Origin of the sequence: Collimonas humicola (genome assembly GCF_018304945.1) — a bacterium.
In the GTDB taxonomy this organism is placed as follows: Bacteria; Pseudomonadota; Gammaproteobacteria; order Burkholderiales; family Burkholderiaceae_D; genus Collimonas; species Collimonas humicola.
The window spans coordinates 628,539-686,209 of the sequence record NZ_JAGQEE010000001.1 but is presented as its reverse complement, the minus strand read 5'-3'; the positions used below and the strand labels follow the sequence as shown (position 1 = coordinate 686,209).

Annotated in this window: 46 protein-coding genes (2 of these 46 cut by a window edge); 22 read left to right on the top strand and 24 right to left on the bottom strand. The window is 60.7% G+C overall.

The annotated features are described in order from the left end of the window. The 3 genes from gcvT to gcvH form a co-directional block, all read right to left on the bottom strand. Positions 1–202, bottom strand: partial view of a glycine cleavage system aminomethyltransferase GcvT gene (gcvT, locus tag KHU30_RS03190; protein WP_211441179.1) — the start only. It extends 929 nt beyond the left edge of the window; only the first 202 of its 1,131 coding nucleotides appear in the window; the start codon lies at positions 200–202; its stop codon lies off the left edge, out of view. Between the two features lie 133 nt (positions 203–335). After that, the gene (gcvP, locus tag KHU30_RS03185) at positions 336–3,200 is read right to left on the bottom strand and encodes an aminomethyl-transferring glycine dehydrogenase (protein ID WP_211441178.1); all 2,865 of its coding nucleotides are present in this window, start codon (positions 3,198–3,200) and stop codon (positions 336–338) included. A 55-nt stretch (positions 3,201–3,255) separates the two neighbouring features. Next, the gene (gcvH, locus tag KHU30_RS03180) at positions 3,256–3,636 is read right to left on the bottom strand and encodes a glycine cleavage system protein GcvH (protein ID WP_211441177.1); all 381 of its coding nucleotides are present in this window, start codon (positions 3,634–3,636) and stop codon (positions 3,256–3,258) included. A 588-nt stretch (positions 3,637–4,224) separates the two neighbouring features. On the opposite strand from gcvH, the gene KHU30_RS03175 reads away from it, so the two are divergent. Beyond that, a complete protein-coding gene (locus KHU30_RS03175) occupies positions 4,225–5,355 on the top strand; it encodes a hypothetical protein (protein WP_211441176.1) in 1,131 nt (376 codons plus the stop codon). 106 nt (positions 5,356–5,461) lie between these two features. Here KHU30_RS03175 and KHU30_RS03170 read toward each other — a convergent pair whose 3' ends face one another. After that, positions 5,462–6,586 (bottom strand): iron-containing redox enzyme family protein, encoded by a 1,125-nt coding sequence (locus tag KHU30_RS03170; RefSeq protein WP_211441175.1) that lies wholly within the window; start codon positions 6,584–6,586, stop codon positions 5,462–5,464. A 374-nt stretch (positions 6,587–6,960) separates the two neighbouring features. Here KHU30_RS03170 and KHU30_RS03165 point away from each other — a divergent pair, with 374 nt between their 5' ends. Beyond that, positions 6,961–7,536: a TetR/AcrR family transcriptional regulator gene (locus tag KHU30_RS03165; protein WP_211441174.1), complete on the top strand. Its 576-nt coding sequence runs from the start codon at positions 6,961–6,963 to the stop codon at positions 7,534–7,536. 108 nt (positions 7,537–7,644) lie between these two features. Here KHU30_RS03165 and KHU30_RS03160 read toward each other — a convergent pair whose 3' ends face one another. Continuing rightward, on the bottom strand, positions 7,645–8,097 hold the full coding sequence (locus KHU30_RS03160) for a MoaF-related domain-containing protein (protein WP_211441173.1): 453 nt from the start codon (positions 8,095–8,097) through the stop codon (positions 7,645–7,647). A 336-nt stretch (positions 8,098–8,433) separates the two neighbouring features. Here KHU30_RS03160 and KHU30_RS03155 point away from each other — a divergent pair, with 336 nt between their 5' ends. After that, positions 8,434–9,171 carry a hypothetical protein gene (locus KHU30_RS03155; RefSeq protein ID WP_211441172.1) on the top strand — a complete coding sequence of 246 codons (738 nt, stop codon included), beginning with the start codon at positions 8,434–8,436 and terminating at the stop codon, positions 9,169–9,171. 25 nt (positions 9,172–9,196) lie between these two features. Then, a complete protein-coding gene (locus KHU30_RS03150; RefSeq protein WP_329956587.1) occupies positions 9,197–9,781 on the top strand; it encodes a C39 family peptidase in 585 nt (194 codons plus the stop codon). 62 nt (positions 9,782–9,843) lie between these two features. Here KHU30_RS03150 and KHU30_RS03145 read toward each other — a convergent pair whose 3' ends face one another. Both KHU30_RS03145 and KHU30_RS03140 read right to left on the bottom strand, forming a co-directional pair. Next, the gene (locus tag KHU30_RS03145; RefSeq protein ID WP_211441171.1) at positions 9,844–10,620 is read right to left on the bottom strand and encodes a crotonase/enoyl-CoA hydratase family protein; all 777 of its coding nucleotides are present in this window, start codon (positions 10,618–10,620) and stop codon (positions 9,844–9,846) included. 92 nt (positions 10,621–10,712) lie between these two features. Beyond that, on the bottom strand, positions 10,713–15,575 hold the full coding sequence (locus tag KHU30_RS03140; RefSeq protein ID WP_211441170.1) for an NAD-glutamate dehydrogenase: 4,863 nt from the start codon (positions 15,573–15,575) through the stop codon (positions 10,713–10,715). Positions 15,576–15,807: 232 nt separating this feature from the next. On the opposite strand from KHU30_RS03140, the gene psrA reads away from it, so the two are divergent. Both psrA and KHU30_RS03130 read left to right on the top strand, forming a co-directional pair. Beyond that, a complete protein-coding gene (psrA, locus tag KHU30_RS03135; RefSeq protein WP_211441169.1) occupies positions 15,808–16,911 on the top strand; it encodes an iron-containing alcohol dehydrogenase PsrA in 1,104 nt (367 codons plus the stop codon). A gap of 414 nt (positions 16,912–17,325) precedes the next feature. Next, positions 17,326–18,744, top strand: coding sequence for an undecaprenyl-phosphate glucose phosphotransferase (locus KHU30_RS03130; protein ID WP_211441168.1), 1,419 nt, complete (start codon positions 17,326–17,328; stop codon positions 18,742–18,744). 15 nt (positions 18,745–18,759) lie between these two features. Here KHU30_RS03130 and KHU30_RS03125 read toward each other — a convergent pair whose 3' ends face one another. From KHU30_RS03125 to KHU30_RS03090, 8 genes are all read right to left on the bottom strand, one after another. Beyond that, positions 18,760–20,031 carry a hypothetical protein gene (locus KHU30_RS03125; RefSeq protein WP_211441167.1) on the bottom strand — a complete coding sequence of 424 codons (1,272 nt, stop codon included), beginning with the start codon at positions 20,029–20,031 and terminating at the stop codon, positions 18,760–18,762. Positions 20,032–20,114: 83 nt separating this feature from the next. After that, positions 20,115–21,203 (bottom strand): glycosyltransferase, encoded by a 1,089-nt coding sequence (locus KHU30_RS03120; protein WP_211441166.1) that lies wholly within the window; start codon positions 21,201–21,203, stop codon positions 20,115–20,117. Continuing rightward, positions 21,204–22,256 (bottom strand): hypothetical protein, encoded by a 1,053-nt coding sequence (locus KHU30_RS03115; protein WP_211441165.1) that lies wholly within the window; start codon positions 22,254–22,256, stop codon positions 21,204–21,206. Continuing rightward, positions 22,240–23,463: a polysaccharide pyruvyl transferase family protein gene (locus KHU30_RS03110; protein ID WP_211441164.1), complete on the bottom strand. Its 1,224-nt coding sequence runs from the start codon at positions 23,461–23,463 to the stop codon at positions 22,240–22,242. Before KHU30_RS03110 ends, KHU30_RS03115 begins: the two co-directional genes overlap by 17 nt. Then, the gene (locus KHU30_RS03105; RefSeq protein WP_211441163.1) at positions 23,460–24,662 is read right to left on the bottom strand and encodes a hypothetical protein; all 1,203 of its coding nucleotides are present in this window, start codon (positions 24,660–24,662) and stop codon (positions 23,460–23,462) included. Before KHU30_RS03105 ends, KHU30_RS03110 begins: the two co-directional genes overlap by 4 nt. Before the next feature lie 103 nt (positions 24,663–24,765). Next, the gene (locus KHU30_RS03100) at positions 24,766–27,012 is read right to left on the bottom strand and encodes a polysaccharide biosynthesis tyrosine autokinase (RefSeq protein ID WP_211441162.1); all 2,247 of its coding nucleotides are present in this window, start codon (positions 27,010–27,012) and stop codon (positions 24,766–24,768) included. A gap of 16 nt (positions 27,013–27,028) precedes the next feature. Next, entirely contained in the window at positions 27,029–27,511 is a 483-nt protein-coding gene (locus KHU30_RS03095) for a low molecular weight protein-tyrosine-phosphatase (protein ID WP_211441161.1), read from the bottom strand. Next, positions 27,508–28,650: a polysaccharide biosynthesis/export family protein gene (locus KHU30_RS03090; protein WP_230411514.1), complete on the bottom strand. Its 1,143-nt coding sequence runs from the start codon at positions 28,648–28,650 to the stop codon at positions 27,508–27,510. Before KHU30_RS03090 ends, KHU30_RS03095 begins: the two co-directional genes overlap by 4 nt. A 459-nt stretch (positions 28,651–29,109) precedes the next feature. Here KHU30_RS03090 and KHU30_RS03085 point away from each other — a divergent pair, with 459 nt between their 5' ends. Both KHU30_RS03085 and KHU30_RS03080 read left to right on the top strand, forming a co-directional pair. After that, the gene (locus KHU30_RS03085) at positions 29,110–29,730 is read left to right on the top strand and encodes a response regulator (RefSeq protein ID WP_211441160.1); all 621 of its coding nucleotides are present in this window, start codon (positions 29,110–29,112) and stop codon (positions 29,728–29,730) included. Positions 29,731–29,849: 119 nt separating this feature from the next. Continuing rightward, positions 29,850–30,470 (top strand): phosphatase PAP2 family protein, encoded by a 621-nt coding sequence (locus tag KHU30_RS03080; RefSeq protein WP_211441159.1) that lies wholly within the window; start codon positions 29,850–29,852, stop codon positions 30,468–30,470. Positions 30,471–30,491: 21 nt separating this feature from the next. On the opposite strand, the gene KHU30_RS03075 is transcribed toward KHU30_RS03080, so the two are convergent. The 3 genes from KHU30_RS03075 to KHU30_RS03065 are packed head-to-tail and all read right to left on the bottom strand — an operon-like array spanning position 30,492 to position 32,279. Continuing rightward, positions 30,492–30,926 carry an Hpt domain-containing protein gene (locus tag KHU30_RS03075; protein WP_211441158.1) on the bottom strand — a complete coding sequence of 145 codons (435 nt, stop codon included), beginning with the start codon at positions 30,924–30,926 and terminating at the stop codon, positions 30,492–30,494. Further along, complete coding sequence (locus KHU30_RS03070) at positions 30,913–31,278, bottom strand: response regulator (protein ID WP_211441157.1); 366 nt, start codon at positions 31,276–31,278, stop codon at positions 30,913–30,915. The genes KHU30_RS03075 and KHU30_RS03070 overlap by 14 nt, the downstream gene beginning before the upstream one ends. After that, positions 31,275–32,279, bottom strand: coding sequence for a sensor histidine kinase (locus KHU30_RS03065; protein WP_211441156.1), 1,005 nt, complete (start codon positions 32,277–32,279; stop codon positions 31,275–31,277). Before KHU30_RS03065 ends, KHU30_RS03070 begins: the two co-directional genes overlap by 4 nt. A 413-nt stretch (positions 32,280–32,692) precedes the next feature. Between KHU30_RS03065 and KHU30_RS03060 the strand changes: the two genes are divergently transcribed. From KHU30_RS03060 to KHU30_RS03050, 3 genes are all read left to right on the top strand, one after another. Continuing rightward, the gene (locus KHU30_RS03060; RefSeq protein ID WP_211441155.1) at positions 32,693–33,136 is read left to right on the top strand and encodes a CBS domain-containing protein; all 444 of its coding nucleotides are present in this window, start codon (positions 32,693–32,695) and stop codon (positions 33,134–33,136) included. An 82-nt stretch (positions 33,137–33,218) separates the two neighbouring features. Next, positions 33,219–34,385 (top strand): tetratricopeptide repeat protein, encoded by a 1,167-nt coding sequence (locus KHU30_RS03055; RefSeq protein WP_211441154.1) that lies wholly within the window; start codon positions 33,219–33,221, stop codon positions 34,383–34,385. 286 nt (positions 34,386–34,671) lie between these two features. Continuing rightward, a complete protein-coding gene (locus KHU30_RS03050; RefSeq protein WP_211441153.1) occupies positions 34,672–34,956 on the top strand; it encodes a hypothetical protein in 285 nt (94 codons plus the stop codon). A gap of 98 nt (positions 34,957–35,054) precedes the next feature. Here the strand turns inward: KHU30_RS03050 and KHU30_RS03045 are convergent, their stop codons facing one another. From KHU30_RS03045 to KHU30_RS03030, 4 genes are all read right to left on the bottom strand, one after another. Next, a complete protein-coding gene (locus tag KHU30_RS03045; protein WP_211441152.1) occupies positions 35,055–35,573 on the bottom strand; it encodes a DUF4019 domain-containing protein in 519 nt (172 codons plus the stop codon). A 192-nt stretch (positions 35,574–35,765) separates the two neighbouring features. Next, the gene (locus KHU30_RS03040; RefSeq protein WP_211441151.1) at positions 35,766–36,782 is read right to left on the bottom strand and encodes an OmpA family protein; all 1,017 of its coding nucleotides are present in this window, start codon (positions 36,780–36,782) and stop codon (positions 35,766–35,768) included. Between the two features lie 73 nt (positions 36,783–36,855). Then, positions 36,856–40,356, bottom strand: coding sequence for a hypothetical protein (locus KHU30_RS03035; protein ID WP_211441150.1), 3,501 nt, complete (start codon positions 40,354–40,356; stop codon positions 36,856–36,858). Continuing rightward, complete coding sequence (locus tag KHU30_RS03030) at positions 40,346–45,817, bottom strand: DUF7933 domain-containing protein (RefSeq protein WP_211441149.1); 5,472 nt, start codon at positions 45,815–45,817, stop codon at positions 40,346–40,348. Before KHU30_RS03030 ends, KHU30_RS03035 begins: the two co-directional genes overlap by 11 nt. Positions 45,818–46,113: 296 nt before the next feature. On the opposite strand from KHU30_RS03030, the gene KHU30_RS03025 reads away from it, so the two are divergent. The 3 genes from KHU30_RS03025 to KHU30_RS03015 are packed head-to-tail and all read left to right on the top strand — an operon-like array spanning position 46,114 to position 48,554. Further along, on the top strand, positions 46,114–46,917 hold the full coding sequence (locus KHU30_RS03025) for an MlaE family ABC transporter permease (RefSeq protein ID WP_211441148.1): 804 nt from the start codon (positions 46,114–46,116) through the stop codon (positions 46,915–46,917). Positions 46,918–46,926: 9 nt separating this feature from the next. After that, the gene (locus tag KHU30_RS03020; RefSeq protein ID WP_211441147.1) at positions 46,927–47,889 is read left to right on the top strand and encodes an MlaD family protein; all 963 of its coding nucleotides are present in this window, start codon (positions 46,927–46,929) and stop codon (positions 47,887–47,889) included. After that, on the top strand, positions 47,886–48,554 hold the full coding sequence (locus KHU30_RS03015; protein WP_211441146.1) for a hypothetical protein: 669 nt from the start codon (positions 47,886–47,888) through the stop codon (positions 48,552–48,554). Before KHU30_RS03020 ends, KHU30_RS03015 begins: the two co-directional genes overlap by 4 nt. A 61-nt stretch (positions 48,555–48,615) precedes the next feature. On the opposite strand, the gene KHU30_RS03010 is transcribed toward KHU30_RS03015, so the two are convergent. Beyond that, on the bottom strand, positions 48,616–49,896 hold the full coding sequence (locus tag KHU30_RS03010; protein WP_211441145.1) for a lipase family protein: 1,281 nt from the start codon (positions 49,894–49,896) through the stop codon (positions 48,616–48,618). A 96-nt stretch (positions 49,897–49,992) separates the two neighbouring features. Beyond that, positions 49,993–50,883 carry a transcriptional regulator GcvA gene (locus tag KHU30_RS03005; RefSeq protein WP_211441144.1) on the bottom strand — a complete coding sequence of 297 codons (891 nt, stop codon included), beginning with the start codon at positions 50,881–50,883 and terminating at the stop codon, positions 49,993–49,995. Between the two features lie 182 nt (positions 50,884–51,065). Between KHU30_RS03005 and KHU30_RS03000 the strand changes: the two genes are divergently transcribed. The 8 genes from KHU30_RS03000 to KHU30_RS02965 form a co-directional block, all read left to right on the top strand. Continuing rightward, a complete protein-coding gene (locus KHU30_RS03000) occupies positions 51,066–51,842 on the top strand; it encodes a methyltransferase domain-containing protein (RefSeq protein WP_211441143.1) in 777 nt (258 codons plus the stop codon). Between the two features lie 18 nt (positions 51,843–51,860). Next, complete coding sequence (locus tag KHU30_RS02995; protein ID WP_211441142.1) at positions 51,861–52,433, top strand: chromate transporter; 573 nt, start codon at positions 51,861–51,863, stop codon at positions 52,431–52,433. Then, the gene (locus KHU30_RS02990) at positions 52,430–52,960 is read left to right on the top strand and encodes a chromate transporter (protein WP_211441141.1); all 531 of its coding nucleotides are present in this window, start codon (positions 52,430–52,432) and stop codon (positions 52,958–52,960) included. Before KHU30_RS02995 ends, KHU30_RS02990 begins: the two co-directional genes overlap by 4 nt. A 53-nt stretch (positions 52,961–53,013) precedes the next feature. Next, positions 53,014–53,400 (top strand): SMU1112c/YaeR family gloxylase I-like metalloprotein, encoded by a 387-nt coding sequence (gene gloA2 / locus KHU30_RS02985; protein WP_211441140.1) that lies wholly within the window; start codon positions 53,014–53,016, stop codon positions 53,398–53,400. A gap of 81 nt (positions 53,401–53,481) precedes the next feature. Then, positions 53,482–54,861, top strand: a complete 1,380-nt coding sequence (gene dbpA, locus KHU30_RS02980) for an ATP-dependent RNA helicase DbpA (protein WP_211441139.1) — start codon at positions 53,482–53,484, stop codon at positions 54,859–54,861. Positions 54,862–55,247: 386 nt separating this feature from the next. Next, positions 55,248–55,934: an autoinducer binding domain-containing protein gene (locus KHU30_RS02975; protein WP_230427164.1), complete on the top strand. Its 687-nt coding sequence runs from the start codon at positions 55,248–55,250 to the stop codon at positions 55,932–55,934. 226 nt (positions 55,935–56,160) lie between these two features. Then, positions 56,161–56,859 (top strand): acyl-homoserine-lactone synthase, encoded by a 699-nt coding sequence (locus KHU30_RS02970; RefSeq protein ID WP_211441137.1) that lies wholly within the window; start codon positions 56,161–56,163, stop codon positions 56,857–56,859. 73 nt (positions 56,860–56,932) lie between these two features. Next, a protein-coding gene (locus KHU30_RS02965; protein WP_211441136.1) for a low temperature requirement protein A crosses the window boundary here: on the top strand, positions 56,933–57,671 show its 5' portion. 455 nt of this gene lie beyond the right edge of the window; 739 of the gene's 1,194 nt are visible here — the first part of the coding sequence; its start codon is at positions 56,933–56,935; its stop codon lies beyond the right edge, outside the window.

The following is a 57,671-nucleotide window of genomic DNA, read 5'->3' as shown; positions in this document are numbered from 1 at the left end:
CGCTCAGGCGCAGCTGGCCCATGTGCGAAACGTCGAACAGGCCGGCCTGGGCGCGGGTGTGCTTGTGTTCCTTGAGGATGCCGCTCGGGTATTGCAGCGGCATGTCGTAGCCGGCGAACGGCACCATCTTGGCGCCGAGTTCGATATGCAGGTCGTAGAGTGCTGTGCGCGCTGAAGCGGTGGCGCTACTGGTATCAGACATGGGAATGTGTCCTTTTCATTTATACATGCGCATGATGCGCAAAAGATAGAGGGCAGACCGGCAGCCCAGTGCAAGCAGCGGGTCCGCCTGAGCGGCTCCGCTGCTTGCACTGCGCTATCCCGAACCAGGCCTCTTACTCGTAATCCGACATCGGCGGGCAGGAACAGACCAGGTTGCGGTCGCCGTAGACGTTGTCGATACGGCCGACCGGCGGCCAGTACTTGTCCTTGCGCAGCGACTTCAGCGGATACACCGCCTGCTCGCGCGAATAGACACGCGACCATTCGTCGGTCAAATCCTGCGCAGTATGCGGCGCATGTCGCAGAGCTGTCTGCTCGGCCTGGATGTCGCCGTTCTCGACTGCCCGGATTTCTTCCCGGATAGCGATCATGGCGTCGCAGAAGCGGTCCAGCTCTTCCTTGGATTCGCTTTCGGTCGGCTCGATCATCAGGGTGCCAGCCACCGGGAACGACATGGTCGGGGCATGGAAGCCGTAGTCGATCAGGCGCTTGGCGACATCTTCCACCGTGATGCCGGTCTTGTCCTTCAGCGGCCGCAGGTCGATGATGCCTTCATGCGCCACCAGGCCGTTGCTGCCGGTGTACAGGATCGGGTAATGCGGCGCCAGCCGGTGCACGATGTAGTTGGCGTTGAGGATGGCGATCTCGCTGGCCTGCTGCAAGCCCTTCGCGCCCATCAATGTGATGTAAGCCCAGGTGATAGGCAGGATGCTGGCGCTGCCCCAAGGCGCGGCAGAAACCGGCGCGATGCCGTTCTCCAGCATGCGATGGCCTGGCAGGAAAGGCGCCAGGTGGCTCTTGACGCCGATCGGGCCGACGCCTGGACCGCCGCCGCCATGCGGGATGCAGAAGGTCTTGTGCAGGTTCAGGTGCGAAACGTCGCCGCCGAATTTGCCCGGCGCGCACAAGCCGACCATGGCGTTCATGTTGGCGCCGTCGATATACACCTGGCCGCCGTGGGCATGGACGATGTCGCAGATCTCGCCGATCGCTTCTTCGAACACGCCGTGGGTCGACGGATAGGTGATCATCAGCGCCGCCAGGTCGCCGGCGTGCTCGTCAGCCTTGGCGCGCAGGTCGCCGACATTGACGTTGCCTTGCTCGTCACATTGCACCACCACCACCTGCATGCCGGCCATGTGGGCAGTGGCAGGATTGGTGCCATGCGCCGAACTCGGGATCAGGCAGATGTTGCGCTGGCCTTCGCCGCGGCTCTGATGGTAGGCGCGGATCGCCAGCAGGCCGGCGTACTCGCCTTGCGAACCGGCGTTCGGCTGCAGCGATACTGCATCGTAGCCGGTGCAGACGCACAGCATCTGCTCCAGGTCGGTCACCAGCTGCTGGTAGCCCTGGGCTTGGTTGAGCGGCGCAAACGGATGCAGCGAGCCGAACTCGGGCCAGGTCACCGGGATCATTTCCGTGGTGGCGTTAAGCTTCATGGTGCAGGAGCCGAGCGGGATCATGCTGCGGTCCAGTGCCAGGTCCTTGTCCGCCAGTGCGCGCAGATAGCGCAGCATCTGGGTTTCGGAGTGATGGCTATTGAATACCGGATGCGTCAGATAGGCGCTGCTGCGCGCCAGCGATGCCGGGATGCGCTCTGCCGCTTCGGCTTCCAGCTGGTCGAACGCCGGCAGCGCCTTGCCGACGGCAAAGATGCCCCAGAGCGCCTCGACATCGGCGCGCGTGCTGGTTTCGTCCAGCGCGATGCCGATGCTGCCGTCGTCGATCGGCCGCAGGTTGATCATCTGGCCGCGCGCCGCTGCATGGATGTCCTGGGTATGGCCGCCGGTATGCACGGTCAGGGTGTCGAAGAAGCTGGCGGTCGGCACGGCATGGTGCAGCTGGCGCAGGCCTTCCGCCAGGATCGCGGTCAGGCGGTGCACGCGCTGGGCAATCGTCTTCAGGCCTTGCGGGCCGTGATAAACCGCATACATGCTGGCGATATTGGCCAGCAGCACTTGCGCGGTGCAGACATTGCTGGTGGCTTTTTCGCGGCGGATATGCTGTTCGCGGGTTTGCATCGCCAGGCGGTAAGCGGGTTCGCCGCGGCTGTCGATGGAAACGCCCACCAGCCGTCCGGGCATGACGCGCTTGTGCGCATCGAGGGTGGCGAAATACGCTGCATGCGGGCCGCCGTAACCGAGCGGCACGCCAAAGCGCTGGGCGCTGCCGATGACGACGTCGGCGCCGAATTCGCCCGGCGGCGTCAGCAGGGTCAGCGCCAGCAGGTCGGCCGCGACCACTGCCAGCGCTTGCTTGCCATGCGCCATGCGCACGGTGTCGGCATAGTCGTGGATCTCGCCGCTCAGGGTCGGATATTGCAGCAAGACGCCGAAGCAGTCGAGCCGCTCCAGGTCCTTGCGGTGATCCCCGACCACCACCTCGACGCCGATCGGCGCGGCGCGGGTGCGCAGCACGTCGATGGTTTGCGGGTAGCAGTCTTGCGAAACGAAGAAGATCTTGCTCTTGCTCTTGGACAGGCGCTGGCAGAAGGTCATGGCCTCGGCCGCGGCAGTCGCCTCGTCCAGCAGGGACGCATTGGCGATTTCCATGCCGGTGAGATCGGTAATCATGGTCTGGAAATTCAACAGCGCTTCCAGCCGCCCCTGCGATATCTCAGGCTGGTACGGCGTGTAAGCGGTATACCAGGCCGGGTTTTCCAGCAGGTTGCGCAGGATGACGGTCGGCGTATGGCAGTTGTAATAACCCATGCCGATATGCGACTTGAACATCTGGTTCTTGCTCGCAATCTGGCGCAACGCCGCCAGTGTTTCGGCTTCGCTGCGAGGGGAGCCAAGAGCAAGCGGTTGCTTTTCCAGGATGGTGTCCGGTACTACTTTATGTATCAATGCCTCGATAGAATCGAAGCCGAGCGCCGTCAGCATGGCCTTTTGCTGGGTGTGATCCGGGCCGATGTGGCGTTCAATGAAATCGGCGTGTTGCGCCAGATCTTCAAGAGCAGGCCGTGATTGTGTCATGGATGCTTTTCCTTCTTGTGTGAACAGTAAAATTACGTGCTGCCTTTGCCGCTGCTTAAGCCTCGCCCTTGATCATGGCAGCATAAGCCGCTTCATCCATCAGACTGTTCAACTCAGTTGCATCGTTGACTTTCATCTTGAAGAACCAGCCGGCGCCCAGCGGATCTTCATTGATTGTTTCCGGCGCATCGGCCAGCGCCGCGTTGATCTCGGTGACTGTGCCTGCGACCGGCATCATGATTTCACTGGCGGCCTTGACCGATTCAATCACCGCGGCTTCATCGCCCTTGGCGAGTTCGGCGCCGACTGCAGGCAGTTGCACGAACACCAGGTCGCCCAGATGGCCCTGCGCGAAGTCGGTGATGCCGACCGTTACCACGCCATCGGCTTCAACGCGCAGCCATTCATGCTCAACCGTATATTTCACCTGACTCATGCTATCTCCTGTTAACGACAAAAATTATTAAAATCTACACAAACCGGCAGCCGCCCGGCGCCGGACAATTCGGGTAGAAACCGCCTCTGCGGCCCGCTATTCGACCATAAGTTCGGCCACTGCAACAGCGTATTTTCCCACGCCTCCGGCTGCTTTTTACAAGCTTATGATTTTAATCAGGATTTTGACCTTTCCGTGGCGCTGCATGGCTTCCAATCTTTCATTTTCCGCAAGAAAGCAAACGCTCAATCATGGTTTTTGCAGATCGAAATGCGATCTTTGATTCACGCTTCTTTCTCATTCCTGGCGAGCACCTGCGCCGCATTAACTTACAAAAAAATCACCTCAATCTTGTTTACATTGAGAAACATTTGCCATATGATCGATTCAAACATAGTATACAGACCTGTCTGTTTTTTGCCGGCGCATTCGATTTTTTGCGTTCCGGCTGAAGCAATTCGCGCGTGGCGTTATCTGACTTGCAGGAGATCGGACGGAAATTGGTCGAACTGGGATCAATGGCCGACATTAGATGCGTGGAAATCTAAGGGCCTGTACTTTATCAATCTGGAATTGGATCATCGGAACATGCAAACCTTGGCTCAGGACGTTGATGTAAATCCGGCGCGCTCTTTTTCACTGAATTCGCTGCTGCTGGTCACTGCTCAACCTGTCCTTCATCGCTTAGCCTCCTACGGCGCGCTGCCGCGGCAGATGATCCAGATCATCTCGCGCGCTTCGGTGCGGCTGCAAGATTCGGATATGCTGATTTCGCAGACGCCGCACAGCTACGAGCGCAGCGAAGAAATCCGCCAGCCTTCGGTGGCCCTGGCGCATCAGGAACATGCGATGGCCGAAAGCATGCTGGAACTGATTCGCCAGGAAGGCCTGGCGCCGCATTACAAATCCTTCATGCAGACCTTTGCCCGCATCCTGTTTTCGCTGTTCCTGACGCCCGGCCAGTACGACCGTGCCAGCGCCTGCCTCGACAGCGGCAACAACCTGCACTTCCTGATGAGCGATGGCGGCGAGCCGACCTTGAGCAGCTGGCGCACCGTGGCGCAGCCGGAAGGCGACGGCTTCAAGCTGCATATCGACAAGGTATGGGGCATGCATGCCAACCTGGACGGCATGGCAATTGTGGTAGCCCGCACTCTCGGCGCCTACTTCCCTTCCGCCTACCTGGTCTGGCCGGAGCAATACGCAACCCTCAAGCGCACTGCCTGCGGCGCGCCCTTCCTGGATGACGTGGTCCAGCTGGGCAACGTCAAGGGTACGGTGCAGGTGGCGCAAGGCGACCGCCTGCAAGCCGGCGGCTCCGCGGTGCTTAACAAATACCTGGCCACGGTCCGTCCGCTCCTGGTGCGCGCACTGATGGCGCATGTCGAATGGCTGGCTACCCAGGACCGCGTCGAGCTGACCGCTGAAGAACGTACCGCACTGGGCTTCATTACAGCCGCCGCACGCGCCGAGACCCAGTCCGGCCGCTACGACAACGAAGACGTGCACCGCGTGCTGGCGCTGAAATTTGCTTCCAATGAATTGCTGCTGCACCTGGTCAGCCGCGGCGCAGTCAGGGGATTTTCCGATCAGCGCGATCTGTTGGCATTCACGAAAATGGAAGGGAGCTCATACCGTTGCTACCACGAATTGCGTGCAAGCATGCGCGTCAGCAAGGCCGGTCTGCTGCCAGGATTTACCGGTGCAGCTGCGCGATGAAAATCCGCAGGATTTGTGGCGCACCTGAGGCGGTTAACGCGCAAGGCCGTCAACCAGAAGCTGGATTGACGGCCGCCTTGCCTGCTGCAGATTCTGGCTTTGCCGGTCAGGCCTTGGCTGCTGCCGATGCATGCGCTTGCAGCATGCCAAGCAATGCGTCGTAATAGTCCTGACAAGTATTCAGGCGCAACATGGCGCCTTGCAGGATTTCTCCGCGCGCTTCTGGGTATTTTGCGTCAAGCGGCACGATCACATTTTCCAGCCAGCCCTGCGCATGAACGACATCGATACTGATATGTTCCTTGTAGTAATCGACTTCGCCGTCCTTGCCCAGGCCGATGCGGTGGCAGCCATGCACCAGCTTTTCATACTGGCGCGGATCCAGCAGCTCAGTGATCGCCATGATGCCGATCGCCTTGAAGTAATGCTTGCGCTGCAGACAGGTCAGCATGAACAGATTGTGCCCTGCCAGGCCTTGCCAGCCGAGCGACGAGGCATGGTTGTCTTCGGCATTGTCAGCGCCGACCATGTCCAGCAGCTGGCGGAACAGATTGACGTGGCTTCGAGCGGAGTTGCCGTTGCCCGATTCATCCCACAGATTCTGCACCAGCTCCTTGCGGGTAATTTCGTCCGAGCCGACCAGTATCAATGCGATCAGGTCGAAGAAGCGGATGTTCAGCGCTGCGTCGCTGCGGAAAAATTCGATGAACTGGCCGTGGGTGGCCGTGGTTTCCAGGTAGTCGAACAAAGGATGGTTGGAGACGCTATGCTCGCTCCAGAGATGGCGCAAGGCGTCGGTGAGCGGCATGTCGGCGCTGATGCGCGCCAGCGGCGAGGAATCTCCGGACGCCAGCCAGGCTCTTTCGATTTCATTGCGCATCTGCTGCAGGTAATGATTGGATTGGTTGGCCGCCGCGAAACTGGTCGCCGACGCCACATGCATATCCAGCAGGATGAAAAGTGTCCGGTGCACCAGGCACAGCGCTTCATCGTCATCAGTCGCCAGGGCCTTGGCCAGCGTGGAGCGCACCTTGTCCATCAACAGCTCAAAGAGCTCGCGGTCGCTGTCGAAACGGCTTTCCAGCTCTGGATCGGCGACCAGCATGGACACGATGGTATCAAGGGGAAGCTCGGAATACGGCTCTCGCAGACTTTCGTAGACGTCCGGGTGAAGATCCACTGCATGAAACACTTCTGTGACTTGCGAATTCGCTACGGTCGAATAACTCATGTAACTTCCTCAAAATAGTGTTTAAACCGTGACTGCCATTGCCACCCTTTATTTTTATGCAAACGGCTGAGTTGCCCCCTGCAAATTTTTTATAATATCCTAAATTTAAACAGACAGGTCTGTCATAATATTGAAATATTAGCGCCCGGCGCGAGTGCCGGCGACAGCTGTGCAATTCCGTTTTACAACGCTTTCCAGCCAGTTTTCGCTTTCGATCGCCAACTTGCATCAGCGACAACAAATATTGAGATAATATACCGTGCTGTACACTGTACCGATTACAGCAGATCATGTCCGGCAGTCGCCTTGCGATGTTTGCGCTACCGGCCTATTGCATGTTCAACCACGTAACTTACACCTAATCAATGACGCGTATGAAAGAAAAACGACAGATACTTATTGATACGGCAACGCGGCTCTTTTCGCAAGACGGTTACCATGCGGTAGGGATAGACCGCATCCTGGCGGAAGCAGGCGTCGCCAAGATGACACTGTACAAATACTTTCCATCGAAAAAAGAGCTGGTGGTGGAAGTGCTGGAAGAACGCATGGCGATGTGCGCAAGCTCGCTCTCCCTGTTTCTCGAAAAATTCGAGACGCCGATAGACAAGCTGCATGGCGTCTTCATGTGGCACGACAAGTGGTTCCGCGAAGTGAATTTCACCGGCTGCATGTTTGCAGCGGCAGCGGCGGAATTCCACGGCACCGACAACGCCATCCTGCGCACGGCCGCCAGTCAGAAGAAAGGCCTGACCGACACTGTGAAAAATATACTGGAACCCCTGGTGGGCAAAAGCGTTGCCACCAAACTGGCGCGCCAAGTGGTCATGCTGCTCGACGGCGCCACCCTCGCCGCCCACGTCGCCGGCCGCAAGAATGCCGCCAACGATGCCTGGAGCGTCGCCCAGGAAATTGTCCTGCTGGAACATTCCAAGCTGCAGACTGCCTAGCCGCATCTCTCTCTATATATATAGAGAGAGAGAGAGCCGAACCGGAATCATCCGGCCGGCTCTCTGCCCAGCCCCTCAACTACACGAGCTTGCCGTCACCGCAGAAAGCTATTTGGCGTTTCCGACGATTTTGATGCTGCCCTTGAAGTGCACAAATTTGCCGTCGGGATAGGCGACGTTGGTATGCACCGTACCATGCTCGAAATCCTCCACGTGCACCACGTTCAGCTTGGAGTCCGGTTCATGCCAGTACACCATATAGACTTGCGGACGAATCTTGACCGCCGTGTACTGCACTGTTTCGGTAATGCCCTTGAAGATGCCGGAGCGGCAGTAGATTGACAAGGTATTAAGATCCTTGAAATTCAGGTCGATGATGGCATCGCCAAACACCACTTCCACCGCCTTGCCCGCCGCCGGAAAATCCGCCGCGCTAGGACCGACGGCGCTGTCATTCACGACGGCTGGCGCTGTCGCCTGAGCCGCCTCCTGGGCCGATGCCTGTACTGCCAGCCCCAGCTGCAATGCAGAAAAAAGTGCAATCTTTACAATTGATTTCAACAACATTTAATCCCCCGGTTTGATTGTTATGAGACATCAGGTCAAATGAGACCGAGGGAAGTATATCCAGAAACAATATGGGGATCGGGCAAAAATTTAACCGATAAGGGGGAGCTATTGCCGCCCGGCCCTTGCCAAAAGCCGCAATAAAGGCCACGGCAGCCGGCTCCAGAACATGCGCGCTGTCAACTCTGACAGCTGTTTTTACCTGCCCCAACGTCCTAGATTGGTAGCACCGTTGCCGTCTTACACATCTCTCGCCTCCCCTCCGGTTGCTTGGCCCGGGCAGCGTGTGTCCGCGCAACTCGTCGATCACGATCAAAAGGAAATTCAAAGATGCATGCTAAACCAATCGTCCAGGCTCTCTTGCTCAGCGCCGCCGTGCTGGCCATGAGCGCGCCGCTGCACGCACAATCGAACGCTGCGACCCCGCAGCAACTCCAGCAAACCGAAGGCAACGATGCCGCCGCTGCCGCCGCCCGCGGTTTCGCCGAGTTTGTGCAAAACCAGGTGCAGGCCCATGCCGGCACCCTGCCCGCAGGCTTCCCACTCGATGTGGCCGACGTCCAGGACCTCAAGGACGCCCGCATCGCCTACGGTTTCCCGGTATATACGGTCGATCCGAAAGATATCGTGGCCGGCCGCAGCGACTTCAGCGCCATGGCGAAACCGACCGGCGTCTGGCGCTTCCTAGTCAGCCGCGATAAGCGTCCGATCGGGCTGGCGACCGTGGAAAAGCTCAACGGTACATGGCAAACCATTTCCTATGGCGGCGCCGGCTTGTCCAAGGACGTCGACGCCCTGATACAGTTCCACGGCAACGCCGACCATTCCAACCTGCGGTTTATCCGCGTCTTCCAGGCCCAGTCCGATTTTCTCGAAGTCGCTTCGGGCAGCGGCGCCGCGCCTCGCTTCGCACCGCTGCAATCGGCGCGCGAATCGCTGCTGCTGCAGCAGCGCGCTAAAAAAACCGGCAGCGCCGCCGATGACGCCGCCAACGGCCTGATGGATGCCAGCCAGTTCACCGAATCCTTGCGCGCCGCCGTCAAGGCGAATATCGCCAACTACCGCTGATCGTCAACCTACTCCAGGAGTCAACGTGAATAAGACACTACGCCGCATGATTGCGGGCGCCAGCCTTGTGCTGATGGCGCCGATGGCATTGGCCGCTTCGAAAATCCTGAATGTCCCGCTGGTCACACAAGAGCATAGCCAATGGTGCTGGGCGGGTTCCAGCAAGGCGGTATTGAATTTCTACCAGAAGACGCCGAGCCAGTGCGGGATAGTCAACTGGGCGTTCGGCATCAACTACGCTTGCGGCAACAGCCGCTTCAACTGGAACAGCCAGGCCAACCAGCCCAACGGCATGTATGGCAACGGCAGCGTGCAAGACATCCTGGGCAACTGGGGCGTGCCGAATACCGCCGTCAACAACTACCTGTCGTGGGCGCACGTGGTCAGCGACATCAACGCCAATCGTCCGTTTGTCGTGCGTTACGGCTGGACCAACGGTGGCGGCCATATCATGGTCGGGCGCGGATATGAAACCGTCAACGGCGTGAATTACCTGTACATCATGAATCCCTGGCCCGGCGAAGGCATGACTTATGGCAGCTACGATTCAACCGTATCCGACTACGACCACCAGTGGACCCATACGCAGCGCATGAACATCAGCGGCTAGGATGGCGGCCGGGGTGCGCTCAGTTCCTTGTTCTTTTTGGGACGACCGCCCGACAAGCAATATCAGGCATCAAAACGGCCGTGGCGGCCAGCGCCGAGCGTGAACCTGGAAGCACCGTCTTCTCCTTCGCCGAAGACAATCGGCACGCCATGCGCGCCCTCGCGCCGCAGCGCTTCCGCCAACGGCAAATCCCATTGCTCGTACGCCGAGCTGCGATCGGTCAGCATGCATTGCTGGGGAAAGCCGGCGATCTGGCGCGCCAGGTCCTGCGCCACCAGCAAGGCGCCGCCGGGCGGCGTGCTGCGGTTGATCAAGCCCATCGCCAACGCTTCGGCGGCGGCAACCGGGCGTCCTGTCAGGATCAGGTCCAGCGCCCGCCCCATGCCGATCAGGCGCGGCAGCCTGACCGTGCCGCCGTCGATCAAGGGAACGCCCCAGCGCCGGCAAAACACGCCGAACACGGCATCTTCGTCGGCGACCCGGAGATCTGCCAGCAACGCCAGCTCCAGTCCGCCAGCGACGGCACAGCCGTTGACTGCAGCCACCAGCGGCTTGGACAACGCCATGCGGGTCGGCCCCATCGGGCCGCTGCCGCCGCCTTCGGCGTCGAGCTCGTTGCGCAAAGCCGGATCGCCGATGGCGGTGAGGTCGGCGCCGGCGCAGAAATTGCCGCCGGCGCCGGTCAGCACTGCCACCCGCAGCGCGGCATCGCTTTCGAAACGTTCAAACGCCAGATGCAGCTCATCGGCCATCAGGCGGTCGACCGCATTGCGCTTGTGCGGCCGGTTCATCGTGATGGTGCAGATGCTGCCGTCGGTCTCGAACAAAATGGAGGGCATGGCGCCGCCTTTCTATTTGCCAGTCGGCACTGGGCGGCGCAAGAACCGGCACAGCACGACCGGCTGTGCAGCTCCCACGCCTCCCAGGCGTTTCAGTTAGTCGCGGCGTCGATCGCCCGCATTTCCCGCGCCGCCACCGACAGCATGGCGAGATCCACATTGCCGCCCATCTGGAAATCGGTCAGCAGGCGGCGATAGCGCTCCAGCGGCGTCCGGCTGGCAGCCTGCCAGACGTCGATCATTTCCTGCGACTTGTCCAGCGCCGGCGACAGCTGGATCACCTTGGCTGTCAAGGCGCGCTGCAAGCCGGTCAGGTCGCTCTGCAAGGCGGTCCGCGCCAGCGTCTGCCAATGCGAATCCACCGGCAAGGCGCCGACCCGTTCGCGCATCCAGCCGAAATTCAGATTCAGGTCGAGCGCAAAATACACCGCCGCCACCAGCTCCAGGCTGCGGCCGGTGGATGCCGCCACCTCGGCGATGTCCAGCACCGCGCCGATCAGCTCGGCGCTGGCGACCCGCCGCGCCAGCTGTTCGGAGACGCCCGCCTGGATCAGCGCATCGCGCTTGGCCTTGAGCGCTTCGGCATCGCTGGCGGCCAGCAGGGAAACCAGTTGCGGCCCGAGCTGGTCGGCAGCCTGGCGGAAGCGCGCCACCGTGGCTTCGATCGAGGCTTCCTGCACGTGGCGGTGCAGGAACCAGAAGCTGGCCTGCTCGATCAGGCCGCCGACATCAACGAACATCTGCGCCTGCAATGCATCCGGCACCTGGTTGTCGAGGGCGTCGATGTCTTGCCAGATTTCCTCGAAACCGAAGACTTCGCGCGCTATCACGGTGGCGCGCACGACGTCGGCCGGACTGGCGCCGCTCTCGTCTGCCAGCTGATAGACGAAAGTAGCGCCGACGCGGTTGGTCAAGGTATTGACCAGATAGGTGGCGATGATTTCGCGCGCCAGCGGATGGCGCCGCATGGCGTCCGGATAGCGCTCGCGCAGCGGCTGCGGGAAGTAAGCCGGCAGCGAAGCAGCGATGAAGGGATCGGCCAGCAGATCCGACGCCAGCAATTCCTCATACAGCCACATCTTGTTGTAGGCCATCAGCACCGCGCGCTCCGGCGCCGCCAGGCCTTGCTTGGCGCTCTTGCGCTCGGCGCACTCCTCTTCCGACGGCAGGAATTCAACCGCGCGGTCAAGCCGGCCGGCCCGCTCCAGGCTGCGGATCAGGCGCGCTTCCGGCTCCAGCAGGCTGGCGGCGCGGCGCCCCGCCACCGACAGCGACTGCGTCTGGTAGTAGTTATCGGTCAGCACCTGCAGGCCGACTTCCTCCGTCATTTCCGCCAGCAGCTTGTTGCGCTGCTTCTCGGTCATTTCGCCTTCGCTGACGATCAGGCCGAGCATGATCTTGATATTCACTTCATGGTCGGAGCAGTCGACGCCGGCTGAATTGTCGATCGCATCGGTACAGATGCGGCCGCCCTTTTGCGCGAACTCGATGCGCCCGAACTGGGTGGCGCCGAGGTTGCCGCCTTCCGCCACCACCTTGCAGTTGAGTTCGGCGCCGTTGACGCGGATTGCGTCGTTGGCGCGGTCGCCGACCTGGGCATGGGTTTCGCGGGTGGCCTTGATATAGGTGCCGATGCCGCCGTTATAGAGCAGGTCGACTGGCGCCAGCAGGATCGCTCGTATCAGTTCGGCCGGCGCCAGCTCGCTGGCTGTCACGCCCAGCACGGCTTGCACCTGCGGCGTCAGGGGGATGGTCTTGAGGCTGCGCGCATAGACTCCGCCGCCGCTGGAAATCAGGTCGCTGTTGTAGTCCGCCCAGCTGGAGCGCGGCAAGGCGAACAAGCGCTCGCGCTCGGCAAAGCTGGCGGCCGGATCGGGCGCCGGATCGAGGAAAATGTGGCGATGGTCAAAGCCGGCCAGCAGTTTGATATGGCGCGACAGCAGCATGCCGTTGCCGAACACGTCGCCCGACATGTCGCCGATGCCGACCACCGTGAAATCCTGCTCCTGCGTATTGACGCCGGTTTCGCGGAAATGGCGCTTGACCGCTTCCCAGGCGCCGCGGGCGGTAATCCCCATCTTCTTGTGGTCATAGCCGACCGAGCCGCCGGAAGCAAAGGCGTCGCCCAGCCAGAAACCGTATTCTGCCGACACCGCGTTGGCGTAATCGGAAAAACTGGCGGTGCCTTTATCGGCCGCCACCACCAGGTATGGATCGTCCGCATCGTAGCGCACCACGTCGGCCGGCGGCACTACCTTGCCGTCGACCAGGTTGTCGGTCAGGTCGAGCAGGCCGCGCAGGAAATTCTGGTAGCAAGCCACGCCCTCGCGCAGATAGGCATCGCGCTCGCTGGCCGACGGCGCGCTTTTCAGCACAAAGCCGCCTTTGGAGCCGACCGGCACGATCACCGCATTCTTGACCATCTGCGCCTTCACCAGTCCCAGCACCTCGGTACGGAAGTCTTCGCGCCGGTCCGACCAGCGCAGGCCGCCGCGCGCAACCTTGCCGCCGCGCAGGTGGACGCCCTCGAAACGCGGCGAATACACCCAGATTTCAAACATCGGCTTGGGCGCCGGCAATCCCGGCACCTTGGATGGATCGAACTTGAACGACAGATACGGCTTGGGCTGGCCGTCGGCGCCGCGCTGGAAGTAATTGCTGCGCAAAGTGGCGCTGATGACGCCGAGGAACTGGCGCAGGATGCGGTCTTCATCCAGGTTCGGCACCTGGTCCATGGCCTCTTCGGTCTGCGCCAGCAGGGCCTGGGTGCGGGCATCCGCGCCGGGGTCTTTGGCATGCGCCGGGTCGAAACGCGCCAGGAACAGCTCGACCAGCTTGCGCGCGATCGCCGGGTTGGCGGTCAGGGCCTGCTCGATGTAGGCGTTGCTGAAGGTCGACCCCACTTGCCGCAGATAGCGCGCATAAGCGCGCAGAATCGTCACTTCGCGCCAGGTCAGGCGTGCGCGCAGCACCAGGCGGTTGAGATCGTCGTTGTCTGCTTCGCCGCTCCAGACGCGGGCGAAGGCATCCTCGAACACGCCCTTGATGCGGTCGATCTCGACTTCGCTGTCGTCCGCGGTCTGCATGCCGAAATCGTGGATCCAGGCCGGCTCGCCGTCTTGCAGTTCGATGCGGTAAGGCCGCTCCTCGTTCACTTTCACGCCCATGTGCTCCAGCATGGGCAGGCTTTGCGACAGGGCCATCGGCTTGCCGGCGCGGTATATCTTCAGCCGCAGCGAGGCCGGCGCGGCTTCCACCGGGCGATACAAGCTCATCGCCAGGCCGGCATTCTTTTGTGCGGCTTCCAGCAAGGCGATGTCGTGCACCGCCGCGCGCGCGGCGTAATCTTCGCGGAAACCGGCCGGGAACGAACCGGCATAGCGCCTCAGCAGCCGCGTGCCCTGCTCTTCGCCGCGCTGCTCCAGCAAGGCTTCCGCCATGTCGTCCTGCCAGCGCCGGGTAGCCTGCACGATGCGCGCTTCCAGCTGCTCGACGTCGATCTCGCCGACGGTGCCAGGCTCGGTGCGGACGGTGAACTGGATGCGCGCCAGCATCGATTCCGACAGCAAGGGCGTGAATTCGATGCCGGTGCCCTTGAAGGCTTCCAGCAGCAAGACCTGGATCCGTTCGCGCAGCTCGGTGTTGAAGCGGTCGCGCGGCACGAACACCAGGCAGGAAACGTAGCGGCCGAAGGCGTCGCGGCGCACGAACAGGCGCGTGCGCTGGCGTTCTTCCAGGCGCAGGATGCCGCTGGCGGTATCGAACAGTTCATCTTCGTCGATCTGGAACAGTTCATCGCGCGGGAATTGCTCCAGGATGGTGGCCAGGGTCTTGGATAAATGCCCTTTCGGCACGAAGCCGGCGCGCTCCAGCACCTTGGCCACCTTGCGCCGCACCAGCGGGATTTCATTGGTCGGCACCATATAGGCCGTGGATGTATACAGGCCGACGATGCGGCGCTCGCCGATCACCTTGCCGGCGCCGTCGTAGCGCTTGACGCCGACATAATCGAGATAGCCGGCGCGATGCACGGTGGCGCGCGAATTGGCCTTGGTGATGAAAATCGGCGACTGCGCGTCGATGATGCCCTGCGCGCTGATCGGCAGCTTGGTCATGTCGGCGCTGTCTGAGGTGCGCAGGGAATCGCGCAGGATGCCCAGGCCGGAACCGGGCACGCCTTGCAGATAATTTTCGCCGGCGTTGACGATCAGTTCGTAGTCGCGATAACCGAGGAAGGTGAAATGGTCGTTCACCATCCATTCCAGGAAAGCGCGCGCTTCAGCCACCTCGCTCTTCAATGCGGCGTCCGCGCCGTCCTGTTTTTTCAGGTCGTCGATGGCGCCGCTGGCCGCAGCCATCATCTGCCGCCAGTCTTCCACCGCGGCGCGCACGTCGCCCAGCACCTTGAGCACGCTGGCCTGGATTTCCTCCATCCGGGCGGGCTCGGTGCAGCGGTCGATTTCGATATGGATATGGGACTCCAGCCTGGCTTTTTCTCCATCCGCGCCAACTGCTTCGCTGGCGCGCTGGATTTTTTCAACCTGGCCGCCGGCATCGCGCCAGACGCGGAACACCGGATGAATCACCGCATGCAAGGTCAGGCCGAGGCGATTGATTTCAGTGCTGACCGAATCGACCAGGAACGGCATGTCGTCATTGACGATCTCGATCACGCTGTGGCCGGACTGCCAGCCATGCTCATCGATGCGCGGGTTGTAGATCCGCACGCGCGGCGCGCCCGAGCTGAAATGCCGGCCGAATTGCCAGTGCGCCATCGCGGCGCCGTACAGATCGGCGCTGTCGCGGCTCAGAATCTGCTCTTCCCCCACCTGTGAGTAATATTCGGCCAGGAACGGTTGCATGGTTGCAAACACATCCGGCGGCAAACGATCACGCGCAAATTCGACCATCTCTGCCAGCTTCTGCTGTTTTCCTGCTATTGCGGCGTTATGCATGATTTTCCTTCGAATAGCTAAATGGTTAACTTCTTCCGAACTCTACCCTCTCTGCCCTGTTTAGATTCTACCTATCGCGGGCGCAAAACCACAGGCTTTTTAAAAAAACAACCTGACGCTGGACTCCTGTCATTCTGCGGTAAAACGTTTGTGATAACTTGCCCGCCTTGAAGAAACCAAAACACCGCCAGGCATCGGCCGGGCGGCGCATCATCCGCAACGAGGAAAAGCAATGTCGCAACGATTTCATAATCCGGTCGCAATCCATTTCGGCAGCGGCTGCCTGCAAGACCTGCCGCAGCTGCTTGGCGCCGGCAAGGTGGTCCTGGCGACTTTTCCGGAAGCGCGGACGCTCGGCCTGGTGAGCCGGATGGAACAACTGCTGGGCGACCGTCTCTTATACGTCATCGACGATATCCAGCCGAATCCCGACGTCGCCGCCTTGCGCGCCACGTATGAACGGTTCTGGCGGCAGGAGGAGGCCTGCGACACCCTGGTCGCACTGGGCGGCGGCAGCGTCATCGATACCGCCAAGGCCTTGCTGGTGGGCACCGCCAGCGGCAGTTTCGCGGAATTGCTGGCATTGCTGGCCGATGGCAAGCCGTTCACGCCGCCACGGACGAAAAAACTGATCGCTATCCCGACCACGGCCGGCACCGGCAGCGAGGTCACGCCTTGGGCAACCATCTGGGATGCCGCCGGCAAGAAGAAATATTCCTTGCACCTGGATTGCACCTGGCCCGCAGCGGCTCTGGTCGACCCCGCACTGATGCTGAGCCTGCCGCGCCAGGTGACTATCTCCACCGGCCTGGACGCGCTGTCGCATGCGCTGGAATCGATCTGGAACGTCAACTCCAACCCTATCTCTGACACTTACGCGACCTCCGCAATCCAGGACATCCTGGCTTGCCTGCCGGCGCTGGCCGACGACCTGGGCAACCCGGCGTTGCGCTCGGCGATGGCGCTGGCGGCCCTGAAAGCCGGACTGGCGTTTTCCAATACCAAGACTGCGCTGGCGCACTCGATCTCCTACGAAATGACGCTGCGCCACGGACTGCCGCACGGCATCGCCTGCTCCTTCACGCTGCCGCTGGTGCTGCGCATGGCCTGGGGCGTGCATGCGGAACGCGACGTCACCCTGCAGCGCGTGTTCGGCGCCAGCCGCGATGCGGCGGAACAGCGCCTGCGCGAGTTCCTTCATCGGCTGGGCGTCAAGACCGATTTTTCCGACTATGGCGTTTCCCTCCTGGACGCCCGGCAGATGGTGAGCCAGGCGATGCAAGGTGCGCGCGGCAAAAATTTTATCGGCAAGGATAAGGTCTTCTCCTTTAGCTGAGCCCCCACCCTGAGGCGTCAAGGCCTCCGCCCCTACCCCTGGAATAAACCGCCCGGCAGCTGTTCGCCTCGCCGAGCCGCTCCTGCACGTCCATACGTTCCGCCCTCTACGGGACAACGCCAGCGGCGTTCGCCGACGGCGGCGCTATATTCTTCCGAATATATATAAAAATACCAAATTCGTTAAATTCATTTTAATCATTGAATTTAACAGCCAGTCGGCTTATGATGACTCATACGTTGCCGAAAATCATTTTCTATCGCGCGCGCCGCCAATCCGCCGAGATCACGAATCTCCGGCCGATGCCGCGAGCGGACGGCCACCGGCCGCCCTTGCGGGCGTTAGTCGTGCATGCGGCATGCGTGTTCGCCCATGCAATCACATGCCTTCTTTTGGATGCTTTCTCTAAAAATCATGGCAAGTTCAAAATCCCTGATACTTTTCGAACGTGTACTCACCTTCGAATTGCCGCAATGGCTGGTAGATGCGCTGATCTTGTGCGCCACCGCCCAGCTGGCCGGCCACTTCCACTTCAATTCGGCCATGACCACCATCGCGCCGATTCATTCCGTGCTCCTGTATTTCTGCTGTGCGTTCGGCGTGCTGACATTTTCCAAGTTGAATTTGTACACATCCTGGCAAGAGTGGCCGATGCCGGCGATCTTCGCCAGGCTGGCCTGCGCATGGGGTGCCATATTGCTGGCGGGGTATTCTCTCAGCGTCATGGTGCATGGAGTCGGCGCTTTGTCGCGCCGCTGGCTGGTGTACTGGTACCTGATCAGCCTCGCCTTTCTGGCACTGTACCGCTTTCTCATCTATGCTTCGGCCTGTCACTTGCGCAAGCGCGGCATCAACACCCGGCGCATCGTGATTGTCGGCTATGGCCCCACCGGACAGGAAATGCACAAGCGCGCGCTGCACAATGCGGCTGCGGTCTATGACGTGCGCGCCGTGGCCGTCGCCGGCGAACAGGCGCACGCACTGCACGATCCGGCCATCGATCACATCGATAGCTACGATGACATCCATCACTACGTGGTGCAGCACGAGATCCATGAAATCTGGATCACCCTGCCGATGAGCGCCACGCCGCAGTTGAAACAGCTGCAGCATTGCCTGCGCAATACCCTGGTCGATATCCGCTGGGTGCCTGATACGTCGGGCATACAAATGCTGAGCAATCTGGCCGTCAATTTTCTCGGCATCCCTGCCGTGGAATTGAATCGTCCCGCGCCTAGCGGCTTCCACGCCGTCGTCAAGCACCTGCTCGACAAGCTGTTCGCACTGGCGGCGCTGACGCTGCTGGCGCCCTTGTTTGCGGTGATCGCCGTCTGCATCAAATACTCATCGCCAGGCCCCGTGTTCTTCAAGCAAGCCAGGCTGGGGCTCAACGGCAAGAAATTCATGGTCTACAAATTTCGCACCATGAAACTGCACCAGGAGCACAACAAGCTGACCCAGGCCACGCAACATGATCCGCGCATCACCCGTGTCGGGCAATTCCTGCGGCGCACCAGCCTGGATGAACTGCCGCAGTTCCTCAATGTGCTGATCGGCGACATGTCCGTGATCGGCCCCAGGCCGCATGCGCTGGAACACAACGAGCTCTACGAAAAACTGCTGGAGATGTATATGGTGCGGCACCGGGTCAAGCCCGGCATCACCGGCTGGGCGCAGATCCACGGCCACCGTGGTGAAACCGACACCGTGGATAAAATGGAGAAACGCGTCCAGTTCGACCTGTACTACATCCAGCACTGGTCGTTCCTGATGGATTTCCGCATCCTGGTCTGGACAGCCTTCAAGGGCTGGACCGGCAGCGCCGCCTATTGAGACAGCCGCCGCAGTTTAGTAGTAAAGCGTGACGGCCTGCGGCGCCGGGCCGGCCTTCAGCTCCACCGTGTCGCCGCTGCCGGGACACGCTGCATCGGTCTGCGCCGGAAGAAAGCGGCTGATGGCGCAGGCCTTGGCGCCGTTCCTGGAAAATTGATAAGTCGCCCCGGAACCGGCGGCGCTGCTCCAGACCACATACACCGTACGCTTATCCTTGGCCGCCGCCTGGCTGCCCAGGGTCAGCTGGAAGTCGCTGCCGCTGGCCTTGGCCGATACAAGCTGCGTCTGGCTAAGCCTGGAAAATAAATGCTGCAAGGCCAGCAATGCGGGCTTCGGCTGGCCGCTCAGATCAACCAGGCCGTAATTCTCCTCGATTGCAGAGGGATTGTCGCCGGCGTCCTTCCATGCATAGATATTGAGCAAGGACAGCCGCACAAATACGCTGGACAGATATTCCCGCATCACCAGCAGCGCCTGGCCATCCAGGTCGCGCGTCGGAGAAAAGCTTGAATATCCCCATTCTGAAGCAATCACCGGTGCGCTGCTCTTCTCGTATTTGCTCATTACCTGGCGGACTTCCGCAAAATCGCCGACCAGCGTTTCCGGCTTCTCGCGATAGGGATGTACAGAGATGCCGCTGAGGCAGGTTTTTAGAGAAACGTCGAGCAACTCGTCGTAGGGCGAACTGGAGAAAGCACGCGGCATTTTGGAAAAGCCGAAACCGAACACCTTGTAGGCTTTGGGGCCGGACTGGCTTTGCAAAGCGTTGCAGATTTTCTGCACCGACGGCACCAGGCCCGGACGCAACAGTTCCGGTTTCAAGAAAGTGGGGATTTCCGGCTCGTTCCACAGTTCCCACAGAATGTCGGGGTCGCGATGCTGGCCCATGAAGCCGACCGCAAAATTGGCAAAATCGCTGGCAGACTGGCTTGCCATCTGGCGGCTGGTGGCATTCGCCGTTTTCTCGCCCCATACGTCCGGCCCGCCGAACAATGTGAGAACCGGCTTTAGATGCAGGGCGCGCAGTTGCGCCAGCAATCCCGTGTAATCCGCCTTTTTCCCGGCCACGGCGGCAATTTCCGGACGCACGCCAAAGCGCACGTATTCAAAACCGGCGTTCTTTATCAGCCTCAGATCCTTTTCCGTGATCTTGACGGGGTCGATCTGGATACTGGCAGCGGTAGGATAAATCGAGGGAATGCCATCCTGTTCCAGCGCTTTCGCCTGGGAAGCGCCTAGCGCGCAGAATGCACACAACGACAGGGAAACACCAATACGCATTTTCATGCAAGCTCCTGATTATGAAATGGCAACTGAATAGCAACCGCCTACAACCGTGTGCAACCGTGTGGGATGCATCACGCAGCAAGTCAGAGAGAGCCGCGCAGCTGTCCGAACAATTTCTGGTAACTGACAACGAATTGCGCCGGCGAGAACTTCTCCACGTAGGAACGGCGCCCGGCGTGGCCGTAGCTGCGCAAGGTATTGAGGTCCATGCCATGCAATTTCTCAGCAAGGTCGGCAGCCGTGCAATTGAAGACCAGGCCATTGACTGCATGTTCGACCAGCTCGGGCAAGGCGCCGCGGTCGCTGGCGATCACCGGCACCGAACTGCGGAATGCCTCCAGCACGGTCAAACCGAATCCCTCATTGCGCGACGGCACGATGAATACATCGGCGCGGTCATAAAAGCGGTCGATCTCGGCATGATCGACCCAGCCGTAGTAATGCACGTTATCGGCAACGATTTTCTCGATCTTGAGATTGCCGAGCACTGCATCGCCGACGATATGGTAGACAAAATCCGGCCTTCTCTTTTGCAGGAGATGGATAGCTTCGACCAGGATGTCATAGCCCTTTTCCCAATCCAGGCGGGCCGCAAAGAGGATATGCAGCCGCTCATCGTCCCGGCGCGGCTCCTTCTGGCGGCTGTCGCGGTCAAGCACGGTGCTCGGGATCAGTACATTTCTCTTTGAAAACCCATGTATGCGGTTGATTTCATGCTCATGGCGGGAAATATTCACCACCGCATCAGGTATGTAGGACATGCCTCTTTCTACAATCCGGCTCAGCAGTATCACCAGCTTGCTGCGATCGCGGAAGCTGGCCCAGCCGTGCGCGCAATACATGGTCTTGGTGCCTCGGCATAGCCACGGCTTGGCCAGGCACAGGGCGACGCCGGCAAACGTGCTGTGGGCGTACACCACATCCGGCTTGTGCTGCCGCGCCAGCCGCACGATGGCCGCCGCCAGCCGCAGCGGTCCCATGCCTTTCCTGGAATAGGGATGCGGCTGGATTTGCCTGGATGCGATCTGGTCCGTTTGCGCGGCCGGGATCAGATATTCGAACTGGCAGTTGAAATCGCGGCTGTAGTGCTCCAGCGTATCGAGATAGGTCGCTATCCCGCCCTTGATAGTCTCAGCCACATTCAGGATGTGCAACGGTCGCGCGCGATTCATTCAGATCTCCTCGTCAAGGCGGTTTAATCCGGCTGTCGTCAATTCCTGCTGCTCCCCGTCGTCGTCCGGGACGATGTAGCCGATCCCGAATACGCAAAAGGCGTAGGCGCTCAAATGGCGGAAGAACGAACCCAGATCGGGTTCAAAGAAAGTCTGGACAACAAAATTGGCGGCCAGCAGCAAAAACAAGGGATGGCCGTAATTGCGCCTTTTGAACAAGACCAGGGTGAGGAACCACAGCGTCGACGAAAGGAACAGTTCCTGCACCCGCAAGGAGAACAGCGGTGCAAAATAAAAGCGGACGGCGGCAAACAGCGCGTTCGGGACAACGGTAAGCACACCGTTTGGCGCCAGCAGATTCGTGAACATGGTTTTGGAATCGGACAAGCCCTCCCGATTGGCGTTGGCCACATCGCGCGCCTGCTGCAGCTGATCCCAGAAGTCGCCCGGTATCGCGCAGCACAGCAGCAACATGCCGGCCACAAGCCAGAGACGCAACTTGCCGCGGCTGCCGGCGATCACATGAAAGGCCAGCATCAGCGCCGCGATGACGACGTAGTACACGCGGAATTTCCACGCGTACAGTAAATAAAAAACGGTAACGATCGTAATTTTCTTGCGATTCGACAGCTGCGTGGCGCACACCGCGCAAGCGATCAGATTCAGCATGATGACGATCACTTCTTTCGATAATTTAAGATTGAACAGCGCAAACGACAGCATCAGGAGAAAGGCGAACAGCAGGTCGATCAGCCGGTAGGATTTCTTGCAGACGTAGACGATCACTGCCGCCGTCGCCAGCAGCAGCAGGATCTGCGACCATTCCGGTCCGATCAGGGCATATACCATCGCAGTGCTGGTAAACGAGTCCTGCAGCGAGATGTCGAGATCGGTGTACCTGATCAGGTCGGTGATCGTCTTTTCATCAATGAAAAAATAATCCGGAAGGAAAACCCGCTGATAGAAATAGATCAGGCCGCTCAGCAGCAGCATGCATATCGCGCTGACAACCCGCATTTCGGGGTTGATGCGTGTCCTATACAATGTTTTCATAATCGACGTTGCTGCCTATCCAGCGCCGCGTTCCCGCGGTGACGCCCTGCTGGACGGACGATTCCAGCAGCGCCGACACTTCTTTCTTCAACCTCAGCGTCAGGCGAGATTTTTCTGTCCCGCACGATGCCCGCGCGTGCTTCAGCAGATCAAGCGTGCTTTCCACATCCGGTATCGGCGATGGAATGAAAAACCTGCTGCGGCCTATCAGCTCAAAGAATGACTTGACCTTGACATCCCAGTTGAGCCCGATGGCAGGTATATCCAGGGCGTAGGCAACGATGTTGGCATGCAGCCGATGGGCAATGATGTAGTCGCAAGCGCGGATGTTTTCCACCAGCTGCGCAGGCGCAGCGGCCCTGGGCACATTGACTATGCGATGGCTGTTCAGCCGGGCCGCCAGCGCATCTTTAAATACTTCGTCTTCCGGAGCGCCGTTGGTAAAGAACTTGACGACATATCCCAGTGCTGTCGCCTGCAGCGCCAGGTTCTCGAAAAATTCGGAAATTTTCGATTCATAAGCCGGCCCGCTTGTGACGCCGTGGTTGACTTCAAGCGGACAGGAGATGCAGATGCCGAGCACATTTCCGCTGTGCGCAGCGCGAGGATCCTGCGCATAAGTCTGTCGCGAATAGATCGCCGGATCAGGAGTGATGCAGACATCGCCGTCGATCGCCAGGTATTTTTTCATATGCTGCGCTGACAGCATGTCGCGCGCGCTGATCCGCACCGGCGCCATATTCTTTAATGCGCGCTGGAACAGGTTGGCGCCGACGCTGGACATCAGTTTCGACGCCCCCACGGAAAAAATGGCAACCTTGCCGGACTTGCCGATCGCTTTGATGGTCCTTGAAAGCAAAAACAGCTTGATGGGGAAATTCAGATGGGCGTCCATGAAAAGCTGCCCGCCGCCGACCACGATGAGATCGGCGTCTGCCAGCTGCTCCGCCCATTTGTGACGCCAGCGCCACCAGTACTGGAGACAAAAATAGGCGCACACAACCGATGGCCGGAGCCGTCCCGGCACCCGGTTTATCAAAGGCTTCCTGGAAACGCTGGAAACGTCATAGCCATCGCGGCCGGCGATGTCGAGCGCGCTTATCTGCGCGGCCGGCGCCAGCTCTGTCAGCAACTGCCTGATATTTTCATAGATGACGCCGTCGCCCAGGTTCGGGCTATACGGAACAGCGCAAATCACAATTTTCATAGATAAATAGCCTTTAGACTTTTCTTGATCTGGTAAAACATGATGACGGCCGCCGCTCCCAGGCCGAATACCGTGGGGATCAATACGCTGTTGATCGAACCGCGGCCGTTGAGGGAGAATGCGAGCAGGAAAAACAGGAAGCCGACGGCGACCGCCCAGCTTGCGTAGTGGGTAAGCCTGAGCGCCTTCAAGACCGTCCGGCCGCCCTGGATGGCAGCGAAGATGAATGGGAACAGGATGTAGTCGCGCATGTTCAGGCCGGCGTATTTGGCCCCGAACAGCATGCCGACCAGCGATCCTCCCGCCATCCACAGCAGCAGGCTGTACAAAAGACTGAGTCCGAGCGTGACCAGAATGAAGGTGCGCGCCATCGCCGAAAATTGCGGCGAGCGTTCCTCCGCCAGGCGCGAAAGCTTGGGCAGCTGGTAATTGGAAATAGCGATATTCAGGTACTGCGCCGGCAAGACCAGGGTCATCACGACACGGAAATTGGCAGCCAGGTCGGCCTGCTGGCGCGACATGTAGAAAATCACCAGGCCATGGGTCATGGCCCACACCAGGATCTGGCTGAACGTGTTGTTCAATCCGAAGCTCAGCCACGGAGGACTCTCCGGAGACGCTCCGCTGACCTGCCCTGTCTTGGGCGGAGTCCCCCTGGAGATCAGGGCGCTGGCAAGAAGCAGCGGCAATCCCAGGAAAATCAATACTTCATTGAGCTGATACGGACTATCCTTCGGGATCAGGGTGATCGCCAGGCAGACGCCGGCAAACTGCGCCAAGGCAGGGAGCGCCGACTTGAGGCTCTTGTTTTCAAGAATGGCAATGGAACGCACCGTCCAGTAGACGATGAAGCCGGTCAGCGCAAACACCAGCGCCAGGACGAAGTGCGGCGGCGCATTGGGAATATGCGCCACCAGGTAGATGGTGACGGGGATACTGGCCAAGGCCAGAGGCGCGTGCAGCTGCATCAGCAACGGCTTGCTGATGCCATGGTCCGATTTGGAAAACACCAGCAGCGGTTCCATCACGGTGCAGCCATGGATGATGTTTAACAGAATCACCGCCGAATACACCGCTGAAAACGACGCGAAACCTGCTACGCTCAGATACCTGGCCAGCAAGGCCTGCGTACAAAAAAAAGACAAGGTAAAGATCGCCTGTTCAGCGATGACTTGAAATAAAGCGCTGAATTTTTTCATGGCTCGGAGCTTCATTGGGTACCCACCGGTAAAGACCTGGGAGCAGGAACCGCAAAATGGCGGCCTGCCCTCGCCCTTCTCAGGTCGTATTTCAGGTTGTATTTCAGGTCGTTAAGCGTTTGCTTTTCTCGTATGAATAGGCGGTGTAGCGATAGCTGCCGTACTTGGAGCCGTAGCCGTATCTGCTCACATTGGGATCGAGGCCATTGAACAACACGCCTTTCGGATGCGCGCCGTTGTGCACCAGGCGCCTTGCCGACTCAATGATTTCGCCGATTTTTGTAAGGCCGGAACGGGCGACCAGGAAGGTGGTGCCGGAAAATTCCGCCAGGATGGCTGGATCCGCCACGGCCAGTACCGGCGGCGAATCGACGATCACGATGTCGTACTGCTCCGCCACGGTTTTCAGCACCTCGCCAACGCTGCGCGCCATCAGCAGCTCGGCCGGGTTCGGCGGCAATTTACCGGTCGCCATGAAATCCAGGCCCGGGACCACCTCCCGGTGGATCGCGGCAGCCACTTGCAGCGAACCGGATACCAGCTCAGACAGGCCGCCGTCGCGCCCGAAACCGAAATACTCGTTGAGATGCCCCTTGCGCAAGTCGGCGTCGATCAGCAGCACGCGCTTGCCCGACGACGCCACCACCGCCGCCAGATTGGCCGCGATAAAGGATTTCCCGACGGCCGGCGACGGCCCCGTCAGCAGCACGATATTATTTTTCGCCTCCAGCATGGCGAACTGCAGCGCAGTACGCAGGCTGCGCATGCTCTCGATCGCAAGGTCGTTCGATTGCGCCACGGCCAGCAGCGACACTTCGTGCACTTTCGTCCTCACCTGCCGGCTGAGCGCCAGCTGGGCATCGCTGCGCGGGATGGTTGAATAGACGCTCAAGCCGGTGTGCTGCTCGATTTCGCTGGCGTCTGTAACTCCGCTGAACAGCATGTTGCGGACAAAGGCTGCCGTGACGCTGAAGAACAAGCCCAACAGTAGCGAGACCGGCAGCACAATCAGTTTCTTCGGCTTGACCGGAAGTTCCGGCAAGGCAGCGACATCGACCAGCCGCACATTGCCGATCTTGCCGGCTTTCACCAGCTTCAATTGCTCTATATTGGTCAGCAGACCGGTATACAAGGTGGTGTTGACGGTGACATCGCGGGTCAGCCGCAGCAAATCCTGCTCGTTATTCGGGAAACGCTTGATCAGTCCGTTGACTTTCCCCTGCTCGCCATACAAGGCGCTGATTTGCTCATCAACCGCTTTCAGCGACGGATGCGAGTCCGAAAAGCGCATCGCCAGGTCTTTGCGCTTCTGCTTCAGTTCCAGCAACTGGGTCTGCGTATCTACCGCTTTTTGCAGCACCATCGCGCCTTCGTCGCTCATGCTGATGCTGCCGAGCTTGTTGCGCAAGGCATTGAGGAGATTTTCCGCCTGCTCCAGCTCGCTTTTCAGCTGCGGTATCTGGTCATTCAGGAAGTCCAGCGATTTGGCGGCCTCGGCGGACTTGCGCTCAATGTTCTGGCGCACGTACTGCTGGCCGATCTGATTCATGGTCTCGCTTACAATCCGCGCATCCGGGCTTTGCCAGGTAGCGCCGATCACCCCCGACTGCTTGCCCTTCTCGACGATCACCAGCTGGTCTTGCAGGTCGAGGATGGTTTTCAACCTGGAATTGCGGATCAATGTGAAGACGGTCCCGGGCCTGGCATCGACCTTGGCCACCCTCAGTTCGAGATTGCTATCCTCCACCGCGAATTTTTCCAGCTTGCCGATGCTGCCTTCGAACACTTCATCGAATTCTCCGCTGCTGAGGCGATAGCGCCCGTGCTCCAGCAGCTGCAGCCTGAATTTCTTTTCTTCGAGCGCCTGCGGCACGTTGAAAATATCCGCGTCCATGCTCTCATTGCCCCAGGCATAGCCGCCATAGCCAAGCAATCCCGGCACAGACAATTTTTTATTGTGGCGCGCAATCCAGCCGCCGATCAAAGGGAAATATTTTGGATTCTGCTCGATGTACAGGTGCAAGGCGTCGACTGAACGCGACACCACCAGCCGCGACCCGAGTATTTCAATTTCGGCCGCGGCGGTCGATTTCACATCAAACATGGACGACATATCAGCCAGCATGTTGCTGGCGGCGGCGCTGGCGGAGTTATCCTCGACCTGGACCAGTATGTCGGCCTGGTACACCGGCGTTCCCAGAAATGCATAGAGCGTTCCCAGCACAAAGCAGGCAATCGTGACTATGCCTATCATCTTGCGGTTGCCGATCAGTACGTCGAGCAAAGCCGTCAGATTCAACTCTTCATCCTTGCCTGCGGACATATGCAGCGGCTGCGTAAGTTTTGTCATCGTAAGATCGGCGCCTTCATTGCGTTATCTGGACCAGCTCATGGGTTGCTTTGGGCGGCGGCGATCCGCTCGCCGCTATGCGCGCGGTCCAATCGTCGACACCCTGTTCGATCAGCGCCAGGCAGCGTTCAAAATCGCTGCGCCCGCCTTGGTGAGGATCGAAGATATCGAAGCGGCCATACTCTCCAAGGCGGAACAATTTGCCGCGCGTGGTCGGATAATGCTTTTCGATAAACCGCTTCTGCGGCAGATCCATGACCAGAATCAGGTCGGCGGATGCGCATTGCCAGGCGCGCAACTGCTCTCCTCGATGCGCGCTGATATCGATATTGCGCAGACGCATCAGGTCTATCGCCAACGGATCGGCCGGCGCCCCGACCACGGCATCGATCCCGGCCGAGTTCAGCTGCACCCCAGGCAGTTTCCGGGCGAACAGCCCCAGCGCCATGGGACAGCGGCAAATATTGCCTATGCAAACGATTAGGATGGATTTGATCAATTCTTCTTGTCCACGGCATTGCGGTAATTGACCGCATTGGTCGAACTGCCTAAGAAGAGCGCCATGATGCGGCTGAAGCGCACCAGCCCCGGCGCATCGACATAGACAACATCCTTGGCTTTCAGCTCGAAGTTTTCCGCCAGCGCCAGGCCGACCGGCGACTTGCTGTCCAGATGAAAGACTTCCGGCATGGTCCCCTCAGGCGCCGCGCGCACCACATAGATCGCGCTTGGATCGCTGGTCTCCGCCAGCACGCCGCCGACCTGGCTCAGCGCATCGCTCAAGGTGAGCCGGCCGTTGCTGCGCAAGGGCACGCCACGGGGGTCCCGCACCTCGCCGGCCACCACGATCTGATTGTCGGCAAGCGGCGTGATCCGCAGCGAGTCTTCGCTCTGCAAGATCAATTTGGACGGACTGATGCCGTGCTCCGCCAGTTCGGGAATGCTGATCAGGTAGTTCCTGGCGCCGCGCGTCAACGTGATGCGGCTGGGATCGCCGGACGGACTGATGCCGCCGGCCTGGTTCAGCGCCTCCGCCAGCGACATCGGCACATCGGTCATCGGCTTGACGCCGGCGCTGCGCACCTCGCCATCCACGTAAACCTTGCGGCTGCGATAGCCGATCACGCGCAAGGTAATCTGGGGATCGCGGATATATTTCTTCAGCAGCGTCACCAGCTGCTGCTGCGCCTCGAGTTCTGTCAGGCCGCCCGCCTTGAACCTGCCGACATAGGGAAACTGCACATTGCCGTCGCTGCCGACGGCGTATCCAGGCAGCGTCTGCGCGGCCAGGCCGACATTGGATATTTCAGCGCCGCTGGCGCCGATGGTATAGGTCAGGTTCGGCACCACCAGTTCGGGGTGATCCCAGACGATGATCGACAATACGTCCGCCACGCCGATCCGGTAAGGCTCGGGCTGTGTCAGCAGTTCCTGGTAATACGATGCGCTGGCCTGCGCTTGCCGCAGGCGCTCGGCACGCTCCTGCTGCACCAGCTTGAGGGTGATCGGCTTGATCACCGGCCTGGAATCGGGGTCGCTGGCATCGACCGTCCCTTGCGGATCGAATCGCATCCCCGGTGCAAGCGCGCAGCCGCCCAGCGCCAGAGACAGGATTAACAGCACGATTGTTTTTTTCAATTTGACTCACACGTAAAAATCATCCGGCTGCCGCCGGGAAACATGCCAGGCACGGTCCAAACCGCCTCCTTGCAGTAGACGCGCCTTGGATTGCCGGCATCCCTGACCAAACCGGCTGGCAGTTCAGGCGAGAAAACATTGAATCAATAAAAACAGTAAATTCATTACATTGTTAAATATAACAAATTAAAATTGATTTTAATAGAGATTTTTGATTGCGCTGCAGCAAAGCGCCTTTAAAATGTGCGTGGATATTTCCCCGCAAAGCTGTCCGCCGTCTCTTGAAGGCTTCAATAAGGCTGTTGTCGTGGCTGCGGAAGACTTACTATGCGCAGGCAGGGAATGAAATCAGGTGCGGGCGCAGGAACAATTGCCGCTGCGGCCGCCTCCAAACCGTTGGCGCTATGGATGATCTGCATTTCATAGTTTGATAAAATACATAACTGAATCAATTACCCGATGCCAGCAGTGAAACTCAATCAAAGCGATGTCACTACGCAAGAAGCCGCCCGCCTGCTGGGGATCTCCGTCACATCGGTCCAGCAACTTGTAGAACGCGGGATTCTGGTTGCCTGGAAAACCCAGGGCGGACACCGGCGCATTCCGCGCGAAGCGGTAGAGGCGCTGAAAGCGGAACGCAGCGATCTGCTGGAAGAAAAAGGCTCTTTGTCATCGACGCTAAGCGCCCTCATCGTTGAAGACAACGCACTGCAGCGCAAGGTGTATGAGAAGCAGATAAGCTCCTGGAATATCCCGCTGGAGATCAGCTTTTGCGAGAACGGCTATCAGGCGCTGATGGAAATCGCCCAGCGCAAGTACGATATCCTGCTGCTCGATATCGTGATGGAAGGCATCGACGGCTATGAGATCGTCAAGACAGTGCTCGCCAAGCCGGAACTCAGGCATATCGACATCGCCATCCTGACCACGCTTGGCAAAGATGCGCTGGAAGCCCGCGGCGGCTTGCCTGACGAGGTGCTGTATTTTCAAAAACCTATCGTGTTCGAGGAATTGCGCGGCTTCTTGCGCGGCTGCGCCGCCCGCAAGGCGCGCCAGACCCGGCTCAGCACGGGCGCTTGAATCAACACCGCATAAAATGACAGGTGCGATGACGGGTGCGCTGCGCGCCGGCAGGATTCTGATCGCCAGAGCAGGCGTTTACCACCCCATTTCAGGTACCGGTTCCTATGCTTTCATGGATGCAAATCAGTAAGATCGGCAGCAGCAACGTCATGCTTCCGGCCGCTGTCGCCATCGCAATCTGGCTGACGGCCGGAGCAACGCGTCGCCTGTTCTTGTCCTGGTGCCTGCTGTTTGCCGGCGGACTCATGCTGGTCGCGGCGTCGAAGATTGCTTTTGTCGGCTGGGGCATCGGCATAGAGGCGCTTGATTTCACCGGCTTCAGCGGCCACGCCATGCGTTCCGCCGCGATTCTCCCGACGCTCTTCTATCTCATTTTCCGGCAACAGGCATTTGCGCTGCGCTGGTCGGCCGCGATGCTGGGAGTCGGCCTGGCGGCGCTGATCAGCCTGTCGCGGGTGCAGCTGCACTTCCATTCGGTCTCGGAAGCGCTGAGCGGCTTCCTGCTCGGCCTGGCGGTCGGCCTGTGCTTTATCTGGCATGCGGAAAATTCGCCGAAACCGAGCCTGAACCGCTCACTGGTGGTCGCCAGTTTTGTGGTGCTGCTGGTCGCCTCCTTCGCGAAACCTGTCCCGACCCAGAAGCTGATCGAAGGCACGGCGCTCTGGCTTTCCGGCCACCCCGCCGCAATCGCCGAACATCGGCTGCAAAGCGATACCAGCATTTTGCAGATAAATTGAAAACCGCCGCCAAGGCCGCCGTCAGCATCGAACAGCCGACTCTTCGCTATCCGCAAGAAAGCGCCGTACTTCTTGCATCGTCAGTTCAATTTCGACTTGCAGCTTTGAAAAACCGTCACCCCCGCACGGCAATTTTTTCCGCTTGAACTCTGCGTCGATCTGATCCAGCATCCGTACCGCCGCATGCGCTCCGGCGATCAGCAAAGAACCTTTCAGGGCGTGGCATTCGTGTGCCGCCGCAACCACATTCTGCGCCCGCACGGCGGCCTCGAGCCTGCCGAACTGCTCGCCGGCGACCAGCAGAAACAGCGCGCACAATTCGGCACAGACAGCCTTGTCTTGATAGGCATGCCTCAAAAATGTCTGGGGGCTGAAGTGATCGCAGGTCTGAAGTTGCATGTCCGGATGTATCGGCCTTGTCATGTCGCGTGCGGAAACATCGTCAATATGATCCATCGGGATCCACCGCCGCCAGAATCTGCCGGCGCGAGGCCGGCTTGACCACGATAGCATCGAAACCGGCGGCCCTGAACGAGGCCAGCTCCCCTTCCATCGCATACGCGGTATACGCCACTACGCGGGGTGCGAACGCATTCAGGCGGCTCTTGACGATATGGCAAAACTCTTTGCCGTTAATATCCCGCATGCCGATGTCAGTCAATATGACATCGACCGGGTTCTTGTTCAGGTAGTGCAAAGCATCGGAAGCGCAAGTGAGAACCTGCACCGAATGCCCGGCCCGGGTCAGGATGACCTTGGCAAGGTTGCTGTTCAGAGGATTGTCATCCACTACCAGTATGTGCTTCATCGCACCTTCGTTTCCGTGCCTGCCTTGGGGAGCGGCAGCGTAAAAGTGAATATGGAGCCGCGCTCAAGCCGCGACTGCACGCCTATCGCGCCACCCATGCATTTCACCAGCTCCTTGGCCAGCGCCAGCCCCATGCCGCTGCCCGCCTGCGCGCGCAGGTCTGATCCGTCTACCTGCGTGAATTTTTCAAAAATGGCGTCCCGAAAACCGGCAGGAATGCCTTCGCCGGTATCGATCACCTTGAATATCAAGCTGCCGCTGCCATGAAAAACCCTTACGGTTACCGCGCCCTGATTGGTATATTTCACTGCGTTATGAATCAAATTATTCAACACCCTCACCAGCTTGCTGCGGTCACAGACGACTTCGACCGGCAATCCCGGGGTCAACGCCAGGCGCAGGCCGATCTTCTTGCGCATTGCCGTCGATGCATGTCCGGCGACAATCTGCTGCATCAGCTCGCGCAGGTTTTCCACTGCCAGGAATACTTCCATTTTTCCAGCAGCAATACGCTCCAGGTCCAGCACCGAATTGACCAGCAGCAGCAGATGCGTGCCGCTGTCATGGATTGCCTGGGCAAAATGCCAGGCGTCGGTGCCGGCCAGGTCCTCTCGCAACAGTTCGGCGTAACCCAGGATGCCGTTCAAAGGCGTTCTCAGTTCATGCGACACATTGGCCAGAAACTGCGATTTCGCCTGATTGGAGAATGCTGCCGCGCGCCGCGTTTTGATCAGGCCGTCAGCCAGGAACAAAATGAGCATGGTAAGCATCAGCACCACCATCGTCGCAAACATCGCCAGCGCATAGGTCCGCCGCTTGTGCATCTGCGCATGGCCGGCGCCCGGCGGCGCATCGAGCATCGCAATCTGGCCGGCGTGGAGCAGATCGGCTTGCGCCTCCAGGATAAAAGCCCGCTGCCCGATCCCTCCCTCAGCCCCGTCATAGAGAGTCACCCCCCATATGCAGGCGATCAACGCGCCGGCAAAAAGAAAGATCGCCATGCGGACGCCCGACTTGCGCGGCGCAACAATTGCATCAGATGACCTGGCTATTTTTTTCAGTACGCTTGTAACGCTAAAAACGGCCACTGAAATTCATTTTCATAAGGAATGAAGCTTGCGCTTCCAAACGATGGCGTCACTGCGCTGGCATGCTCTGCCCTCGGAGGTCGCCGCCCGGCGGCTGATCAAGTTCAGGATCCGCTGTTAAATGCTATGCATGAGAAAATTAAATTTCCGCAATGCAATATTAGTGCAGTAGCACGTCTTTTTGTACTGTCAGATTTGCCAGTCGGCGGCAGCGATTCACGCCGCCGACGAAGAGACTTGCAATTCGAATACGAACGCGTTACTTTCTTACTAAAGCACGGCTGGAAACATTGATGCACCCGCAGGCTTGTCTGAAAGGACCGCAGATGAAAAGCGTCGCACAAATTCTTAAGACCAAGCAAAACCAGGCCGTCTACACCATCTCGCCGTCAGCCAAGGTATTCGACGCCATAAAAATGATGTCCGATCAAAGCGTCGGCGCATTGCTGGTGACGGAAGGAGAGGTCATTGTCGGCATCGTCACGGAGCGCGACTATGCCCGGAAAATGATACTCAAGGGCCGCTCGTCGACAGAAACCTCGGTGCGCGACATCATGACCTCCTCCGTCATGTACGTGCGCCCGGAAGACACCAATGAGCAGTGCATGGCGCTGATGACCGAGAATCGCCTGCGCCACCTGCCGATCCTGGACAACGGCAAGCTGATCGGCATCATTTCCATCGGCGACCTGGTGAAAGATATCATTTCCGAGCAGCAGTTCATCATCCAGCAGCTCGAACACTACATCATGGGCCGTCCGCCGGCTTGATCGAATCAGGTATATATTAGAGAGTAGAAGCACACAACGGTACCTCGACTCGAAACGGCATTTTTCGACATGGTGGCCTCAGATGAAAAACTGGGTAGTCCTGCCTTTCTGCATCATGCTCGCCGCCTGCGTCTCGGAGCCGCCGGCGCCGCGGGCGGATAACCTGTTCAACGATCAATTGTTCGCGCCCGCCTCGCAACGCATCAGCGCCGATGACGTATTTGCGCTCAGCCCACCCATGCAGCAATACCTGCACAGCGAGGAAATCGCCTACCAGATGCATGTCAAAGGCATGCAGCAAGGCCTGTTCGATGCCTTGTACAACAAAAAACAGTTGAAACTGGACTACAACTCCGAGCACACCCGCAATGCCGCGCAAACCTTTGCCGCGCGTTCCGGAAACTGCCTGTCGCTGGTGATCATGACTGCCGCTTTCGCCAAGCAGCTGGGGCTGCCGATCGAGTACCAGACGGTATTGATCGATCAGTCCTGGACCCGCAACGACGATATCTATTTTGCCAGCGGACACGTCAATATTACATTGGGTAAAAAACTGAGCGACGTCCGCACCCGGTTCGACCAGGCCAGCCTTCTTACCATCGATTTCCTGCCGCCGGAAGAGATCAGTGGGCAGAATCGCCTGGATATCGGCGAAAACACAGTCGTCGCCATGTACATGAACAACCAGGCCGCGGAAGCGCTGGCGCAGCATCAGCAGGACGATGCCTATTGGTGGGTGCGCGAAGCCATCAGGCAGGATCCCAGATTCCTGGCTTCGTACAATACGCTGGGCGTGATCTACCGGCGTCACGGCAATCCGCAGCAGGCCGAGCGTGCGTTCACGCAAGTGCTTGAGAGCGAGCCCGACAACACCGTCGTCATATTCAATCTGATCGATGTTCTCAACGAACTTGGCCAGACGGCGCGCGCCAAGGCGTTGGGCGCCAGGCTCGCGCAATTGCAGCCGGTAGCGCCGTTCCAGGCATTCAACCTGGGCATGGCGGCAATGCGGGCAGGAGATTACAAGACTGCCAAGCTGCAATTCACCAAAGAAATCGCGCGCGATCCTTACTATCACGAATTCCAGTACTGGCTCGGCATCGCCTGCCTGCGGCTGGGAGAAATCGATCAGGCAGTACAGCACCTGAGCGTCGCATTGGAGAGCAGCACTACCCGCAGCGATCATGACCTGTACGCCGCCAAGCTTGACCGCGTGAAATCTTATCGCGCGCCGCTGCTGGTGCACTGACCGGCGCGGCGCTGGCTGGACCAACGCCATTTTCAGAAAAATTGCGCAGGCAACGCCGCCGTAAATCATGGCCGGAAATTCGCGCATCAGCGCATCAATCGCATGCTTGTGTGCGGTAAGCCGCTTGCGTTTTACAAAGACCTTCTTCGCTAGTGATGCATTGTTGTTCCACGTAAATATACGCGTGGAAATCGCGCAACAATATAGTTAAATGATGTCAAATATTCGCTTTAATTGTACAGAACGATTTAAGATCAAATCGTCTCCATACGAAAGAGGTGCCGACATGGGATGGCTGAACAGATTGGCGACGAAATATATCCTGACGCCGGAAAAGCTGGCTGAGAACGAACTGCGCGACACCCGCCTGGCCTTATATCAAGCGGAACGACAGTTGCTCGAAGCAGAAATGCGGGTGGATTACTATCGCAACGTCTTGTCTTTCCTCGAGGCCATCGCCGCCGACGGCGTCGAAAAAGTGGCTGACACGCAAAGACAAAAACCATCTGTCCAGCTGCAGGGACCGCAAAGGCTTGCCCCGGAGCTCAGCTCTTACCGCGGAGCGGCCTGAGGCCTGTTAAAAGATAGACTGCAGGGCTGCCGATGATTGCGCACAGCCGCTCACTTGCGTTCGCGGCTGGCGTGGACATCGCACCGCTGCTCTAGCGCCTACTTCGGCGCGGCTGCTGCCGGAGCCGGAGCCGGAGCCGGAGCCGGAGCCGGAGCCGGAGCCGGAGCCGGCGGCACGAATTTCGTGATGACGTAGCCGACCGGGACCCATTTATCGCCGACCTGCACCAGCGACACCTTCTCTACCGTCGGCGCATTGGCGAAACGCGAGACGAAAGCGATATTCAGGTACTCGCCAGGCGGCAGATCGGCCGGATTGGTGGCATGGGCGATTTGTTCCCAGCGGCGGCTGGTCAGCGCCCCCAGTTCCGTCTTTACCGTGGTCAGGTATTTCTGCCAGTCTTCCTTGCTGGTGCTTTTTTGCATGACAGGGCCGCTCAAAGACCACATGCGGTCGGCCTGATTGCTGTCGGCCAGCGCCACCCATTGCGAAGCCGTGGCAACCGCGCTGTCGATCGATGCGGTTGACTGGGCCAGTACCGGGTTGGCGGCCAGCAGGCCAGCCACGGCAAATCCGGCAGCGCCGGAGATTTTTTTTAGCGATAGCAATGCAGTCATTTTTCTCTTTCCAATAGTCAAAACACAGATCCGAAACCGGGCACGCCTCCTTATCATAAACGAAATTGTTCCTTATTCCATCTCGCAAAATTCAGTTGCAGCCAGGGTTATCCCCCTGGCCTCGCCAGAGCGTGTTTCTGCGGACAGAAAAGCGGCCCAAACAGGGCTGTTCTTGACGCTTGCTTGCGCCGTTTATTCAGCGGTAATCGCCACTTCCACCCGGCGGTTAGGCTGCAGGCAAGCCAGCAAGGCTGGCCGCGGCCTGACGCCCGCACACGCCACCAGCTGATCCTGCAGGCCGCGCCCTTCCACGCCGATCGGCGCCGTCACGCCATGGTCCTGCAGATAACGCTTCACGGTATTGGCGCGCGCCAGGCTCAGGCGCTGGTTGTAGGCCGCGCTGCCCAGGCGGTCGGTATAGCCGGTGACCTTGATGGCGGTGACGGCTACCTTGCGCGTCGCCAGCTTCAGCGCCAGATCGTCCAGCTCGGCACGACCTTTCGGCAACAGGTCCTTGCTGTCCGATTTATCGAACTGGAACAAGGCATCTGCCGACAGCGTGATTTTTTCCGGCTGCACCGGCGGCGGCGCCGGCTTGACCGGTGCGCCGCAATTTGCTGCCGATTTTTCCGCGCCGCCGGCCAGGTCCTCCGCAATCTGGACATAAGGCTTGGCATGGCGCCAGCCGGCGTCATGGATTTCATTGCCGGCGTGGACCAGTTCCACCTCGCCGCAAGCGGTTTGCTGGGCCGCACAGGAGAATCCGGCCGACTGCTTCAAGGCGTCGTACCTGGCCCACAGATCGGGCCGCAATTTTTCCGCACGATTGACCAGCGGCGTCGCCAAGCCGGCATCCTGCCCGGCTTCCAGGGCGCCGATGATGCGCTGGCTTTCGCTCAGGGCGGCCTGCGGAAAGCCGCCGCGATCGTTGCGGCTGTATTCGTGGAAAGAGACGTCCAGCCAGCACTGCGCCTTGGACAACTGATAGTCCGCCACTCTGCGGCCGCCGTCGTTAAGCGCCTTGATGCGTTGCTGCGTCGCGCTGTATGCACCGTAGTCGCGATCGATGACGCCGTCGCTGATGCGCTCCTGCTGGGGCGCCAGGGCGCCTGGCGCGGGCGGATTCGGCGCGGTCTGGGCGCACGCGGCGAGCGCCAGCGCGATCATGGCGGCCGCGGCAGAACGGTATGGAATGAACGACGACTTCATGGTGTTCCTTTCTGTATCAAGTACAGGTGCGGGCGCAGCTTCGGGCCCTTGTCGGAATCGGCAAGCGGCGCCGTCATTTGTCGCGCGCCAGCGCCGGATTGACCGAGCCGTTCTTGCCGCCGAACAGGTCTTCGTCAAACTTGAAGCGCACCCGCAGGTAGATGCCGCGGTTGGTGTAGTCCGAGCCGGCCAGGTCGCTGGCGCTGAAGCCGCGCCAGTTGAAGCCGGCCGACAGCCACAGGTTGTCCTGCAGCTGGTAGCCGGCCTCGAAGCCCTGTGCATATTGCTTGCTGCTGCCTTGCGGGCTGTACAGCACCGAGCTCAGGGCGCTGATGTCCCAGCGCTTGGAAATGTCGTAAGTGACGCGCCCGCTCAGCAGATAGGCTTGGTAAGTGTTGCTGGTGCCGTCGAAATAGTCGCGCCGCCACTCTGCCGCAGCACGGCCATCCAGCCACCATGGGCGGCTGGGATGATAATCCGCATGCATCGAAATGATGTGCTTGTCGAAGCCCTGGCTGGCGTTCTCGTCGCTGCCGCCAATGCCACCAATGCCGCCCAGGCTGTCTGCAGTGCTGGGTGGAACGTACTGGTTCAAGCCGCTCTTGTCGCGCTGCAGCCAGTATTCGTAGCGCGCCAGCACATTCAGGCGGTTGGTGTCGGTGTCGCGGAAGGCGATGCCGGTCTGCAAGCGGTTTTCCCACAGGTTGCCGGTGTGGCCGCGATTGTCGGTATAGAGGAAATAATTTCGCCCCAGGAAAGTCCAGTCGCGGCTGATCTTGCGCGCCGCCGTCAGGGTCGACAGATAGGTATCGTTGCCGGCCAGGAAAGAGGTGGCCGGCGCCACCTGCGTGTTGGCAGTGTTGACCATGGTATAGGTCAGGTCTTGCGTGCGCCGCCACTCCAGCCTGCCGCCCAGCAGCCACAGCTCGCTGGGCCGCCATTCGACGCCGCCGGTCAAGGCATACGCGCTCTGGGTCTGGCCGCGCATGGCGTTCAGGTATTCGGCCGAGGTGGTGACCTTGAGCGTATCGCTGATATCCCAGGCATTGCGCAGGCCGTTGGCCCATTGCAGCTGGTTGCCGTCGATCGCATCGCGCATGCGGTATTCCGAAAATACGCTTTGGTTCTCCATGTATTCGTTATCGATGCCGAACACAAAGGCGTTGCTGTTATAGACGCCGTTCGTGGCCTGCGGCGAGGACAGCCCGGTCAGCCATTCGTATTTCGCGTACAGCCGCCCCGATTCGGAAAAATGATAAGCAGTGCCGAGCGCGGCGCGATGGTAGTCGTTGCCGCCGATGCCGTTCTCGTATTCGCCGGTGAGATCGACCTTCTCCGTCATCTTGTAAGTGCCGCGCAGGCGCAGGCCGGTGCTTTGGTAGCTGACGCCGGCCAGGCCGAAATTGCCGCCGTTGAGGCCGTAGCCGGTCTGCGGATTGAGCACGCCGTAGCCGGAACCGAAAGTCGATTGCGGACTGACCAGCAAGCCGCTGCCGAAACCGAGCGGCGTATTGGCGTAGCTGCCGGCATCCTCGCGCGTATGGGTCAGGCCGAGATCGACATCCAGCTTGGGCGTCACGGCGTAGCTGACGCCGGCGGCGCCGGCATCGCGCTGGGCCCCGGCCACCCGGTCCTTGCTATGGGTGCCTTCGACATAGGCGCTCCAGCGCTCGTCGATTTTCCTGGTGACCTTGAGCGCGCCCTCTTCCCGTCCTTGCGCCAGCGAAGCCGCGGGGTTGTTGAAATACGGGTCGCTGCGGCCGAAGTAGGCGCGCGCCTGCAAGCCGTCGCCCTGGTGCAAGGCTTCCACCCGCCAGGCGTTACCGGTAACGTCTTGCAGCAGGCCGCCGGCGGCTGCGCCGGACTGGCCCGCGGCCGGCTGCAGGCTGAAGGGATTGCCCAGCAGGCTGGAACCGACATCGCTGCCCAGCACGCTTTTGCTGCGCGCGTACTCAGCCACGATCGCGGTGTTTTCACCCAGCTTGACGGTGGCATTCCCGCTCATCAGGGTATACGGGGTGTAGGGATTCTTGTCTTTGACGTAGCTGCCGCCGACTTCCAGCATCTTGCCCAGCTTGAACTGACCGTCCAGGCCATACACCCAGAAAGTCTCGCCGCCGGCATCGACTTCATAAGTGATGCGCAGCGAATTCGGATTGCCGTTGGCGTCCACCGAGGGCACCGGCTGGTTCAGCAGGATGCGCCCTGAGAACGGTTCGAAGGTATAGTCGGCATAGCGCTGCAAGGGCTGCACCGCCAGGATGACGGCCGGCTGATAGCGGTCGCGGGTGACGATCTCGACCTTTTCCGAGCCCGCTACGGCGTTCGCCTTGGCCACCGAGAACGGTCCGGAGGTGCCCTGCGCCGCGAACTCCTGCACCAGCTGCACCAGCGTGTCCTTGGTGACAAAGGCGTTGGCCAGGATGCCGTCCTTATCGTAATGGCCGCGGGCGCCGTTGATGCTGCGGCTGTAATTGCCCAGGTCGCGCTTGCGCAGGTTGGCGACGCTGCCGCCGCCGGTTTGCTGGCTGAAACCGTCGCCGGTGTTGAAATCGCCGTACAGCAAATACGATTTATCTTTATCTATACGCACATACAGCTTGGATACCGACTGCGCATCGAAGCCTTTGATTGAAGCGTCGCCATATACCGGATAATAGGCATCCGGCCGGATATCCCTGAACAGCCTGGCGCTGGTGTCCTTATCGGAATCGTAGGCCATGGTCAGCAGCGCATCGCCCTTGATTTTCCCTTTCAGGAAAAAGGCCGTGCGCAAGGCCCCATAGCGCTTGCCGTCGCCGCTGCTGCGGGCCCAGCTGTTTATCTCCTGTTCGAAACCGTCGCCGCGCTGGGCGCCGGAAAGCTGCAGCGGCGACTTGCTGTCGAAATGAATGATGCCCTCGATCAGGCCGACCCCGAGCATCTCGCGCAGTTCCGGCACGAAGCTGATCACGCCCTGCGCCTGGGCGCGGCCGGCGCTGATACGCACCGTGACGTCCTGCGGCTGGTACGGCGCCAGCAGCAGCACTTCGGCCTTGCCGTCCGTTACCTTGACCTGGGTGCCGGGCGTGATGCGGTCGCGGTCGGTGCGGCCCGGGCCGAACTCGTCGGTACTGGCCCCGGGCAGCTGGATGCGGCCGCCGGACGCTTCCACGGTAATGGTGGTCTCCCCTGCGATCAGCTGCCCTTTGTAATCCAGCACGCTGATGCTCAGGTGCGCAGGAGTCTGGCCGTCGGCCGGCAAGCTGTCCTGGTCGACTTCGACCCGGATCAGGCCGACCTTGCGGTTGGCGCCATAGTTCGCGCCCTCAATCCGGTCCGGATAGATTTGCGGGCCGGTAGTCAGGTTGCTGTTGCCGCCGTTGAGCGCCGGCAGGCTCAGGCCGTTCTGATAAAAATGGCTATCGGTATTGAACACACTTGCCGGCGGACCGAAATCCTTGCGCGCGCCGTCCGCATCCTGTGCCCAGAGCGGCCAGCCATGCATCAGCGTCAGGGTCAGCACGCTCAATCTGGCGCGGCGCATGCGCCTGGCGGTCCGGCGCTGGCCGGCAATAGCGTGCTTATTGCCCATGGCGGCCTCCCTGGCTGCTCTCTTTCTGCTGCATTTCCAGCTGCTGCAAAGGCGTGTCGCGTTCACTACGGGTATCCGGCGCCGGCGGCGGATCGCCTATGCCGCCGGCGCGCGGCTTGACGATGACCTGGTTGGCGCTGTCGGTCCCTTGCTGCGGATAGTCAGGGGCCTTGCCTTCGAACTTGAGCAAGGCGCCGCGTTTTTTCTCGGTCTGCGGGGCATCGATCTCGCCCTGGCTGCGACGTGCCTTGACTTGTTCCATGACCGGATTGGAGCAGGAACCTTCGATAAAGTCGGCACGCTGCAATTCACCGTTCTTCAAGTCGAGGAACAGGCTGTTGGCGTCGCCGGCATTGCGGTTGCTGCTGACCACCAGGCGGCTGCCGCGCGGCAAGGTAGTCTGGTCCACTTTCAGCACATGGGTGCGCGGCGACAGGCCGCAGAAGCTGTATTTGCCTTCGACGTCGCTGACCAGGAAAGTGCCATCCTCCACATACAGGCGCACGCCGGGGATTCCAAGCTCTTCCTTGTCCTTGATCTGGTTGCCGTTGCAATCGACGAAAATCATCCCCGCCACGCAGGCATCATTGGTGAAGACGCCGCCGGTGACGCGTACCTTGAACCTGGATTCGTTGGCGCAATTGACCTTGCTGTTGCCCGGACAGGTCGCGGTAGCGCGGCTGACGCCATCGCCGTTCATGGCGCCCACGCCCAGCCGCACACGGGTGGAGACAGTCACGCTGGCGTGGGGATTGATGATATCCACCACCGTGGACAGCGCCGGACCCGGAGCGCCTTCCTGCTTGACCAGCGTGGCGCCGGTGACATGGGTACTGTTGTCGACGGCACGGAAGCCGTTCGGCAAGTCCAGCACGATATTCGGCTTGGGCACGGCGGCATCGCCGGTATTGGTGACATTGGTAGTGTAGGTGACCAGGTCGCCTAGTTCGGCTTCTTTCTTGTTGGCAGTCTCGACCACTACCAGCACCGTCGCGCTGACGATGCTGGTGGCGTCGCTGCTGCAGTGATCGCCGTCGTTGCATGATGTGCCCGGCGTCAGCGGCAGGAACGGATCGCCGCCGCCGGAGACGCTGGCGTAATTGGTCAGCGTGCCGTTCGCGGTGGCCGCCACATTCACGCCGTAAATCAGGCTGACGCTGGCGCCGACTGCCAGCGGCGCGGCCGGCGTAAAGTCGAACGCCACGCTCTGGCCGCTGCTGGTGACGTTGCTGACGCTGCCGCCGGTGCTGGCGACGGAGGCCGGAAGCAGGCTCATGCCGTCCGGCAGCAGGTCCTGCACATGGATGGCGCCGCTGCTGGGGCCGCCCTTCTGGTTGCTGATGGTAATAGTGTAGGTGCCGCTGGCGCCGGCGGAAAAGCTGCCGAGGTGGCTTTTGACCAGTTTCAGCGACGACGCCGGCGCAGCAATGGCGGCGACGTCGCTGCTGCAATGACTATCGGTACATGCCGCCAGCGGCGGCAGTACGGCAGTTGCATCCCCGCCGCCAGAGACACTGGCGTAATTTATCAAACTGCCGCTGGCGGTGGCGGCGACGTTGACGCTATAGGCCACGACCACAGATCCCTTGGCAGCAATCGGCGTAGCCGGGGTCAGATCAAATGTCACTGTTTGACCGCTACTGGCAACATTGCTGATAGTCCCGGCAGTGCTGGTGACAGAGTTGCCTGCCAGGCTCATTCCATTTGGCAGCACATCAATGAGATGGATGGCGCCGGTAGTGGCCACATCTCCTGCATTACTGATCGTCAACACATAATTGGCGGCTCCTCCCGCCACAACATTGCCGGTGTGGCTCTTGACCAGCTTGAGTGATGGCGCGTCGGTAATCGCTGTGGTGTCGCTGCTGCAATGCATGCTGTCGCTGCAGCCCGCCCCCGGCGGCAGGCGGCCGCTGAAACCGTCGCCGCCGTTCATGCTGACGTAATTGGTGAGAGAACCGGCGGCGCCGGCCGCCACGTTCACACCGTAGCTCAGGCTGACGCCGCCGTTCGAGGGGATCGGCGCGGCCGGCGTAAAATCGAAAGTGAGCAGCTGGCCGTTCAGCACGATATTGCTGACAGCGCCGTTGCCGCTGCTGATCGAATTAGCCTGCAAGCTGATTCCGGCCGGCAGCAGGTCACTGATGTGGATCACGCCGGTGCTGGGAGCCAGGCCGTCGTTGCTGATGGCCAGGCTGTAGCTGCCGCTGCCGCCGACGGTGAAATTGCCGCTATGGGTCTTGGTGATCTTCAGGCTGGGCGCAGCGATAGGATTGACCACCGGATTGCAGACGGTGGGATCAAGCAGCTCAGCCGGGGTTTCCTTGAGCGGATCTACCGGCAGCCGGCAATTGGCGTTGGGCGGGTTGAAGTTGCATGCGACGCTGTTGGAAGGGCTGCAGCTGGATGTGGTCGGCGTGGTGGCCACATTCACCAGGCTTTCCGTGGCAGGATTGTTGACCTTGACGTTCAATATCAGCGTGATGAATTCCGAACGCTTCAGGATGCGGGCGGACGCGGTCAGGTCCCAGATCACCTTGTTGCCGCTCAAGACGCCCGGCACATCGCTGCCTGTAGTGGAAACAAAGGTGACGCCGGCAGGCAGCGCATCGGTGACTTGCTTGACGTCGGTCGCCAGCACCAGCGGCAGGTAGCCTGGATTGGACAGCTTGATGCTATACGTCAGGTTGTCGCCGGCAGCTACCGCCTGCCCTTGCAAGGAAGCCGTGCTGCCGGTTTTCGTCACGTCCTTGTTGAGCGCCGAAATCGGCGTGATGCCCAGCACCGTGAGAGTGGCGCTGGCCGGCTGGGCGTTGCTCACGCCTTGCGTGGTCTGGACCGCATTGGCGGGAATCGTATTGATCTGGTTGCCCCGGGCCGTGCCGATCACGTCGACCGTCACCACGCAGCTGTTGCCGAAGGAAACCGTGGCGTTGCTGATGCTGATGGTTTGCGCGCCGGCGGCAGCCGTCACCGTCGGCGAACCGCAGTTCAGCTTGGTGATGTTCGGCACGAACGCCACCACCACTCCGGCCGGCAAGGCGTCGCTCAGGCTAAGGCCGGTGAAGTTGCCGGCGCTGCTGGCGTTGGGGTTGATGATTTGCAGGGTAAGGGTCGACAGCTCGCCCACGCCGGTGCCCTGGATATTGTTGTCAATCCTCCCGTTGCCGTTTTCCTGGAACACCACGATCGGGTTGAATCCTTTCGATACCTGCGGCGGCTGCACATTGGCCTTGAAAGTCAGGTTGGCGTCGACCGGGCGCACATTGGTGGCGCTGGCGTCTGGATTGCCGCCGGCGTCAGTGGCTGTCACGGCATTGGCCGGAATGGTGTTGGTGGCGGTGGCGCCGGCCACCGCCAGCGGGCTCGACGGATCGGCCACCACATCGAAGGTGATCGTGCATTGCGGCGCCGTGGTCGTGCTATTGAAGCCAGCCAGCTGCGTCGCCTTGAACGTGAGGGTCTTGCCGCTGACCAGGAAACTCGGCGTGCCGCCGGGATTATTGGTGCACGATACCGCGGCATTCAGGGGTGTGCTGAACATCAGTCCGCCCGGCAAGGTGTCGACCGCCTGCACATTGAAGCGCGTGGTTGCCGCCGGATTCTGGATCGTGATGCTGGCCTTGGTGACGCCGTTCAGCGGCAGCGAGGTCGGATTGAAGGACTTGGCCGGGAACAGCGGCGGCGCACCGACCACCAGCGCATTGGCGGTAGAGGTCTGGCTGCCGGCCGTGCATGGCCCGGCGCCGGTACAGGCGACCACTGTATTGCTCTGCGGCGTGCCGAGCGCCGGCGGCACAAAATTATTGTCGGCTTTCAGGCGCACTTTGATGACGCAGTTGCTGGTTCCGCCCTGGGCGATCAAGCCATTGTTGAGCGTCATGGTCTGTGCGCCTGCAACGGCAGTCACCGTGCCGCCGCAGGAATTGCTCTGCAGCGCGAAAACGCGCAGGTTCGGCGCGGTTGCCGACCAGTCGTCGGCAAAGAACAAGGGCTTCAGGTCCGTGTCGACGCCGCCGCTGGGGACGATTTTATTGAGCTGTATCGTCATGTCGATCAAGCCGCCGGTCACCGTCCCAGGCGGATGCCCCGGCGGCAAAGGCGATGCCTGCGTCAGCGCCGCTTCCGTCACCAGCTGCACATAGTTTTTGGCAACGCTGACCAGGGTCGGCACCTGGCCGGCGCCCGGATTTTGCAGGATGACGGTGGCGCTGGCGGCGTTATGCACTACCGGCACGCCATTCGCGACCATCGAATTGGCAGGAATGGTATTGGTAAACGGCTGGCCGTTGGCGGCGGCCGGAACGATCACTTTGGCAGTGACCGTGCAGCTTTGGCCGGCGGCCAGCGTGGCGTTGGCCAGGCGCACCGTATTAGCGGCGGGCGAACTCACCGCGCCGCCGCTGCACGTGGTGGAAAGCCCTGGCGCGGTGGCGTATACCGTCATGTTCCCCGGCAGCACATCACTCACGCCGAGGCCGGTCCAGGCGGCGCCGGTGTCGTTGAACAGCGTCCATGTCATGGAAAATGCCTGGCCGACAAAAGCATTGGCCAGCGAAAAAGATTTGGTCAGGCGGTCGGTCGGTCGCGGCGACACCGCCAGCGTGCCGGTTGTAGCGCCGGTATTTGCCAGCGGCGGCGTGACCTGGCCGTTAAGCGAAGTCAGGTCGCCGGCCCTGATGGTGTTCGACAAGTTGATGGTGCCGGCAGAAGTAGAATCGCCGACCACTTGCATGGTCACCGTACAGGTGCCGCTGGCCGGAATGGTAGCGCCGCTCAGCGAGAACTGGCTGGCGCCGGGCGCTGCGTTCAATGTGCCGTTGCAGGTGCTGCTGGCGCCAGCGTTGGCGATGGTCATGCCGGCCGGGAAGATGTCGTTCAGGTTGGTATTGGTCAGCGGCAGGATATTCGTATTGTTCAGCGTGATCGTCATCTGCGAGGTCTGGCCGGAGACGATATTGTTAGGCACGAAGGTCTTGGCGCTGACTTGCGGCTGCGCCGTGTCGCGCCGGATGACGGTAAGCGACGCGCTGGCGGCTTGCGGGATGATCTCGCCATCGGCCAGGGGGCCGCCGGCCGGGATCGTGTTGGTGTAGATGGCGGCAGTGGTTGACACTACGTCAACCTGGAAAGTGCAGATATCGCCGAACTGGGCCGAGCCGCCGCTCACGGTCACCAGGGTGGCGCCAGGCGTGGCTGCAAGCGTGGCGCCGCAGGCATTGACGATATTCGGATTGGCCGCCACCGTCACGCCGCTGGGCAGGTTGTCGGTAAGGTTGAAATTGGTAAGCGTCTTGCCGGGGGTCTGATTGGCAATGACGATGCTCAGGTGGCTGATGTTAAATGGCGCACGGTCTTGTATCTGCACCGGGTTGAACGACTTGTTGACGCCGCTGACTTGGGCAAATGCTGCCGTACTCCACAAAACACTGCTGGCTGAAAGCAGAATCGAAATGAACAAAGAACCACATCTGCATCGCAGTGCAATCATCGTTGTCCTCGGTGTATTTAATTTGAGTCCGTGCGCGGCGACTCTTCTTATACATACATAAATACATAAACGTTCCCGTAAGCAATGCTATTTAATTTACCGACTTGGCGCAACAATAATTAACATTCATTGTGGCAAAAATGTGAAGGGCTATGCAGGCGGCCGCCGTATTTCCCAAGAGCCAGCCGGGGCGCTTAACAAGCTGCAATTGCCTGACCGACAAATCTCGGGAACCGCTGCCGGAGTTGCTGCGTTATCATTGAACCATGTACCCAACTTCATCCCGTTACCTGAAACCCGAGCAATGGGCTGTGGCCGCCATGCGCACCGTAAGCAGTTGGTGGTCCATGCTGCACCTGGCCGGCATCGCGCTGGTGATGGGGTTTTCGCCATCCACCTACCACCGCGCCAACCGCAGCACCACCTACAGATACATCTACACCAGCACCTGGCAAATCCTGCCGTGGTTCACTCTGCTGTCGACTTTGCTGAGCCTGGTGCTGATCCGCATCGTGATCATCACCGCCCTCAGCTACGGCCTGTCGCGCTACGCGCTGGAAATGGTGGTGCGGGTGCTGGCGCTGGAACTGATTCCGCTGTCTGCCGCGCTGTTCGTGGCGCTGCGCGCCGGGCTGGCCTTCAATACCGCCGGCTCGCCGCTCAGCGCCGCGATGGCCGCCCAAAACTCGGCGCAATTCGACATCGCGCAACTGCAGCTGGACCTGGTCCCTCGCGTGATTGCCAGCGCCTTCTCGGTAGCGACCCTGGCCACGGTCAGCGGCGTGATCGTGCTGCTGCTGGCCTATGTGAACGTCTATGGCCTCACTCCCTGGGGCTTGCTTGACTACACCCGCACCGTCGGCCGCGTTTTCGACCCGGTGGTCACCATCGGCTTTGCGCTGAAAACCCTGCTGTTCGGGCTGGCAGTGGCCGTGATCCCGGTGGCGGCCATCCTCGAAGGCGCGCGCCGGAATATCAACCTCTCTTCCACTTTGCAGCCCGGCGCAACGCGCTTGCTGTTCGTGCTGGTCCTGATCGAGGTCGGGGCGCTGGCAGTGAAATACATTTGATCGAAAACCATGACACCTGCCCCTGAATCTCCTGCTCCTGCTTCCTCTCCGCCGCCGGCCCACGTCGAGTTCAAGGCGTTGCTGCTGCTGATCCTGATGGGCGTCCTGGTCGCCGGCTTTGTCTTGTACGTGATGTATGCGCGCGGCGTCTTCGAAAGCACCCAGCGGCTGGTGCTGATTTCGGATGACTCCGAGGGCGTGCTGGTAGGCATGGACCTGACCTTCTCAGGCTTTCCGATCGGCCGCGTGCAGCGCATCGACCTGGGCGCGGATGGCAAGGCCCGCATCCTGATCGACGTCCCGCGCAAGGACGCCAACTGGCTGCGGACTTCCAGCGTGTTCACGCTGGAGCGCGGCCTGGTCGGCGACACCCGCATCCGTGCCTTCACCGGCGTGCTGGACGATCCTCTGCTGCCGCCGGATTCAGAGCGCAACGTGCTGCGCGGCGACACCGCCGCGGAAATTCCGCGACTGGTGGCCACTGCCCGTGAATTGCTGGAAAACCTGCAAACCATCACCGCCGCCGATTCCAGCCTGAACACCAGCCTGGCTAACGTGCAAGCCGTGACCGGGCGCCTGAACGGCCAGTACGGCGTGCTGGGCGGCGCGCTTGGCGGCGATGAAAACGCCAAGAAAATCATTGCCACCCTGGACCGCGTCAACGCCCTGCTGGCCAAGGCTGACCAGCGCGTGTTTGGCCAGCCCGGCGGCAAGCCTGGCGTGATGGACGACGCGCAAGCGGCGATTATCCAGCTCAACGGCGTCTTGAGCGACGCCCGCAGCAGCTTGAAGAAAGTCGACGCTGTGCTGGCGGAAGCGCAGGCAGTCGGCAGCAATGCCCGCATCGCGACCAATGACCTGGGCGCCCTGCGCGCCGAAGTGGACGCCAGCTTGCGCAAAGTGACGCAACTGGTGGATGAAATCAACCGCAAATGGCCCTTCGCCCGCGATACGGAACTCAAACTGCCATGAAAAAGACATCCCCTTGCCGGCCCGCCCTGCTCGGCCTGCTCACCGTGGCCCTGGCCGCCTGCAGCAGCAAGCCGCCGCAACCTGACTGGCAAGGCAATGCCTACAGTTCCCTGCAGAGTTTTTCTTCGGCCTACCTGAGCGGCGACACACGCGTTGCCGAGGTCGAGTTTGCACGCGCCCGCGATGCGGTCGCCAGCACCGGCCGTCCGGACCTGGTGGCGCGCGCCGAACTGATGCGCTGCGCCGCGCGCGTAGCCAGCCTCGAATTCGACAACTGCGCCGGCTTCCAGCCGCTGGCGCCGGATGCCGACGCCGCCGAGCGCAGCTATGCGGCCTATCTGAACGGTCAATGGCAGGGGCTGGACAGCGGCCTGCTGCCGGCCCAGCACCGCGGCGTTGTCAGCAGCGGCCGGCTGGGCGACATCCAGGATCCGCTGGCGCGGCTGGTGGCCGCCGGCGCGCTGTTGAAAAGCGGACGCTTGACGCCGGCCGATATCGCTACGGCAACCGAGACCGCCTCCGCCCAAGGCTGGCGCCGGCCCCTGCTGGCCTGGCTGGGGATACAGTCGCAGCGCGCCAAAGCCGCCGGCGACGCCGATGCGCAGGCGCGACTGCAACGGCGCATGGACCTGGTGGCCAAGCCGCAGCCCAAGCCAAACAATTAATCAGCTAGGTTTGCGGCATGGGTCAAGCCTGCATGACCCATGCCGCCGATCCACCGCAAGCTCAGGGCGGCGGCGTCAGCGCGGCGCAATTCGAAGTGATCGGCTGGCCGGCAAACAGTTTCTGCACGAAGGGCTTGGAATCCACCAGCGAGGCCAGCACCGTGCCGTCATGGTCCTGGCCGGCATAGTAATGCTGCTCGACCGTGCTGCCGGCGGCGCAGGCATCCTTGGCGAACAGGTATTGGACAGCCGTCGGGATATCCGTATCCAGGGTGCCGGTGCCGACGAACATCGGGCCGGCGAACTTGACCGTCGGATAATTGGAGTATTGCAGCACCTGGGTCGCCCAGGCGGTGACGTCAGCGCTGAATACATCCGAGGTGACCAGCTTGTTTTGGTTGATGTAGTCCACGATCGGCCCCAGGCACTGTGTCGCCACCACGGAATAAAACGCCTTGCCCTTGGCGGTCAAATGATCCGACAGCAGGAAATTCGGGATCACCCTTTCCGCCGTGCTGTAGCCAAGCCAGGCGTAGGATTCTAGCGTCCCGAGCACGGCGGTGAAGCCAGTGGTCGGCACCTGCGCCGTCAGCGCATTCAGGTAGGCCAGCACGCTTTGCAGCTGATAAGGCACGCCGGTGGCGACCGTCCCCAGCAATTTCAGTTCCGGCGCATAGGTCGGCGCGTAGCCGGCCGTGGCGATGGCTCCCTGGGCGCCCTGCGACTGGCCGACAATCACCACCGAACTGGAGAGTTGCGGGAAATTCTTGATGGCGGCGCGGATGCCATCCAGCACGCTGTAGGCTTCCGCCCGCGAGTGCAGATACGGATGCAGGCCGGGCGTACCCAGCCCCTGATAGTCGGACGACACCACGGCATAGCCTTGCGCCAGCCAGGCATCCAGATAGTCAACGTCGCGCGGGTCGCGCGTGGTCCAGGACGGCGCGCAAATGTCGGCCACGCCGACGGTGCCGTGCGCCCAGGCGATCACCGGCCAGCCGCCGGCCGGCGGCGTTCCCTTAGGCAGCTGCAGGTCGCCGGAAACATAGTTGGCGGTCTTGCCGTCGTCGCCGTCGGTGGAACTATAGAGAATGCGGATGCCTTGCGCAGCGTTGGGCAGCACCAGCGCGGCAGGCATTGCTTCCTGCTGCAGCAATACGCCGGGCGTCGCCGGAATTATTCCATCCCATCGGTAAAAGGCAGAGACGCCGCCGTCGGCGGTGAACATTTTCGATTGCGGCGCCAGTCCGTCGCCGCTGCCGCCGCCACAGGCGGCAAGCAGGAAGCACAGCAAGGTGGCGGCAAGGATTTGCAAAGGCTGCTTGAGTCCGGTAACGCGCATGGGTGTCTCCTCATTGATTTATTTTTTAATCTGATCTGAGTCCAAAACGGCCGCAACCATTATGCATCACTATCTGCGAAACTAGTTATGGATCTCTCAACGCCGCGCCTCTTGCTGCAGCCAATCACAGAAATGCCTTATCAGCGGCGATCCTGCCTGCTGCCGCGCCACGATCCACCAGTAGCTCCGGGTGCGGATCACCGGTTCGGCCAGCGGCGTCACCAGGCGGCCGCTGGCCAGCTCGTCGGCAATCAGCGGCAACGGTCCGAGCGCTACCCCGAGACCGTCGATGGCAGCCTGCAAAGCCAGGTAGAAATGGTCGAAGGATTGTTTTTTCCTGCACCGGGCCGGCGCCACGCCGGCGGCTGCCAGCCAGTTCGGCCAGGCGTCCGGCCGCGTATCGGAATGCAATAGCGTATGCGCTGCGAGGTCGCCGGCGACCCGGATCGGCGTGCGCGCCAGCAATGCCGGGCTGCACACCGGCAGTTCGCTCTCTTCCAGGAATTCTCCGTATTCGCAGTTCGGCCAGTGGCCGGGGCCGCGCCGGATCGCGACGTCGAAACGTTCTCCCGCCTCGCCCAGCGGCTGCTGCGAGGTGGAGGTAGACAACTTCAGCTCGACTCCCGGATACAGGCGCTGGAAGCCGCTCAGGCGCGGCAGCAGCCAGCGCATCGCAAACGTCGACAAAGCGTTGATGTGCAGCACGCGCACCGTGCCGGACTCGCGCAGCAGCCTGGTTGCGGCGGCTATATTATCGAAGGCCGCTTGCACCGTGAGCAGGTAGCGGCGGCCGTCGTCCGTCAGCTGCACGCGCTTGCCGATGCGATGGAATATCGGCATGCCCAGCCACGCTTCCAGCGCTGCCACCTGGCGGCTGACCGCGCCATGCGTCACATGCAGCTCTTCGGCGGCGGCCGAGAGATTTTCAAAGCGGGCGGCGGCTTCAAACGCGCGCAAGGCTTGCAACGGAGGAAGTTCTCTAGACATGCTTGTGATTATAAGTCACAAGTTGACGGTAAAAAAGTCGATTTGTAGAAGCCTGGATTGTCTGTAACATGCGTCTGTCGAATCAACATTCACCGGCACTTCGGGTATAAATGCCGATTCCGTCCGAGATCGGGCAAGACCGGTCCTGACAGGCAAGCTTGTGACAAATCCTGGGAGAAAACATGAAAATCGCCAATGATATCTGGGACGCAAAACAATATATGCTCTTCGGCAATGAGCGCCTGCGCCCTGCACTCGATCTGCTGGGCTACGTGCCTGAACAAGAACCCCGGCAGGTAGTCGACCTTGGCTGCGGCACCGGCAATGTCTCGGCGCTGTTGAAAGCGCGCTGGCCGGCGGCTGACGTACTGGGCGTCGACAGCTCCGCCAACATGCTGGAGGCCGCTGCGGCAGCGGTGCCGGAGTGCCGTTTCCTGCGCGCCGACCTCGGGCAGTGGCAAGCCGAAGGCCTGGATGTGATCTATTCCAACGCCGCCCTGCAATGGCTGCCCGACCACCCTGTCCTGATGCCGCGCCTGCTGTCTTTCCTGCGGCCCGGCGGCTGGCTGGCCGTGCAAGTGCCGGCCATGCAAGAGGCGCCGCTGCGCCAGGTACAGGCGGAACTGGCCGGCTCGCCGGCATTTGCGCCCTACATGGGCAAGCTGAAGCCGCAGCCGGGCATCCTCAGCGCGGAAAGCTACTACGACCTGCTGCGCCCGCACAGCGCCACGCTGGATATCTGGGAAACCACTTATCTGCACACCTTGAGCGGCGAGGATGCGGTCGCCAGCTGGGCTGCCGGCACCAGCCTGCGGCCCTATCTGGACGCCTTGCCCGAAGAGCAGCGCGAGAACTTCCGCGCGGCCTATGCGGCGGCGATGCGCAAAGCCTATCCGCAACGTGAAAACGGCATCACGCTGCTGCCCTTCAAGCGCCTGTTTATCGTCGCCCACGCATAACCTTCCCTGACGCAGACAATGACTACAAAAACTATCCTCAGCGACGACGGCGCCCTCAGCGCCACGCCCACCACGCGCGAATTATTCACCGGCTTTCTCTCGCTCGGCCTGATCGGTTTCGGCGGCGTGCTGCCGCTGGCGCGGCGCATGATTGTGGAGCAGCGGCGCTGGCTGGATGCCGGACAATTCACTGAAATGCTCGGTCTCTGCCAGTTCCTCCCCGGCGGCAACATCATCAACCTGGCGGTGGCTATCGGCATGCAGTTCCGCGGCCTGGCAGGCGCGCTGGCCGCGCTGCTGGGCCTGATCGCCGCGCCTTCGGCGATCGTGATCGGCCTCGGCGTGGCCTACCAGCACTTCCAGCACGACGCCCAGATCCAGCATCTGTTTGCCGGCCTGGCGGCAGCCGCTTCCGGCCTGCTGATCTCGATGGCCCTGAAGATGCTGCTGCCGCTACTGAGGAAACCGGTGCCGCTGGCGATCGCCGGGCTGTTTTTCCTTGCTATTGCGCTGCTGCGGCTGCCCTTGCTGCCGACCATGCTGGTGCTGGCCCCGCTCAGCGTGCTGCTGACCTGGAAGCTGCCGTCATGAGCGCCACCTTGATTTCCCTGGCGACGATTTTCAGCCAGCTGTCGCTATTGGCGTTCGGCGGCGGCAACACCATCCTGCCGGAAATGCAAAGGCAGGTGGTCGATATCCATCACTGGATGTCGGCGCAGGACTTCAGCGCCATGTTCGCCCTGGCGCAGGCGGCGCCGGGGCCCAACATGATGGTGGTGACGCTGGTGGGCTGGCATGTCGCCGGCTGGCCCGGGGTGCTGGTGACGACGCTGGCCAAGTTCGGTCCCTCTTCGATCCTGACCGCCGTCGTGCTGCATCTGTGGCAGCGCTTCAAGGACAAGCCCTGGCGCGCCATCGTCCAGGCCGGGCTGGTGCCGATGACAGTCGGCCTGGTGGCGGCCAGCGCCGCGCTGATCACCGAAGCCTCGGCCCACACCTGGGGCCTGGCCGCGATCGCCGGCGGCTGCGCGCTGATCACTTTCAGGAGCAAGATCCATCCGCTGTGGGTGCTGGCGGCAGGCGCCTTGCTGGGCCTGAGCGGAATCGGCCAATATTGATGTATGTCTCAAGGTATAGTTGCCCATCACTGCCAACTAAATCCTGGACTCACATGCATATCTCCGGCATCCATCACGTCGCCATCATCGCCTCGGACTACCAGCGCTCCAAGCGGTTTTACACCGAGCTGCTGGGCCTGGCGATCGTCGCCGAAACCTACCGCGCCGCGCGCGACTCCTATAAGCTCGACCTGCGCACGCCGGACGGCGTCCAGATCGAGCTGTTTTCCTTCCCGGCGCCGCCGCCGCGCCCCAGCCGGCCCGAAGCCTGCGGCTTGCGCCACCTGGCGTTCCGGGTGCCGGATGTCGACGCCGCCGCGCAGGAATTGCGCGACCGGGAGATCGCCGTGGAAGCCATCCGCATCGACGAGTTCACCGGCAAGCGCTTTACATTTTTCGCCGACCCCGACGGCCTGCCGCTTGAATTGTACGAGCAGTAGTTATTTGACAAGTAGCGCCGCGGCGCTGGTCCTATGCCGGCCCAGCTGTTAGACTTGCCTCCCTTTTAAGCAGGCGACCTCATGAAAACCTCTTCTTTCTCCAATCTGCCATTGGCGCCGGCGCTACTGAGCAACCTCGATAGCCTGGGCTACCACGAGATGACCACGATCCAGGCGCAGAGCCTGCCGGTGATCCTCGAGCGGCGCGACCTGATCGCCCAGGCCAAGACCGGCAGCGGCAAGACCGCAGCATTCGGCATCGGCATCCTGCACAAGCTCAACCCCAGTTATTTCGCGATCCAGGCGCTGGTGCTGTGCCCGACGCGCGAACTGGCCGACCAGGTGGCGAAAGAACTGCGCCGGCTGGCGCGCTTCGCCGACAACGTCAAGATCCTGACCCTGTGCGGCGGCACGCCGATGGGGCCGCAGATCGGCTCGCTGGAGCATGGCGCGCATATCATCGTCGGCACCCCGGGCCGCATTCGCGACCATATCGGCCGCGGCAGCATCAATCTCGGCACGGTGCAGACGCTGGTGCTGGACGAAGCCGACCGCATGGTCGACATGGGCTTCTACGAAGAAATCGCCGGCATCGTCAGCGCCTGCCCGGCACGCCGCCAGACCCTGCTGTTTTCCGCCACCTATCCGGACGATATCCGCAAGGCCAGCGCCGAGTTCCTGCGCGACCCGGCGGAGGTCAAGGTCGAAGCGCAGCATGACGAAGGCCGCATCGAACAGCGCTTCTACGAAGTGACCTACGAAGGCCGCAACGCCGCCGTGTCGCAGCTGCTGAACCATTACAAGCCGGTCTCTACCATCGCCTTCTGCAACACCAAGATCCATTGCCGCGAACTGGCCGACGAGCTGCGCGCCCAGGGCTTCAGCGCGCTGGCGCTGTATGGCGAGCTGGAGCAGCGCGAGCGCGACGAAATCCTGGTGCGCTTCGCCAACCAGAGCTGCTCCGTGCTGGTGGCGACCGACGTCGCCGCCCGCGGCCTGGATATCCAGACCCTCGGCGCGGTCATCAACGTCGACGTTTCCAAGGACACCGAAGTCCACATCCATCGCATCGGCCGCACCGGCCGCGGCCAGGATCGCGGACTGGCGCTGAGCTTGTGCGCGCCGAACGAAAAGAAATGGGTCAAGCTGATCGAGGACTACCAGCGGGGGCCGGTCAGCTGGTTCGACCTGGCGGAACTGGAACCGGCCTATGGCGAACCGCTGACCGCGCCGATGCTGACCTTGTGCATCATGGGCGGCAAGAAGGACAAGCTGCGCCCGGGCGATCTGCTCGGCGCCCTGACCGGCGATGTCGGCCTGAGCAAGGAACAGGTCGGCAAGATCAACGTCTTTGAATTCGTCACCTATGTCGCGCTGGACCGCCGCATCGCCAAGCAAGCGTTCGGCAAGCTCAGCAACGGCAATATCAAAGGCAAGACTTTCAAGATGCGTTTTATCTGATTTCAGGCGCCGGCGGCAGCGGCGATCCGGCCCATTTCCGCCCCATTCAGGGCGAATATGAACATATCAACAATGTTATTCGAATATACACTCGACTATTTGTCTATGTCCGTAATAGTAAAAGTATGTTAAATTTCTAAATGGAAACTTTTTTGTGGACGCGGAAATCCGAGGCCCGCGTACCACAACTGACGCCAAAAAAGGCATCCAAATGCTAGCTGAAGTGATGTTGCTGCGCCGTTTGCCGGCCCGCGATCGATATAAGCGTTAAACCTTATCCGATCAGGACTGCTGCCGGCGCTGCGGCATGAGAAAAGACTTTCCTTCCATGAAAAACACACATTTTTTACGGGAGTGCAGGTATGGTTGATTGGCAAGAACAACAAATGCAGTCACTGCTGAGCGCGAAATCCGCGCCCATTCTATTTAATTCACTGTCGGAAATCGTCAAGCGGCTGGGTTTCGATTACTGCGCTTACGATATGCGCCTGCCGTGGCCTGTGGCCCAGCCAAAGGTGATTAGCTTGAACAACTATTCTCCGGACTGGCAACAGCGCTACACCCAGGAGCACTATGAAAGGATCGACCCCACCGTCAGCCATGGCAGGAATTCCTCCTTGCCGATGATCTGGTCCGAGCAGAACGTCGCCAGCAACCGCATGTTCTGGGAAGATGCCCGCTCGCATGGCTTGCACGCCGGATGGGCGCAATCCCGCCATGACGCCAAAGGGATATGCGGCTTGCTCAATCTGTCGCGCTCGAACGACCATGTATCGCAGAAGGAGTTGCGTGAAATTTCTCATCAGCTGTCCTGGCTGGTGGATGTGGCGCACGAGGGACTGTCATTGCTGCTGATCGAGAAACACATGCCGGAAGCCGCCAGCCAGTTGACCGCGAGGGAAATCGAGGTGCTGCGCTGGACCGCGGACGGCAAGACTTCGGGCGAGGTCAGCGAGATCATGAACATTTCCGACCGCACGGTAAATTTTCATATCTCGAACACTTTAAAAAAACTTAACGCCACCAACAAGACCGCGGCAGCGATCAAGGCTGCCATGCTCGGCATCTTGTAGCCGCCTGCAGGGCAAGCGCACCTCCCACCAATCCGGCCTCGGCCGGATTTTTTTCGTCCAGCCGCTGCGCGAGCAGCCTCTTGCCCAATGCTGGCGCGCTCAATGCTGGCGCGGCATGCCTTGCGCCATATTGCCTGTCCGCACAACTGTAAACCTTTACAGTTACGCCGAGCCCCTCCGACATCTCAAAATTAGCAAATACACACACTCAAGAAGGACATCAGCGATGAAAGTCATTTCCGGGGCCGCCGATGAGCTGTCAAATGAATTATTTGCCAAAGTATGCCGCTACCGCCACAAGGTTTTCGTCGAAACCCTAGGCTGGGAGCTCGATACCGAGGAAGGCGTCGAACTGGACCAGTTCGATCATGCCGGCACAATCTACGTGGTGGCGCAGGACGAGGACGGCGAAGTGATCGGCTGCGGCCGCTTGCTGCCGACGAGCCAGCCATATCTGCTGAGCGAAGTGTTCCCGCAGTTGCTGAAAGGCGCTGCGCCGCCATGCCACTCTGACATCTGGGAATTGTCGCGCTTCGCAGCCATGGATTTCAACAAGAAGAGCGACACCGCATTGGACCAGGTGTCGTCCTCAATCGCTGTCAAGCTGCTGCAGGCTTCGATTGCCTGCGCCGCCCGCCTCGGCGCCAAGCGCCTGGTGACAGTCTCGCCGATTGGCATGGAACGCTGGCTGCGCCGCGGCGGCTTTAATGCGCAACGGCTGGCGCCGCCGATGAAGGTGGATGGCCAGACCCTGTTCGCCTGCCTGATCGAAGTACAGAAAAACGCGCCCATCCTGGTCGGCGAGCTGCCGTTTCTCAATGGCCAGGCTATCATCCGCAAGCCGGAGCAGCCGCGCTGGCCAAGCGCGCATAGTGCACAATCGGCCTTGTCGAAGGCCCGACCGGGAACGATCCACGGCAATTGACAAGCCGCTGAAGCATCCCTTATTGTGAGCGGCGACCGCTGGCGTCGGCGCCTCACAATAAAGGGAAACAGCAATGAGCATCTGGGGTAAAGCCAACTTGCTGCGGGCGCGCGACGGCCACGAGGCCAAGGTGCTGTCGGTCGAACTGTTCTTCGACCTGGTCTATGTCTTTGCCGTCACGCAGCTGTCCCATCACCTGCTGGAAAACCTGACGCCGCTAGGGGCCCTGCAAACGCTGGTGCTGTGGTTCGCGGTCTGGCTGGTCTGGCAATATACCTGCTGGGTGACCAACTGGTTCGATCCCGACGCCCTGCCGATCCGCCTGATGCTGTTCGCCGTCATGCTGACCGGCCTGGTGATGTCGGCGGTATTGCCGGATGCATTTGGCGAACGCGGTTTGATCTTTGCGGCGTGCTACGCCGCCATGCAGATCGGCCGCACGCTGTTCGTGGTGCTGCATCTGGGGAGCAACCATGCCCTCAGCAAGAATTTCCAGCGCATGCTTGGCTGGCTGTGCATCTCGGGTGCGCTGTGGATCGCCGGCGGCTTGTCCAGCGCCGAATACCGGCTGCTGTTCTGGACGGCGGCGGTGGCCTGCGAATATTTCTCCCCGATGATCGGCCTGTGGCTGCCCGGCATGGGCCGCTCCCAGACGCAAGAGTGGACCATCGAAGGCGGCCACCTGGCCGAGCGCTGCCAGCTGTTCGTGATCGTGGCGCTGGGCGAATCGATCCTGGTGACCGGCGCCACCATCGGCCACATGGCCGCCTGGGAGATGCCGACCCTGATCGCCTTCCTGGTCGCTTTCCTGG

Coding starts and splice junctions, on each gene's coding strand:
- KHU30_RS03085 (WP_211441160.1), top strand. CDS start 29,110: ATGCCAGCAGTGAAACTCAATCAAAGCGATGTCACTACGCAAGAAGCC.
- KHU30_RS02975 (WP_230427164.1), top strand. CDS start 55,248: ATGCAGTCACTGCTGAGCGCGAAATCCGCGCCCATTCTATTTAATTCA.
- KHU30_RS02990 (WP_211441141.1), top strand. CDS start 52,430: ATGAGCGCCACCTTGATTTCCCTGGCGACGATTTTCAGCCAGCTGTCG.
- KHU30_RS03125 (WP_211441167.1), bottom strand. CDS start 20,031: ATGAAAATGCGTATTGGTGTTTCCCTGTCGTTGTGTGCATTCTGCGCG.
- KHU30_RS03065 (WP_211441156.1), bottom strand. CDS start 32,279: ATGGCGATCTTTCTTTTTGCCGGCGCGTTGATCGCCTGCATATGGGGG.
- KHU30_RS03155 (WP_211441172.1), top strand. CDS start 8,434: ATGCATGCTAAACCAATCGTCCAGGCTCTCTTGCTCAGCGCCGCCGTG.
- KHU30_RS03025 (WP_211441148.1), top strand. CDS start 46,114: ATGTACCCAACTTCATCCCGTTACCTGAAACCCGAGCAATGGGCTGTG.
- gloA2 (WP_211441140.1), top strand. CDS start 53,014: ATGCATATCTCCGGCATCCATCACGTCGCCATCATCGCCTCGGACTAC.
- KHU30_RS03040 (WP_211441151.1), bottom strand. CDS start 36,782: ATGAAGTCGTCGTTCATTCCATACCGTTCTGCCGCGGCCGCCATGATC.
- gcvH (WP_211441177.1), bottom strand. CDS start 3,636: ATGAGTCAGGTGAAATATACGGTTGAGCATGAATGGCTGCGCGTTGAA.
- KHU30_RS03165 (WP_211441174.1), top strand. CDS start 6,961: ATGAAAGAAAAACGACAGATACTTATTGATACGGCAACGCGGCTCTTT.
- KHU30_RS03100 (WP_211441162.1), bottom strand. CDS start 27,012: ATGACAAAACTTACGCAGCCGCTGCATATGTCCGCAGGCAAGGATGAA.
- KHU30_RS03055 (WP_211441154.1), top strand. CDS start 33,219: ATGAAAAACTGGGTAGTCCTGCCTTTCTGCATCATGCTCGCCGCCTGC.
- KHU30_RS03130 (WP_211441168.1), top strand. CDS start 17,326: ATGGCAAGTTCAAAATCCCTGATACTTTTCGAACGTGTACTCACCTTC.
- KHU30_RS03050 (WP_211441153.1), top strand. CDS start 34,672: ATGGGATGGCTGAACAGATTGGCGACGAAATATATCCTGACGCCGGAA.
- KHU30_RS03015 (WP_211441146.1), top strand. CDS start 47,886: ATGAAAAAGACATCCCCTTGCCGGCCCGCCCTGCTCGGCCTGCTCACC.
- KHU30_RS03005 (WP_211441144.1), bottom strand. CDS start 50,883: ATGTCTAGAGAACTTCCTCCGTTGCAAGCCTTGCGCGCGTTTGAAGCC.
- dbpA (WP_211441139.1), top strand. CDS start 53,482: ATGAAAACCTCTTCTTTCTCCAATCTGCCATTGGCGCCGGCGCTACTG.
- KHU30_RS03075 (WP_211441158.1), bottom strand. CDS start 30,926: ATGGATCATATTGACGATGTTTCCGCACGCGACATGACAAGGCCGATA.
- KHU30_RS03110 (WP_211441164.1), bottom strand. CDS start 23,463: ATGAAAATTGTGATTTGCGCTGTTCCGTATAGCCCGAACCTGGGCGAC.
- KHU30_RS02995 (WP_211441142.1), top strand. CDS start 51,861: ATGACTACAAAAACTATCCTCAGCGACGACGGCGCCCTCAGCGCCACG.
- KHU30_RS03010 (WP_211441145.1), bottom strand. CDS start 49,896: ATGCGCGTTACCGGACTCAAGCAGCCTTTGCAAATCCTTGCCGCCACC.
- KHU30_RS03105 (WP_211441163.1), bottom strand. CDS start 24,662: ATGAAAAAATTCAGCGCTTTATTTCAAGTCATCGCTGAACAGGCGATC.
- KHU30_RS03175 (WP_211441176.1), top strand. CDS start 4,225: ATGCAAACCTTGGCTCAGGACGTTGATGTAAATCCGGCGCGCTCTTTT.
- KHU30_RS03000 (WP_211441143.1), top strand. CDS start 51,066: ATGAAAATCGCCAATGATATCTGGGACGCAAAACAATATATGCTCTTC.
- KHU30_RS03145 (WP_211441171.1), bottom strand. CDS start 10,620: ATGCCCTCCATTTTGTTCGAGACCGACGGCAGCATCTGCACCATCACG.
- KHU30_RS03170 (WP_211441175.1), bottom strand. CDS start 6,586: ATGAGTTATTCGACCGTAGCGAATTCGCAAGTCACAGAAGTGTTTCAT.
- gcvP (WP_211441178.1), bottom strand. CDS start 3,200: ATGACACAATCACGGCCTGCTCTTGAAGATCTGGCGCAACACGCCGAT.
- KHU30_RS03080 (WP_211441159.1), top strand. CDS start 29,850: ATGCAAATCAGTAAGATCGGCAGCAGCAACGTCATGCTTCCGGCCGCT.
- KHU30_RS03020 (WP_211441147.1), top strand. CDS start 46,927: ATGACACCTGCCCCTGAATCTCCTGCTCCTGCTTCCTCTCCGCCGCCG.
- KHU30_RS03115 (WP_211441165.1), bottom strand. CDS start 22,256: ATGAAAACATTGTATAGGACACGCATCAACCCCGAAATGCGGGTTGTC.
- KHU30_RS03035 (WP_211441150.1), bottom strand. CDS start 40,356: ATGGGCAATAAGCACGCTATTGCCGGCCAGCGCCGGACCGCCAGGCGC.
- KHU30_RS02970 (WP_211441137.1), top strand. CDS start 56,161: ATGAAAGTCATTTCCGGGGCCGCCGATGAGCTGTCAAATGAATTATTT.
- KHU30_RS03070 (WP_211441157.1), bottom strand. CDS start 31,278: ATGAAGCACATACTGGTAGTGGATGACAATCCTCTGAACAGCAACCTT.
- KHU30_RS03140 (WP_211441170.1), bottom strand. CDS start 15,575: ATGCATAACGCCGCAATAGCAGGAAAACAGCAGAAGCTGGCAGAGATG.
- KHU30_RS03120 (WP_211441166.1), bottom strand. CDS start 21,203: ATGAATCGCGCGCGACCGTTGCACATCCTGAATGTGGCTGAGACTATC.
- KHU30_RS03045 (WP_211441152.1), bottom strand. CDS start 35,573: ATGACTGCATTGCTATCGCTAAAAAAAATCTCCGGCGCTGCCGGATTT.
- psrA (WP_211441169.1), top strand. CDS start 15,808: ATGTCGCAACGATTTCATAATCCGGTCGCAATCCATTTCGGCAGCGGC.
- KHU30_RS03060 (WP_211441155.1), top strand. CDS start 32,693: ATGAAAAGCGTCGCACAAATTCTTAAGACCAAGCAAAACCAGGCCGTC.